Origin of the sequence: Klebsiella quasipneumoniae subsp. quasipneumoniae (assembly GCF_020525925.1) — a bacterium.
Lineage (GTDB): Bacteria > Pseudomonadota > Gammaproteobacteria > Enterobacterales > Enterobacteriaceae > Klebsiella > Klebsiella quasipneumoniae.
Genome location: NZ_CP084876.1, coordinates 1,981,423 through 2,038,869 on the forward strand (window position 1 = coordinate 1,981,423; position 57,447 = coordinate 2,038,869).

General features: G+C 58.4%; 52 protein-coding genes and 1 pseudogene (2 of these 53 cut by a window edge). 39 read left to right on the plus strand and 14 right to left on the minus strand.

What is annotated here, in order from left to right; all coding sequences use genetic code 11:
* Positions 1 to 974 carry the final stretch of a formate C-acetyltransferase gene (gene pflB, locus LGM20_RS09600; protein WP_044523919.1) on the plus strand. It extends 1,321 nt beyond the left edge of the window, so only the last 974 of its 2,295 coding nucleotides appear in the window; its start codon lies off the left edge, out of view; it ends in the stop codon at positions 972 to 974.
* A gap of 51 nt (positions 975 to 1,025) precedes the next feature.
* On the opposite strand, the gene LGM20_RS09605 is transcribed toward pflB, so the two are convergent.
* Entirely contained in the window at positions 1,026 to 1,172 is a 147-nt protein-coding gene (locus LGM20_RS09605; RefSeq protein WP_004225356.1) for a hypothetical protein, read from the minus strand.
* 289 nt (positions 1,173 to 1,461) lie between these two features.
* Here LGM20_RS09605 and LGM20_RS09610 point away from each other — a divergent pair, with 289 nt between their 5' ends.
* The 5 genes from LGM20_RS09610 (at position 1,462) to LGM20_RS09630 (ending at position 6,428) form a co-directional block, all read left to right on the plus strand.
* Positions 1,462 to 2,520: a branched-chain amino acid ABC transporter substrate-binding protein gene (locus LGM20_RS09610; RefSeq protein ID WP_162543149.1), complete on the plus strand. Its 1,059-nt coding sequence runs from the start codon at positions 1,462 to 1,464 to the stop codon at positions 2,518 to 2,520.
* 109 nt (positions 2,521 to 2,629) lie between these two features.
* Positions 2,630 to 3,544, plus strand: coding sequence for an ABC transporter permease subunit (locus LGM20_RS09615; RefSeq protein ID WP_023290184.1), 915 nt, complete (start codon positions 2,630 to 2,632; stop codon positions 3,542 to 3,544).
* A gap of 9 nt (positions 3,545 to 3,553) precedes the next feature.
* Positions 3,554 to 4,840, plus strand: a complete 1,287-nt coding sequence (gene livM, locus LGM20_RS09620) for a high-affinity branched-chain amino acid ABC transporter permease LivM (protein WP_023290183.1) — start codon at positions 3,554 to 3,556, stop codon at positions 4,838 to 4,840.
* Positions 4,837 to 5,712, plus strand: coding sequence for an ABC transporter ATP-binding protein (locus tag LGM20_RS09625; RefSeq protein ID WP_044523916.1), 876 nt, complete (start codon positions 4,837 to 4,839; stop codon positions 5,710 to 5,712). Before livM ends, LGM20_RS09625 begins: the two co-directional genes overlap by 4 nt.
* Positions 5,709 to 6,428: an ABC transporter ATP-binding protein gene (locus LGM20_RS09630; protein WP_023290181.1), complete on the plus strand. Its 720-nt coding sequence runs from the start codon at positions 5,709 to 5,711 to the stop codon at positions 6,426 to 6,428. Before LGM20_RS09625 ends, LGM20_RS09630 begins: the two co-directional genes overlap by 4 nt.
* Before the next feature lie 5 nt (positions 6,429 to 6,433).
* Here the strand turns inward: LGM20_RS09630 and LGM20_RS09635 are convergent, their stop codons facing one another.
* Positions 6,434 to 7,327, minus strand: a complete 894-nt coding sequence (locus tag LGM20_RS09635) for a LysR substrate-binding domain-containing protein (protein ID WP_023290180.1) — start codon at positions 7,325 to 7,327, stop codon at positions 6,434 to 6,436.
* A 283-nt stretch (positions 7,328 to 7,610) separates the two neighbouring features.
* Between LGM20_RS09635 and pckA the strand changes: the two genes are divergently transcribed.
* On the plus strand, positions 7,611 to 9,254 hold the full coding sequence (gene pckA, locus LGM20_RS09640; RefSeq protein WP_023290179.1) for a phosphoenolpyruvate carboxykinase (ATP): 1,644 nt from the start codon (positions 7,611 to 7,613) through the stop codon (positions 9,252 to 9,254).
* A gap of 49 nt (positions 9,255 to 9,303) precedes the next feature.
* Here pckA and LGM20_RS09645 read toward each other — a convergent pair whose 3' ends face one another.
* Positions 9,304 to 9,780, minus strand: a complete 477-nt coding sequence (locus LGM20_RS09645; protein ID WP_004203250.1) for a GNAT family N-acetyltransferase — start codon at positions 9,778 to 9,780, stop codon at positions 9,304 to 9,306.
* Between the two features lie 99 nt (positions 9,781 to 9,879).
* Between LGM20_RS09645 and LGM20_RS09650 the strand changes: the two genes are divergently transcribed.
* The 3 genes from LGM20_RS09650 to LGM20_RS09660 all read left to right on the plus strand — a co-directional run bounded on the left by LGM20_RS09650 (position 9,880) and on the right by LGM20_RS09660 (position 13,262).
* Complete coding sequence (locus LGM20_RS09650) at positions 9,880 to 10,812, plus strand: LysR family transcriptional regulator (RefSeq protein WP_044523914.1); 933 nt, start codon at positions 9,880 to 9,882, stop codon at positions 10,810 to 10,812.
* Between the two features lie 333 nt (positions 10,813 to 11,145).
* The gene (tcuC, locus tag LGM20_RS09655; RefSeq protein WP_044523912.1) at positions 11,146 to 12,441 is read left to right on the plus strand and encodes an MFS transporter; all 1,296 of its coding nucleotides are present in this window, start codon (positions 11,146 to 11,148) and stop codon (positions 12,439 to 12,441) included.
* A gap of 11 nt (positions 12,442 to 12,452) precedes the next feature.
* Complete coding sequence (locus tag LGM20_RS09660) at positions 12,453 to 13,262, plus strand: substrate-binding domain-containing protein (RefSeq protein WP_162823521.1); 810 nt, start codon at positions 12,453 to 12,455, stop codon at positions 13,260 to 13,262.
* Here LGM20_RS09660 and LGM20_RS09665 read toward each other — a convergent pair.
* Entirely contained in the window at positions 13,237 to 14,136 is a 900-nt protein-coding gene (locus LGM20_RS09665) for an L-proline-binding transcription factor PsrA (RefSeq protein ID WP_044523908.1), read from the minus strand. The genes LGM20_RS09660 and LGM20_RS09665 overlap by 26 nt on opposite strands.
* Before the next feature lie 114 nt (positions 14,137 to 14,250).
* Complete coding sequence (locus LGM20_RS09670) at positions 14,251 to 14,733, minus strand: cold-shock protein (RefSeq protein WP_044523906.1); 483 nt, start codon at positions 14,731 to 14,733, stop codon at positions 14,251 to 14,253.
* Positions 14,734 to 14,924: 191 nt separating this feature from the next.
* Here LGM20_RS09670 and LGM20_RS09675 point away from each other — a divergent pair, with 191 nt between their 5' ends.
* Positions 14,925 to 15,623 carry an RluA family pseudouridine synthase gene (locus LGM20_RS09675; RefSeq protein ID WP_044523904.1) on the plus strand — a complete coding sequence of 233 codons (699 nt, stop codon included), beginning with the start codon at positions 14,925 to 14,927 and terminating at the stop codon, positions 15,621 to 15,623.
* A 24-nt stretch (positions 15,624 to 15,647) separates the two neighbouring features.
* On the opposite strand, the gene LGM20_RS09680 is transcribed toward LGM20_RS09675, so the two are convergent.
* Positions 15,648 to 16,187, minus strand: a complete 540-nt coding sequence (locus LGM20_RS09680) for a DUF2058 domain-containing protein (RefSeq protein WP_023290173.1) — start codon at positions 16,185 to 16,187, stop codon at positions 15,648 to 15,650.
* A 115-nt stretch (positions 16,188 to 16,302) separates the two neighbouring features.
* Positions 16,303 to 16,632, minus strand: a complete 330-nt coding sequence (locus LGM20_RS09685) for a gamma-glutamylcyclotransferase family protein (protein WP_023290172.1) — start codon at positions 16,630 to 16,632, stop codon at positions 16,303 to 16,305.
* A gap of 597 nt (positions 16,633 to 17,229) precedes the next feature.
* On the opposite strand from LGM20_RS09685, the gene tssK reads away from it, so the two are divergent.
* The 20 genes and pseudogenes from tssK (at position 17,230) to LGM20_RS09790 (ending at position 43,318) form a co-directional block, all read left to right on the plus strand.
* Positions 17,230 to 18,570, plus strand: coding sequence for a type VI secretion system baseplate subunit TssK (gene tssK, locus LGM20_RS09690; protein ID WP_044523902.1), 1,341 nt, complete (start codon positions 17,230 to 17,232; stop codon positions 18,568 to 18,570).
* Positions 18,567 to 19,220, plus strand: a complete 654-nt coding sequence (gene tssL, locus LGM20_RS09695) for a type VI secretion system protein TssL, short form (protein WP_023290170.1) — start codon at positions 18,567 to 18,569, stop codon at positions 19,218 to 19,220. The genes tssK and tssL overlap by 4 nt, the downstream gene beginning before the upstream one ends.
* A 3-nt stretch (positions 19,221 to 19,223) precedes the next feature.
* A complete protein-coding gene (locus tag LGM20_RS09700) occupies positions 19,224 to 20,921 on the plus strand; it encodes an OmpA family protein (protein WP_044523901.1) in 1,698 nt (565 codons plus the stop codon).
* 460 nt (positions 20,922 to 21,381) lie between these two features.
* Entirely contained in the window at positions 21,382 to 24,081 is a 2,700-nt protein-coding gene (locus tag LGM20_RS09710) for a type VI secretion system Vgr family protein (protein WP_044523899.1), read from the plus strand.
* Positions 24,078 to 25,949: a phospholipase D-like domain-containing protein gene (locus tag LGM20_RS09715; protein ID WP_044523897.1), complete on the plus strand. Its 1,872-nt coding sequence runs from the start codon at positions 24,078 to 24,080 to the stop codon at positions 25,947 to 25,949. Before LGM20_RS09710 ends, LGM20_RS09715 begins: the two co-directional genes overlap by 4 nt.
* Positions 25,949 to 27,220 carry an SEL1-like repeat protein gene (locus LGM20_RS09720; RefSeq protein WP_044523896.1) on the plus strand — a complete coding sequence of 424 codons (1,272 nt, stop codon included), beginning with the start codon at positions 25,949 to 25,951 and terminating at the stop codon, positions 27,218 to 27,220. Before LGM20_RS09715 ends, LGM20_RS09720 begins: the two co-directional genes overlap by 1 nt.
* Positions 27,221 to 27,257: 37 nt before the next feature.
* Positions 27,258 to 28,322, plus strand: coding sequence for an SEL1-like repeat protein (locus tag LGM20_RS09725; protein WP_044523895.1), 1,065 nt, complete (start codon positions 27,258 to 27,260; stop codon positions 28,320 to 28,322).
* 213 nt (positions 28,323 to 28,535) lie between these two features.
* The gene (locus LGM20_RS09730; protein WP_044523894.1) at positions 28,536 to 29,513 is read left to right on the plus strand and encodes a hypothetical protein; all 978 of its coding nucleotides are present in this window, start codon (positions 28,536 to 28,538) and stop codon (positions 29,511 to 29,513) included.
* Positions 29,514 to 29,600: 87 nt separating this feature from the next.
* Positions 29,601 to 29,864 carry a PAAR domain-containing protein gene (locus LGM20_RS09735; RefSeq protein WP_044523893.1) on the plus strand — a complete coding sequence of 88 codons (264 nt, stop codon included), beginning with the start codon at positions 29,601 to 29,603 and terminating at the stop codon, positions 29,862 to 29,864.
* Between the two features lie 2 nt (positions 29,865 to 29,866).
* Positions 29,867 to 31,129, plus strand: coding sequence for a hypothetical protein (locus tag LGM20_RS09740; RefSeq protein ID WP_224222697.1), 1,263 nt, complete (start codon positions 29,867 to 29,869; stop codon positions 31,127 to 31,129).
* A gap of 105 nt (positions 31,130 to 31,234) precedes the next feature.
* On the plus strand, positions 31,235 to 34,591 hold the full coding sequence (locus tag LGM20_RS09745; RefSeq protein ID WP_044523891.1) for an ImcF-related family protein: 3,357 nt from the start codon (positions 31,235 to 31,237) through the stop codon (positions 34,589 to 34,591).
* Between the two features lie 534 nt (positions 34,592 to 35,125).
* A complete protein-coding gene (locus LGM20_RS09750; protein ID WP_052542038.1) occupies positions 35,126 to 36,241 on the plus strand; it encodes a T6SS immunity protein Tli4 family protein in 1,116 nt (371 codons plus the stop codon).
* A gap of 83 nt (positions 36,242 to 36,324) precedes the next feature.
* Positions 36,325 to 36,519 (plus strand): annotated as a pseudogene (locus LGM20_RS09755) (type VI secretion IcmF C-terminal domain-containing protein); the annotation flags it as partial.
* 133 nt (positions 36,520 to 36,652) lie between these two features.
* On the plus strand, positions 36,653 to 38,416 hold the full coding sequence (tssF, locus tag LGM20_RS09760) for a type VI secretion system baseplate subunit TssF (RefSeq protein WP_044523890.1): 1,764 nt from the start codon (positions 36,653 to 36,655) through the stop codon (positions 38,414 to 38,416).
* 29 nt (positions 38,417 to 38,445) lie between these two features.
* Entirely contained in the window at positions 38,446 to 39,462 is a 1,017-nt protein-coding gene (gene tssG, locus LGM20_RS09765) for a type VI secretion system baseplate subunit TssG (RefSeq protein WP_162823519.1), read from the plus strand.
* Positions 39,443 to 39,979, plus strand: a complete 537-nt coding sequence (gene tssJ, locus LGM20_RS09770) for a type VI secretion system lipoprotein TssJ (protein ID WP_086075653.1) — start codon at positions 39,443 to 39,445, stop codon at positions 39,977 to 39,979. Before tssG ends, tssJ begins: the two co-directional genes overlap by 20 nt.
* Position 39,980: 1 nt before the next feature.
* Positions 39,981 to 40,424: a type VI secretion system baseplate subunit TssE gene (tssE, locus tag LGM20_RS09775; protein WP_044523886.1), complete on the plus strand. Its 444-nt coding sequence runs from the start codon at positions 39,981 to 39,983 to the stop codon at positions 40,422 to 40,424.
* A 19-nt stretch (positions 40,425 to 40,443) separates the two neighbouring features.
* Positions 40,444 to 41,859: a VasL domain-containing protein gene (locus tag LGM20_RS09780; protein ID WP_044523885.1), complete on the plus strand. Its 1,416-nt coding sequence runs from the start codon at positions 40,444 to 40,446 to the stop codon at positions 41,857 to 41,859.
* A gap of 131 nt (positions 41,860 to 41,990) precedes the next feature.
* The gene (locus LGM20_RS09785) at positions 41,991 to 42,905 is read left to right on the plus strand and encodes a sugar ABC transporter substrate-binding protein (protein WP_023290154.1); all 915 of its coding nucleotides are present in this window, start codon (positions 41,991 to 41,993) and stop codon (positions 42,903 to 42,905) included.
* A gap of 83 nt (positions 42,906 to 42,988) precedes the next feature.
* Positions 42,989 to 43,318, plus strand: coding sequence for a DUF1869 domain-containing protein (locus LGM20_RS09790; protein ID WP_044523884.1), 330 nt, complete (start codon positions 42,989 to 42,991; stop codon positions 43,316 to 43,318).
* Between the two features lie 87 nt (positions 43,319 to 43,405).
* On the opposite strand, the gene ychF is transcribed toward LGM20_RS09790, so the two are convergent.
* Together ychF and pth are read right to left on the minus strand one after the other, a co-directional pair.
* A complete protein-coding gene (ychF, locus tag LGM20_RS09795) occupies positions 43,406 to 44,497 on the minus strand; it encodes a redox-regulated ATPase YchF (RefSeq protein WP_002910443.1) in 1,092 nt (363 codons plus the stop codon).
* 117 nt (positions 44,498 to 44,614) lie between these two features.
* A complete protein-coding gene (gene pth / locus LGM20_RS09800) occupies positions 44,615 to 45,199 on the minus strand; it encodes an aminoacyl-tRNA hydrolase (protein ID WP_044523883.1) in 585 nt (194 codons plus the stop codon).
* 272 nt (positions 45,200 to 45,471) lie between these two features.
* Between pth and ychH the strand changes: the two genes are divergently transcribed.
* Positions 45,472 to 45,747 (plus strand): stress-induced protein YchH, encoded by a 276-nt coding sequence (gene ychH, locus LGM20_RS09805; RefSeq protein WP_002910437.1) that lies wholly within the window; start codon positions 45,472 to 45,474, stop codon positions 45,745 to 45,747.
* Positions 45,748 to 45,968: 221 nt separating this feature from the next.
* Positions 45,969 to 47,015 carry a MerR family transcriptional regulator gene (locus LGM20_RS09810; RefSeq protein ID WP_044523882.1) on the plus strand — a complete coding sequence of 349 codons (1,047 nt, stop codon included), beginning with the start codon at positions 45,969 to 45,971 and terminating at the stop codon, positions 47,013 to 47,015.
* Here LGM20_RS09810 and dauA read toward each other — a convergent pair whose 3' ends face one another.
* The 4 genes from dauA to lolB all read right to left on the minus strand — a co-directional run bounded on the left by dauA (position 47,016) and on the right by lolB (position 51,536).
* Positions 47,016 to 48,695, minus strand: a complete 1,680-nt coding sequence (gene dauA, locus LGM20_RS09815) for a C4-dicarboxylic acid transporter DauA (protein ID WP_064157472.1) — start codon at positions 48,693 to 48,695, stop codon at positions 47,016 to 47,018.
* A gap of 250 nt (positions 48,696 to 48,945) precedes the next feature.
* Positions 48,946 to 49,893 carry a ribose-phosphate diphosphokinase gene (gene prs, locus LGM20_RS09820; RefSeq protein WP_002910407.1) on the minus strand — a complete coding sequence of 316 codons (948 nt, stop codon included), beginning with the start codon at positions 49,891 to 49,893 and terminating at the stop codon, positions 48,946 to 48,948.
* 183 nt (positions 49,894 to 50,076) lie between these two features.
* Positions 50,077 to 50,925 (minus strand): 4-(cytidine 5'-diphospho)-2-C-methyl-D-erythritol kinase, encoded by an 849-nt coding sequence (ispE, locus tag LGM20_RS09825; protein ID WP_072413462.1) that lies wholly within the window; start codon positions 50,923 to 50,925, stop codon positions 50,077 to 50,079.
* Entirely contained in the window at positions 50,925 to 51,536 is a 612-nt protein-coding gene (lolB, locus tag LGM20_RS09830) for a lipoprotein insertase outer membrane protein LolB (RefSeq protein ID WP_023290149.1), read from the minus strand. Before lolB ends, ispE begins: the two co-directional genes overlap by 1 nt.
* 271 nt (positions 51,537 to 51,807) lie before the next feature.
* On the opposite strand from lolB, the gene hemA reads away from it, so the two are divergent.
* Genes hemA through kdsA form a run of 6 tightly spaced genes read left to right on the plus strand, consistent with a single transcriptional unit; the run spans position 51,808 to position 57,139 of the window.
* Entirely contained in the window at positions 51,808 to 53,064 is a 1,257-nt protein-coding gene (gene hemA / locus LGM20_RS09835; protein ID WP_023290148.1) for a glutamyl-tRNA reductase, read from the plus strand.
* Between the two features lie 42 nt (positions 53,065 to 53,106).
* On the plus strand, positions 53,107 to 54,189 hold the full coding sequence (prfA, locus tag LGM20_RS09840; RefSeq protein WP_044523877.1) for a peptide chain release factor 1: 1,083 nt from the start codon (positions 53,107 to 53,109) through the stop codon (positions 54,187 to 54,189).
* Positions 54,189 to 55,037, plus strand: a complete 849-nt coding sequence (prmC, locus tag LGM20_RS09845) for a peptide chain release factor N(5)-glutamine methyltransferase (protein WP_044523875.1) — start codon at positions 54,189 to 54,191, stop codon at positions 55,035 to 55,037. Before prfA ends, prmC begins: the two co-directional genes overlap by 1 nt.
* On the plus strand, positions 55,037 to 55,429 hold the full coding sequence (gene sirB2 / locus LGM20_RS09850; RefSeq protein ID WP_008804389.1) for an invasion regulator SirB2: 393 nt from the start codon (positions 55,037 to 55,039) through the stop codon (positions 55,427 to 55,429). The genes prmC and sirB2 overlap by 1 nt, the downstream gene beginning before the upstream one ends.
* A gap of 3 nt (positions 55,430 to 55,432) precedes the next feature.
* Positions 55,433 to 56,245 (plus strand): invasion regulator SirB1, encoded by an 813-nt coding sequence (gene sirB1 / locus LGM20_RS09855; protein WP_017899847.1) that lies wholly within the window; start codon positions 55,433 to 55,435, stop codon positions 56,243 to 56,245.
* 39 nt (positions 56,246 to 56,284) lie between these two features.
* Positions 56,285 to 57,139: a 3-deoxy-8-phosphooctulonate synthase gene (gene kdsA / locus LGM20_RS09860; RefSeq protein WP_002910393.1), complete on the plus strand. Its 855-nt coding sequence runs from the start codon at positions 56,285 to 56,287 to the stop codon at positions 57,137 to 57,139.
* An 87-nt stretch (positions 57,140 to 57,226) separates the two neighbouring features.
* Here the strand turns inward: kdsA and chaA are convergent, their stop codons facing one another.
* Positions 57,227 to 57,447 carry the final stretch of a sodium-potassium/proton antiporter ChaA gene (chaA, locus tag LGM20_RS09865; RefSeq protein WP_004203207.1) on the minus strand. It continues 880 nt past the right edge of the window, so 221 of the gene's 1,101 nt are visible here — the last part of the coding sequence; its start codon lies beyond the right edge, outside the window; its stop codon occupies positions 57,227 to 57,229.

The following is a 57,447-nucleotide window of genomic DNA, read 5'->3' on the forward strand; positions in this document are numbered from 1 at the left end:
CCAATCTCGCCAAAACGCTGCTCTACGCGATTAACGGCGGGGTGGATGAGAAACTGAAGATCCAGGTGGGGCCGAAAACCGCGCCGCTGCGCGATGAGGTGCTGGACTACGACAGCGTGATGGCCAGCCTCGACCACTTTATGGACTGGCTGGCGGTGCAGTACATCAGCGCGCTGAACATCATCCACTGCATGCATGATAAGTACAGTTACGAAGCGGCGCTGATGGCCCTGCACGACCGCGACGTCTACCGTACGATGGCCTGCGGCATCGCCGGCCTGTCGGTGGCAGCGGATTCGCTGTCGGCGATAAAGTACGCCCGGGTGAAGCCGGTGCGCGACCATCACGGGCTGGCGGTGGACTTTGTCATTGAGGGGGATTATCCGCAATATGGCAACAACGACGATCGCGTCGATGCCATCGCCTGCGACCTGGTGGAGCGCTTTATGCGCAAAATCCAGGCGCTGCCCACCTGGCGCCAGGCGGTGCCGACCCAGTCGATCCTGACCATTACCTCCAACGTGGTGTACGGGCAGAAAACCGGCAACACGCCGGACGGACGTCGGGCGGGGACGCCGTTCGCCCCGGGGGCCAATCCGATGCATGGCCGCGACCGCAAAGGGGCGGTGGCGTCGCTGACCTCGGTGGCGAAACTGCCGTTTACCTACGCCAAAGATGGCATCTCGTACACCTTCTCCATCGTGCCGGCGGCCCTCGGCAAAGCGCCGTCGGCGCAGGAAAACAACCTGGTAGGGCTGCTGGACGGCTACTTCCATCACGAGGAGACGGTGGAGGGGGGACAGCACCTCAACGTCAATGTACTGAACCGGGAAAAGCTGCTCGATGCGATAGAACATCCGGAGCAGTATCCGAATCTGACGATCCGCGTCTCCGGCTATGCGGTCCGCTTTAACGCGCTAACCCGCGAGCAGCAGCAGGATGTGATCTCGCGAACGTTCACCAGCCAGCTCTGAGCGGCCGCCGGGCCACAGGGGAGCCCTTAACGGGCTCTCCTGTTATCACCTTCACATTACCGCAACAAAATAATCACCACTGTTGATCATATTCGCATTTTTGCACCACGCTGGCGCGCAGCGACCGCTAACTGCATCTATGTTTAGCTCACGGGCCGGTACGGATACCGCGTTGTCCGGCTCGCCACGTGATGGCAACCGATCTCCTGACCTGAAAGGGAATGCGCCCTTGCCGGATGCGGCACGGGTTGTCGTCGCGTGCGCACCGACCGGGGCGTCCGCTCTCCGGCGCGATCTCTCTACCTGGCGGGATTTTTGCTTCTTCCACCCTGGCCGTCCTGGCGCTGCGCCTGCGTCGGTACCACACGGTAAGTGATATTTTCTGCGTCATTCCATGACGCCAGGCTCTAAATCGCTGAGGAATATCCGAATGTCTTTGAAACTGAAAACAATGACGCTTCATGTTGTGATAGCAGGTTGTATGAGCATGGCCTTTTACGCCCAGGCTGACGTGAAGATCGGCGTCGCCGGGCCCTTCACCGGCCCCAACGCTACCTACGGCGCCCAGTACTGGAAGGGGGCCTCGCAGGCGGTGGCTGATATCAATGCCGCCGGCGGCATCAAAGGCGAAAAGATTGTGCTGGTGCAGGGGGATGACGCGTGCGAACCGAAACAGGCGGTAGCGGTGGCCAACCGGCTGGTGGACGAAGCGAAAGTCTCCGCCGTGGTGGGGCACTTTTGCTCTTCCTCAACGATGCCGGCCTCCGAGGTGTATGACGAAGCCGGGATTCTGACCATTACCCCCGGCTCCACCAATCCGCAGATCACCGAGCGCGGCATGAAGGATCTCTTCCGCATGTGCGGCCGCGACGATCAGCAGGGGGCGATTGCCGCCAACTATATGCTGGACGTGCTGAAGGCGAAGAAAATTGCCGTCATCCACGATAAAGACACCTATGGCCAGGGGCTGGCCGATGCCACCCGCGCGGCGCTGGCGAAGCGGGGCACCAAAGAAGTGTTGTACGAAGGCCTCTCCCGCGGTGAAAAAGACTTTAACGCCCTGGTGACCAAGATCGGCGCCCTCAAGCCGGACGTGGTCTATTTTGGCGGCTGCCACCCTGAGGCGGGCCCGCTGGTGCGCCAGATGCGCGAGCAGGGAGTGCAGGCGAAATTCTTCTCCGGCGACTGTATTGTCACCGAGGAGCTGGTGACGGCCGCCGGCGGGCCGCAGTTCACCAACGGCGTGCTGATGACCTTTGGTCAGGACCCGCGCACCCTCCCGGAAGGCAAAGCGGTGATCGAGAAGTTCCGCGCCGGCGGCTTTGAGCCGGAAGGCTATACCCTCTACGCCTATGCCTCTATTCAGGCTATCGCCGCCGCCTGGAACGCCGTCGGCACCGATAACGCCAAAGCCAGCGACTGGCTGAAGAGCCACGACGTCGAGACGGTGATGGGCAAAAAAGGCTGGGATGGCAAAGGCGACCTCAAGGTGTCGGACTATGTGGTCTATCAGTGGGACGACAAGGGCAAATATCACCAGCTCTGATCGGCTACCACCCAGGAACTATCCGTTGTTTTGATTGGCTAATCGTCTCACGACGGCGGTCGACCGGGTACCGATCCCGGCGGCCGTCGGCCTGGCGGCTGGAGGGGCTATGACGGCGTTTTTTCTGCAACAACTGATCAATGGGCTGACGCTGGGCGCGGTGTACGGCTTAATCGCCATCGGCTACACCATGGTGTATGGGATCATCGGCATGATCAACTTCGCCCACGGCGAGGTGTATATGGTCTCCGCCTACCTGTGCGCCATCGGCCTGGCGCTGCTCTCCTTCTTCGGGATCCATTCGTTTCCGCTGCTGATTTTCGCCACCCTGGTATTCACCATTGTGGTCACCGGCGTGTACGGTTGGGCGATCGAGCGCATCGCCTACCGGCCGCTGCGCAACTCGACGCGCCTGGCGCCGCTGATCTCGGCTATTGGAATGTCGCTGATCCTGCAGAACTATGTTCAGCTGAGCCAGGGGCCAAACCAGCAGGGGATCCCGACGCTGCTCAGCGGCGCGCTGCGTATGACGGTGGGCGATGGGGTAGTGCAGATCACCTGGACCAAGGTGTTTATTCTCGTCGCCGCGCTGGTGGGGATGCTGATCCTGACCTGGATTATCCAGTACACCCGGCTGGGGCGCATCTGCCGCGCCACCCAGCAGGACCGGCGCATGGCGGCGATCCTCGGCATCAATACCGACCGGGTGATCTCCCTGGTGTTTGTTATCGGCGCGGCGATGGCCGGCCTGGCCGGGGTGCTGGTGACCATGAACTACGGCACCTTCGACTTCTACATCGGATTTATTATCGGCATCAAAGCCTTCACCGCCGCGGTATTGGGCGGGATTGGCTCGCTGCCTGGCGCGATGCTGGGCGGACTGCTGCTCGGGGTGGCCGAGGCGCAGTTCGCCGGAATGGTGAATTCGGATTACAAAGACGTTTTTTCCTTTGCGCTGCTGGTGGCGATCCTGATTTTTCGCCCGCAGGGGCTGCTGGGTCGACCGCTGGTGGCCAAGGTCTGAGGGGGCTCTATGGGTGAACTGACGCGCCAGCCTGCGCGGGATATCAAAAGCGCGCTGATCGACAGCGTGCTGGCCGGTCTTTGCGCGTTAATTGTCTTTGGCCCGATCGTCGGCGTGGTGCTCAAAGGCTATGGCTTTACCCTCGCGCCCGCGCGGGTGGCGATCCTGGTGGCGGTGGTGATGGCCGGCAGACTGGCGCTCAGCCTGCTGCTGCAGAGCCGGCGGGGCAAGGCCTTGGTTGCCCGCTTTGAGGGGGCGGATGACGGGGTGTACGTCCGGCCCCCGGGCTACCGCTCGCGGCTGCGCTGGATAATGCCGCTGCTGGTGGGCCTGGCTATCGCCTTTCCGTTTCTCGCCAGCAAATACCTGCTGACCGTGGCGATCCTCGGGCTGATCTACGTCCTGCTCGGTTTGGGGCTGAATATCGTGGTGGGTCTCGCGGGGCTGCTCGATCTGGGCTATGTGGCGTTCTATGCTATCGGCGCCTACGGCCTGGCGCTGGGCTACCAGTACCTGGGTCTCGGCTTCTGGGCGATGCTGCCGCTGGGGGCGGTGATGGCGGCCCTCGCCGGGGCGTTGCTGGGCTTTCCGGTGCTGCGCATGCACGGCGACTATCTGGCCATCGTCACCCTCGGCTTTGGCGAAATCATTCGCCTGGTGCTTAACAACTGGGTGAGCTTCACCGGCGGCCCCAACGGCGTCCCGGTGCCGTCCCCCACGCTGTTTGGCCTCGAATTTACCCGCCGGGCAAAGGATGGCGGTATCCCTATCCATGAATTCTTCCACGTCAGTTACAACCCCAACCTGAAATTCATCTTCCTCTACGCCGTGCTGTGCATGGTGGTGATACTGGTGCTGCTGGTGAAGCATCGCCTGACGCGGATGCCCATCGGCCGCGCCTGGGAGGCGCTGCGCGAGGATGAGATCGCCTGTCGGGCGATGGGGCTCAACCATGTGCTGGTTAAGCTCTCGGCGTTCATGCTCGGCGCGTCGACCGCCGGCATCGCCGGAGTGTTCTTCGCCAGCTATCAGGGATTTGTTAATCCGACGTCGTTCACCTTTTTTGAGTCGGCGCTGATCCTGGCGATTGTGGTGCTGGGGGGAATGGGCTCCACCCTTGGGGTGGTGCTGGCGGCGTTTGTCCTGACGGTCACCCCGGAGCTGCTGCGCGGGTTTGACGAATATCGCGTGCTGCTGTTTGGCGTGCTGATGGTGCTGATGATGATCTGGCGGCCGCGCGGCCTGGTGCGCACCAGCCGCAGCGGGGTCGCGTTGCGAAAAGGAGTCGCGCCATGAGCGACAGCATCTTACGCGTTGAGCATCTGATGATGCATTTCGGCGGCATCAAAGCGCTGAATGACGTCAATCTGGAGGTGGAGCGGGGGTCGATCACCGCCCTGATCGGCCCCAACGGCGCGGGCAAAACCACGGTATTTAACTGCCTGACCGGCTTTTACCGGGCGACGGGGGGGAGTATCGTGCTACGGGCGCGGGAAAAGGTCACCGATGTCATTCAGGTGCTGGGGCAAAAGCTTCACCCGGACGATTTCCTCCACCCGGCGCAGCTGGGGCGGCGGATCTATTACAAGATGTTCGGCGGCACCCATCTGGTGAACCGCGCCGGTCTGGCCCGCACCTTCCAGAATATTCGCCTGTTCCGCGAGATGTCGGTGATTGAGAACCTGCTGGTGGCCCAGCATACCCAGGTCAACCGCCATCTGCTGGCCGGGATCCTCAACACCCGCGGCTATCGGCAGGCGGAAAGTCAGGCGCTGGATCGCGCGTTTTACTGGCTGGAGGTGGTGGAGATGGTGGACTGCGCCAACCGTCTGGCGGGAACGCTTTCCTACGGACAGCAGCGGCGGCTGGAGATCGCCCGCGCCATGTGCACCCGTCCGGAGATGATCTGTCTGGACGAGCCGGCGGCCGGACTCAACCCGGTCGAAACCCAGGCGCTGAGCCGGATCATCCGCTTTCTGCGCCAGCAGCACGGCATCACGGTGCTATTGATCGAACATGATATGGGGATGGTGATGGAGATTTCGGATCATATCATCGTCCTCGATCACGGGGACGTCATCGCCCGCGGCGCGCCGCAGGCGATTCAGGCCAACGCCAGCGTGATTGCCGCCTATCTTGGCGCTGAGGAAGAGGAGACGCGCCGATGAGCCAGCCACTGCTTGCCTTTGATGAGGTGGATGTCTTCTACGGGCCGATCCAGGCCCTGAAGCAGGTCTCCCTGACCGTCAACGAGGGGGAGACGGTGGCGCTGATCGGCGCCAACGGCGCGGGTAAATCGACGCTGTTGATGTCGGTCTTCGGGCAGCCGCGTATTGCCGGCGGGGAGATTTTCTATCGCGGGGAGGCGATCAGCCGGAAATCGACCCACTTTATCGCCAGCAACGGCATCGCCCAGGCCCCGGAAGGGCGGCGCATCTTTCCCGATATGACCGTCGAGGAGAATCTGCTGATGGGGACCATTGCCATTGGCAACCGCTATCAGGCCGAGGACAAGGCCCGGATGTACCAGCTGTTCCCCCGGCTGGAAGAGCGGCGGGGACAGCGGGCGATGACCCTCTCCGGCGGCGAACAGCAGATGCTGGCCATCGCCAGGGCGCTGATGAGCCGGCCGCGCCTGCTGCTGCTGGATGAGCCGAGCCTGGGACTGGCGCCGCTGGTGGTGAAGCAGATATTTCAGATCCTGCGCGAGCTGACGGCCCAGGGGATGACGCTGTTTCTGGTGGAGCAGAACGCCCGCCATGCCCTCAACCTGTCGGACCGCGCCTACGTGATGGTGAACGGCCAGATCCGCCTGAGCGGTAGCGGCCAGGCGCTGCTCAACGACCCGGAGGTGCGTAAGGCGTATCTGGGGATCAGCGGCTGAGAGGGTTAATCCCGCGGTTGGTTACGGGTTTTAATGTGCTGCCAGAAACGTTCGGCGGCCTGGTTAAGCCGCGAGCCGGAGCGGTAGAGCCAGGCGCCGATCGGCAGCGACAGGCTCTCATCGAGGATCGTCAGTCGGCCTTCGTCCAGCTCGCGCTGAATGGAGTACTGCGGCAACCAGCCCACGCCGTCGCCATTGAGGATCATGCGCTTGAGCAGCTCGCTCATGGAAGAGACAAAGGTGAGGGAGAAGGTGATCTCCGGCGTGCGGTCGATGACCTGGTTCACCTGGCGCCCCATATAGCTGTCGTTGGCGTATTTCATCAGCGGCAGCACGCCGCGATGTAAATGAAACAGCGGCCGGCCATGTTCGTCGCAGGGGGAGACCAGGTGCAGGTAAGAATCAAAAATTTTATGATTAATAAACGGATAGTTCATTAATTCTTCATTATAGAAGGAGAGGATAAAATCGCTTTTACCCTCTTTCAGGTTAAATACGGCGTCGTTGACGTTAATCGATTCAACATGAAAAGTCTTATTTTTACGGTCGGTGTAACCGGCGATAATTTCCGGCAGCAATAACACCGACAGCGACGGGGCGGCGTCGATTCTTATTTTCTGCGTGGTGTTATTTAAACCTTTAATTCGGCTGATCTGAAAATCCATGTCGTCGAGCATATTTCGCGCATAGCCGACAAAAATTTTCCCGCGGTTGGTCAACTGCAGGGGGTTGGCGCTGCGGTCGAAGATGCTGAATCCGAGGGAAGCCTCCAGCGACTGGATGCGTCGGCTGAACGAGGACTGGGAGATATTGCGGGCTTTGGCCGCCAGGGTAAAGCTGCGTGACTCCTCGAGAGCAATCACATCATACAGCCATTTAACTTCCAGATTTGCCAACACCGATCCAGTCCTCAAAAACGCAATAAAGGCTATGCAATTTTAGCATAGCGCATAGAAACTATGCAATTAACATAATTATCGACAGGTGTTAACATTTTTTGGAAAGTTGAGATTTATGAATGCGTATCGGCGACCCTACATGAGTACGATATGAAATCGCGACTCATGGTTATTTATTGCTTTATTTCATTGCCCAGGATTTATCTTATTAAATAGCTGGCGACGATGACGAAAGCAATGAATAACCCAGGCCTCTTACCTTAAATAGTTTGTCAGGAGTTCCATGTCACAACAAATTGAATCAGTAAAAATGGCTCTGCAGGAGCTGGGGATTAATGCAAGCGGCGAATTGTTTTACAACCCTGATTACGATTTGCTTATTGCACATGAAACCGCTCCTGAGCTGACCGGCGCGGCCCGCGGCGTAATGACCGACTCTGGCGCTGTGGCAGTGGATACCGGCATCTTCACCGGCCGCTCGCCGCGCGATAAATATATCGTCAGAGACGAGCAGACGCGCGACACCGTATGGTGGGCTGACTCCGGCCTCGGCCGCAATGACAATAAGCCGTTATCGCCAGAAGTGTGGCGCAGCCTGAAAAGCCTGGTCGCAGGCCAGCTGAGCGGCAAAAAACTGTACATCATCGACGCCTGGTGCGGCGCCAGCCCGGACACCCGCCTTGGCGTGCGCTTCGTCACCGAGGTGGCGTGGCAGGCCCACTTTGTCAAAAACATGTTTATCGTGCCGAGCGCCGACGAGCTGGCCAGCTTTACCCCGGACTTCGTGGTGCTCAACGGCGCCGGCTGCACCAATGCCAACTGGCAGGCGCAGGGCATGAACTCCGAGAACTTCGTCGCCTTTAACCTGAGCGAGCGTATTCAGCTCATCGGCGGCACCTGGTACGGCGGCGAAATGAAAAAAGGGCTGTTCTCGGTCATGAACTACCTGCTGCCGCAGAAAGGCATCGCGTCGATGCACTGCTCGGCCAACCGCGGCGAAGCAGGGGACGTCGCGCTGTTCTTCGGCCTCTCCGGTACCGGCAAAACCACGCTGTCCACCGATCCGCATCGTCAACTGATTGGCGATGACGAGCACGGCTGGGACGATGACGGGGTGTTTAACTTCGAAGGCGGCTGCTACGCCAAGACCATCAATCTCGACCCGCAGGCGGAGCCGGAGATTTATGGCGCCATCCGCCGCAATGCGCTGCTGGAAAACGTGGTGGTGCGCGCCGACGGCAGCGTGGATTACGCCGACGGCAGCAAAACCGAGAACACCCGCGTCTCCTATCCGCTGTCGCATATCGACAATATCGTCAAGCCGGTGTCCCGGGCGGGCCATCCGTCGAAGGTGATTTTCCTTGCCGCAGACGCGTTTGGCGTCCTGCCGCCGGTCTCCCGTCTGACCACCGAGCAGATGCAGTACCATTTCCTGTCGGGCTTCACCTCGAAGCTGGCGGGAACCGAGCGCGGCATTACCCAGCCGACGCCGACCTTCTCCGCCTGCTACGGCGCGGCGTTCCTGCTGCTTCACCCGACCCAGTACGCCAGCGTACTGGCGGCGAAGATGGCGGAATCCGGTGCGGAAGCCTGGCTGGTCAACACCGGCTGGAACGGCGAGGGCAAACGCCTGTCGCTGCGCGATACCCGCAGCATCATCAGCGCGATCCTCAATGGCACCACCGGCCCGCTGCGCGATGAAGCGATCCCGGTGTTCAATCTTGCGATCCCGCAGAGCATTCCGGGCGTCGACAGCGCAGTGCTGGATCCGCGTAATGGCTGGAGCTCAGCGGATAAGTGGCAGGAGAAGGCGGAGAGTCTGGCTCAGCTGTTTATGGATAACTTTAAGCAGTACAGCGATACCGAAGCGGGCGCGCGTCTGGCGCTGGCCGGTCCGCAGCTGCAGAATAGCGCGGTCGAAGCCTGATCCGCGGCCAGCAGGTCGACGCCTGGCGCCGACCTGCTGGCGAGCCGCTTTACTCCGCAAAGGCCCGCAGCGCATCGCCAGTGAGGCGATAACGCACCCACTCATCCTGCGGCTGCGCGCCAATGCTCAGATAGAAATCAATCGCCGGCTGGTTCCAGTCGAGCACGCTCCACTCCAGACGCCCGCACTGACGCTGTACAGCATATTGCGCGATGGTTTTCAGCAGCGCTTTTCCGGCGCCGATCCCGCGATAGTCGGGGGTTACGTACAGATCCTCCATATAGATGCCGTTACGGCCAAGCCAGGTGGAGTAGCTGGTGAAGAACACGGCGTAGCCCACCGCTTTGCCTGCCACCTCGCAGATCAGCGCCTCGGTTTTGCTGCTGCTGGCAAACAGCGTCTCTCTGATCTCCTCTGCCGTCGTCACCACCTCTTCGGGGGCTTTCTCGTAGACCGCGAGTTCATAAATCATGTCATAAATAGCGGTGGCGTCGTCCGGGGTGGCCTGGCGGATCGTGATGCTCATGGGTCGTCCTGTCTGAATGGTATGAAGGAAAGCAAAATTGCTGACCCAGAGCATAAGCGGTATTGTGAAAAGAATTAAGTGCAATGAAATCAGCAAACGATGAATATTATGCATCCTGTCCTGCGCCGTATCGACCTCAACCTGCTGCCGGTCTTTGACGCGGTCTATCGCTCCCGCTCGGTGCGCCTGGCGGCAGAAGAGCTGGCGATGAGCACCTCGGCGCTGAGCCATGCGCTCTCCCGGCTGCGCAGCGCCCTCAACGACCCGCTGTTCTATCGGGAAGGTCACCGGATGTGTCCCAGCGTCTATGCCAGCCAGCTGGCGCCCTCTATCGCTTCGGCGCTGAAATTTCTCAATCAGGAGCTGACGCCGCCGGCGGCGTTTGTGCCGGCCGCCAGCACCGACTGCATGCAGATTGCGATCACCGATTTCACCGCGTTCTGCGTCTTTCCGACGCTGATGCACCACCTGCAGCGTGAGGCGCCCGGGCTGCGGTTTGAGCTCCGTTATCTGCCCCACAGCCCGGCGCTGACCGAGCTGCTGGCGGGCGAGGTCGATCTGGCTCTCGGGTTCAATACCCCTGACGAGCCAGCTCATCCCGATCTCGAGGAGATCAACTGGCTGCGGGACGAATATGTGGTTATCAGCCAGGCCGACCGAACGGCGCTCACCCTGGACGCCTACCTTGCGGCCCGTCATCTGGTGGTGACCCCATGGAATGAGCGGCAGGGGGTGCTGGACTGTGAGCTGGAGCGGCAGGGCTATTCGCGGCAGGTGGCGGTGAAAACGCCCTCGATGCTGAGCGCTCCCTTTATTATTGAGCAGAGCGATCTGCTGATGGCGCTGCCCCGGCGGGCGGCGGAGACGATGGCTCGCGCCGCCCGGCTGACCATTTTCCCGCTGCCGTTTCCGGTTCCCCCGTTTGACGTCAAGATTTACGCCCACAAACGCAGCGGGAAACGCGAGGCCACCCGCTGGCTGATCTCCCTGTTGCAGACGCTGGGGAACGCCGCCGCGGCGCCGGCGCCATGAGGTCACGTCCGGATTATTAACATCTTGCCGCTCGGCGTCGCGTTAACCCTGCCGGGCCGGGTATGTCTTTTACCGCCTGGCGCCCGGGGCGCAGCGGCGTACCCTGGCCTCGGTCACAAAACGGAAAACTCACCTTTTCATCCCTGCCGCCGACGCTGATGGCGCAGAGAGTGTTAAATGATTGTATATAAAAGTAATGTTAATTAGTTAAATGTTATTTATGCGTAAATTGCATCAATGGATGCGTTTATTACGCTTATTTCATTCCCGGTTCTGTTTCAGTCTTCAGCAACAGGCGCGCGACAACGCGTGGATAACAAACTGGAGACCTGCATGCATTCGACAACCTCACTGATGAGTACCCGTGACCGGCTCGGCGCCATTCTGCGCGTCACGTCCGGTAACTTTCTCGAACAGTTCGACTTTTTCCTGTTCGGGTTTTATGCCACCTACATCGCACATACCTTTTTTCCGGCGAGCAGTGAATTCGCCTCGCTGATGATGACCTTCGCGGTCTTTGGCGCCGGCTTTCTGATGCGGCCCATCGGCGCCATCGTGCTTGGCGCCTATATCGACAAGGTAGGGCGGCGCAAAGGGCTGATTGTGACCCTGTCGATCATGGCCACCGGCACCTTCCTGATCGTGCTGATCCCCTCTTACCAGGCCATTGGCCTGTGGGCGCCGCTGCTGGTGCTGATCGGCCGCCTGCTGCAGGGCTTCTCCGCCGGCGCTGAGCTGGGCGGGGTATCCGTCTATCTGGCCGAGATCGCCACCCCGGGCCGCAAAGGGTTTTACACCAGCTGGCAGTCGGGCAGTCAGCAGGTCGCCATTATGGTGGCGGCCGCGATGGGCTTTGCCCTCAACGCCGTGCTGGAGCAGAGCGCCATCAGCGACTGGGGCTGGCGTATTCCGTTCCTTTTCGGCTGCCTGATCGTCCCGTTCATTTTTGTGCTGCGCCGTAAGCTGGAGGAGACCCAGGAGTTTACTGCCCGTCGCCATCATCTGGCGATGCGCCAGGTATTCGCCACCCTGCTGGCGAACTGGCAGGTGGTCATCGCCGGGATGATGATGGTGGCGATGACCACCACCGCGTTCTATCTGATCACCGTCTATGCGCCGACCTTTGGCAAAAAAGTGCTGATGCTCAGCGCCTCGGACAGCCTGCTGGTCACGCTGCTGGTGGCGATTTCCAACTTCTTCTGGCTGCCGGTGGGCGGGGCGCTGTCCGACCGCTTTGGCCGCCGACCGGTGCTGATTGCCATGACCCTGCTGGCGCTGGCTACCGCGTGGCCTGCGCTGACCATGCTGGCGAACGCGCCGAGCTTTTTGATGATGCTGAGCGTGCTGCTGTGGTTGTCCTTTATCTACGGCATGTACAACGGGGCGATGATCCCGGCGCTGACCGAAATTATGCCCGCCGAAGTGCGCGTGGCAGGCTTCTCGCTGGCCTATAGCCTGGCGACCGCGGTGTTTGGCGGCTTCACGCCGGTGATTTCCACGGCGCTGATTGAATATACCGGTGATAAAGCTTCCCCAGGCTACTGGATGAGCTTTGCCGCCGTCTGCGGCCTGCTGGCCACTTGCTACCTCTATCGCCGCAGCGCCGTTACACTGCAGACGGCACGTTAATCAGGGAGATGATGATGCGTAAAACGACAGGAACCCTGCTGGCCACGCTGCTGCTGGCCGCCACCGGCGGCAGCGCGCTGTCCGCTGAGGTCACCGTGATGATCTCCGGCGGCTTCAAAGCGGCGCTGGAAAAGCTGGCCCCGGCATGGGAAAAACAAAGCGGCAACCACCTCGTGGTGATCCCCGGGCCGTCGATGGGGAAAACGCCGCAGGCGATCCCTAACCGCCTGGCGCGGGGCGAACACGCGGACGCGGTGATTATGGTCGGCGACGCGCTGACCAGCCTCGAGAAAGCGGGCCGTACGCAACCGGATTCGCGCCGGGAGCTGGCCGACTCGCCCATCGGCGTGGTGGTGAAAGCGGGAGCGCCGCTGCCGGCTATCCGCAGCGCAGACCAGCTGCGGGCGGCGCTGCTGGCTGCGCCGTCGGTCGCGTACTCCGACAGCGCCAGCGGACGCTATGTCAGCTCGACGCTGTTCCACCGCCTGGGCATTGATGAGGCGATGCAGAGCAAAGCGCAGATGGTGGAGCGTATTCCGGTGGCCTCGGAAGTGGCGAAGGGACGGTATGCGATCGGTTTTCAGCAGGTGAGCGAACTGCTGCCGGTACCCGGCGTGACCTTTGTCGGCGAACTGCCGGATAACCTGCAGTACATCACCCGCTTTGCCGGGGCGGTGACCGTCAGCGCCGACCACCCGCAGGAAGGAAAGGCGCTGCTGACGTATCTGGCCTCACCGGCGGCGCAGGAGACCATCCACGCCACCGGTATGCGAAGCGTAGCTGCCGCCGCGCCGGTCAGCCAGAAGGATACTGTTCAATAATCAGCTTCTCCAGCTCTGCCGCCACGTAGGACTGAATACGGCCGCTGAGGCGGATCAGACCTACCGTACGGGTGACCACCGGGTCGGTAAGCGGTACGGCGCGGAGAACGGAATGCTCCCCGGCGGGCATCGACATCGCGGGCACGGCGGCAATGCCGATGCCCGCTTCCACCATCCCCAGCATCGTGGTGACGTGGCGGGTTTCGCAAATGCTTGGCCGCGCCGGCGTCAGATGCGCCAGCTCCCTGTCGAGCAGCGTCCGGTTGCCGGAGACCCGATCGAGGCCAATATAATCCTGTTCAAAGTATGCCTGCCAGCTGAGGTGCGTCCTGCTCGCCAGCGGATGGTCGTGCCGACAGGCGGCGACATAGCGGTCGTCGGCCAGCGGGGTGAATTCGATGCTGGCCGGCAGGTTTTTGGCAAAGCAGAGGCCAAAGTCAGCCTGTCCGCTGCTCACCGCCTCAATGACATTCCCGGCGCTGCTGTCGATCAGCCGGATACGCACCTGGGGAAAGCGCGCCTGAAAGCTGCGGATGATTTCCGGCATAAAGTAGTAGGCGGCGGAAGGTACCGTCGCCACTGTCACCAGCCCGGTACGCGCCTTGCTGACCTGGCTGATATCCGCCAGCACCGTCTCGACGTGGGCCAGCAGCTGCTCCGAACGTTCGGCAAAATTCTGTCCATACAGCGTAAGGGTCACGCGGCGGGTGGTGCGCTCGAACAGCCGGTTGCCTAACGCGGTTTCCAGCTTTTCGATGCGGCGGCTGAGGGCTGACTGCGACAGGCAAATGGATTCTGCGGCCAGCCGAAAGCTGCCATACTCCATCAGGGCGCGAAAGGCATAGAGATCGTTGAAATCAAAATTTACGGGCATGGCGGCGGCATCCTTATCGGCTGTCTGGCGCCTCGCCCCGTCCGGTGAGGGGCGATGGCGACGAAAATCGGCTCGGCAGGTGACTGGGCGCGCGGCTGACCGCACGCCGGGTCGTCATACCTTGAGCAGTTTTACCGTGGCATCGATATCGATTTCGTCTTCCGAGAAGATCAGGGTTGTCCCCTGAAAGGTGGTGATCGCCAGCTTTTTCACCGAGCGCATCTCTCCCGGCTGCACCGTGGATTTTGGCCGGATGCTGTTCATCAGCAGCCCGACCGATAGCACCGCGTTTTCTTTATCCACGCGGGTCTCGACCGGCTCTTCTTCCCGGTAAACCACATAGGATTTGATGGAGGTCAGCTTCAGCCGCTCGCCGGCGATATAGATATATTTGCTTTCCGGAATGACCTTCACCGCGTAGGCCGACAGCCCTTTATTGTTGGTGGTAGGTTCAAAAGTCACCGCCGCGTCTTTCTTGATGAGATCGGGATTGGCGACCTTAATCACATGAAAATACCGGTTTTCGCCGTTTTCATCTTTGATAAATCCAAAACTTTTATCTTTAAACCACGTTGTGATTGTTCCGTTCATCGCCATTACCGTTCTTACTCGTTGGTTAACTCAAATTTTGCAGCGCGCAGTGTAAAGCACATTGCCTGCGCAGACCATGCCTTTGCGATAAGTGTGGGTGATAAATGACGCCGCCGCGAGGGCGGATCGTGCGCCAGCGTCGTACCGGCGGGCAAAATGGGGTACTATCGTCGGCCACTCCTTCTTCGGGCCGTCTGATGTCCACCATTATCGATACCTTTGTCGCTCCGCCGTGCCGCGAGCAGATAACCCTCCTGTATCAGGACGAACACCTGCTGCTGATCAATAAACCTGCCGGGCTGCTGAGCCTGTCAGGCAAAGATCCGCGCAACCTCGACTCCGTGCATCATCGACTGGTCCAGCGCTTTCCGGGCTGCACCCTGGTACACCGCCTTGATTTCGGCACTTCCGGTCTGATGGTGGTCGCCCGCAACAAGGTGATTAACGCCGCGCTGTGCCAGCAGTTCAGTCAGCGCACGGTGGGTAAGGTCTATACGGCGCTGCTGTGCGGCCATCTGCCGGAAGATGAAGGGATAGTGGAGGCGGCGATCGCCAAAGACCCGGCCCGTTTCCCGCGCATGTCGATCTGCGCCCGGCACGGCAAACCGGCGCGTTCGCGCTACCGGGTAATTGACCGTATGTACCAGACGCGGGAAGGGGAAAGGGCGCTGGCGCTGACGAGGGTGGCGCTCACCCCGGAGACCGGGCGCACCCATCAGCTGCGGATCCACTGTCAGCTGCTGGGCTATCCGATCCTTGGCTGCGATCTGTATGGCGGCCGGGAATTGCCGGGCACGGAACAGGCTCCGCGGCTGATGCTGCACGCCAGCGAACTGCGTTTTCGCCACCCCGTCAGCTGCGAGCCGATGCATATCCAGCAGGCAAGCTCGTTCTGATCGCCTGCCGCTGGAAGCCCGCGATCACCACATCAGGTCGTCGGGCACCTTAAAGTCGGCGTACGGATCGTCTTCATCCTGCTCATCCTGGCTCAGGGCGCTGTGCAACACGATGCTGCTGGCATCGCGCTGGGCAATTTTCTCAGCCACAATCGCCGGAATAATTGCATATTCCCCTTCAGGTTTGTTATCCACCGCCAGGCGGGCAATCGCCAGGCGACCGTTAATCAGCTGGGTTTGGGTGGTCTTGTCGACCATGATTTTTTTGATCAGATTATTATCGGTAAAGTTAAAGCCGATATCGCCCCGGGCGACCGTAATGCGGTTCATCTCAATCAGCTGCTTGACCTGAGCTTTATACTCTTTCGCCAGCACCGCCTGCTTTTGCTGCTCGCTGAGCTGTTTATCGCGCTCCAGCTGGGCTTTTTTATTCTCTTCCACCGCTTCCCGGGCCTCACGGGCCTGCACGCGGGATTTTTTCGCCGTTCTCTGGACTTTGGCCATTTTTTTGCTGCTGACCAGGCCGGCTTTGAGCATCTGCTCTTGTAAGGTAAGTTTTGTCATTTGCGTATCTGAAGCTTAGGAAACATCTGGCAAGTATACCTGCATTGGCGGAAACGACGCCAGACCCGAGGACGTACTGGGGCGCTGTGCCCGGTAGCGCGAGACTGGCCGGGGATTACTCCCGGGGCTGGAGCTGATAAATCCAGGCGCTGACCTGCTGTCCATCGTCGGTGGTCACCTCCACCGACACCCGATCGTACCCCTCCTCAAAGTCGTCCAGCATGGGCCAGTGCGCCGCCAGCCGGTCGGACAGGAACAGATAACCGTTGACCCGCGGGCCGTTGGCATCGAGGACGATCCCCGGAAAATCAGCGGCTGCGCCCCAGCCGCGCGCGTAAAAGGTACCGGTAACGTAACCCGGACGCCACTCGCCCCCGATCGCCTCCAGAATATGCGCATTGCTGCGACCGGGACAGAGCGTCCCATAGACAAATAGCGGTTTCATTTTCTCTCTCTCGTTCGCCCTGATACCCGCCCCCAGCGGAGCGGAAAACCAAAATACGGGGTAATTCAGCGCCTGGCAATGGCCGGGTGGGGTAAGGCGTCTCTCTGATGCCGGGGGAGATTCAGGCGCCGGCGCTGTCGGTGGCATATTTACTGCAGTGACAATTTTAGTGTTGAGTTTTTTTATTATTTGCAGGTGAATATAAATAATGTTTAATAGCGAAATAATAAATGGACGGCTTATGGAATAAGCTGCGTGAATGGAATGAAGAGGAATTATAAAACTTCCTTGGGTTGAATTCAGATATTATTTAGGGCCAGGCGTTACCTCCCCTGGCTATTTCACTTTAAGATAAACCTCCCTTGAACAAAAAATACCATCTGATTTCGAAATTCTCGCGGGCAGGGGAGATATTTCCTTTCCTTGAAGCGGCAGGCAATCAATCGAGACGAACGACGTTCGGGAGAAAAACCGCTAGTGAGGAACAGGCCAGAGCAAATGCAGGGGCTGAGGCGAACGCAAGGTATATGAAGGATATCCCACCGGGCATTTGGTCCTGTCTGCAGACAGATGAAAGTGAAAGGCACAGGAGGTGCGATGAAGATTTTCCGCCCATTATGGCGCGATGGGGCTTTTCTGGTTCCGCAGCAGTTTCAGCAACAGGCCCGCTGGGACGCGCACGTCGCCGATACGGTCTCCCGCATGGCGCTCGCCCACCCCTGGGGGGTATTGCGCGCGGAGTTTGACGCCAGCGCGCTCACCCTTTCCCGGCTCAACGCCACCCGGCTGATCGTGCGTTTCGCCGACGGCGCGCTGATTGACACCGAGCTGGCGGATATTTTGCCACCGGTCCGCGATGTATCGGACGTGATGCAGGACAACGTGGAGGTTCTGCTCGCTCTGCCGCTGCTCAGCGCCAGCGGCGGCAATCTTGATGACGGCCAGGAAAGCGCCCGCCCGCGCCGCTGGCGCGCCGAGCAGGTGACCGTGCAGGAGCTGGCAGGCCATGAACGCAGCGAGCTGGCCGTCCTGCGGCACACGCTGACGCTGCGTCTCTCCATCGAAGAAAACGCAGCCTTCCTAACCTGCCCGGTAGCGCGTCTGGTACGCGACGCCCAGGGGCAGTGGATCTTTGACCCGAAATTCATCCCGCCGCTGCTGTCGCTGGCCGCAAGCCCGACGCTGGTCAGCGAGCTGGGCGAGCTGCTACATCGCCTGCAGGCCCGACGCAGACGCCTCATGGCCATGCGCCGTGAAAGCAATGCGCGGATGGCTGATTTTGCCGTGGCGGATGTTTCCCTGTTCTGGCTGCTCAACGCACTGAACAGCGCCGAGCCGGTGCTCAGCGAGCTGCATCAGGACCCTTCGCGCCATCCGGAGCTGCTCTATCGTGAACTGGCCAGGCTGGCCGGCAGTCTGCTGACCTTCTCTCTTGAACATCATCTGGACGCGATCCCCCGCTACCGGCATGCCTCGCCGGAGCAGGTATTCCCACCGCTGTTTGCCCTGTTGGATACGCTGCTCGAAGTCAGCTTGCCCTCAAGGGTGATCGCCATCGCGCTGGAGCAGGGTGCTGACCGGGAGATCTGGCGGGGGAGGCTGCACGATGCACGGCTGCGCGAGGGGGCGGATTTTTATCTGTCGGTGCGTTCTTCACTTCCCCCTCACCAGCTTCAGAGCCGCTTTCCGCAGCTCTGTAAGGCGGGTAGCCATGATGATGTCGCCGAGGTCGTCAACATTGCCCTCAGCGGCATCGTGATCAAACCGCTGAGCCACGTGCCGGCGGCCATTCCGCTACGTCTGGAAAACCAATATTTCGCTCTGGATCTTTCCACCGATGCCGCCCGCGCGATGCTGGAGGCTGGCAACTGCACCTTCTATACCCCGGAATCGCTTGGCGACGTGAAACTTGAACTCTTTGCGGTACTGCGCTCATGAATATCTCTGAAAGCGATCTGATCAACAAAACCTTTTACCCGGGCTGGCTGATGGTCAGTCAGTTACGCTGCGGCCAGCCGGTGACCGATGGCGAGGCGCTCTATCGTCAGGCCTGTCGATGGGTGACCGAGGCGCGCGAGGCGCTGGCGGCGGCAGGCGTCAGTGAAGCCAGCGCTGAGCAGATGCTCTATGCCTACTGCGCGCTGCTTGATGAGAGCGTCCTTAACCGCGCCAGTCAGGATGATGGCTGGCGCAGGTGGCGCAAGGATCCGCTGCAGGCGCGCTTTTTCAGCACCCTCAACGCCGGGGAAGAGCTCTGGGAACGGATCCGCCAGCTGCTGCGAGAGCCCGCGGCGGATGCGGCAGTGCTGACCTGCTTCTTTCGTACTTTGCAGCTGGGGTTTGTCGGAGAGTACCGCGCCCAGGATGACGAACGGCGTGAGGATGTAGCGCATGCGCTTGGCGCGCGGGTTCCGCCGTTCAGCATAACCCAGGAGGCGCCGGTGGTGGTTCGTGCCTCCCGGCTGCGCAGCGGACGGCGGATGTACTGGTGCGGCTGGGCGGCTGGCATTGTGGCGCTGGCGGCGCTGTGGTTGACCTTCTCCTCCATGCTGTCACAGATGGTGGCGCAGATAGCAGGGCAGGGATAAGAGATGCGTGATAACGCCCGGCGTCTGCTTACGATATTGACCGTCATCCTGGCCCTGTGGCTGGCGCTGGGCTTCTGGCCGCTGTCCATCGGCAACCAGGTGATATTCAGTCTGTGCATCCTGCTGGCGGGCAGCGCGGCGCTCTGGCGTCAGCGTCGCCGGGCAGTCAGCCGTCAGCGACCGGAAATCGTCCTGCCGCCCGAGGATTTTCAGGGGGCGGTGGTTCTGGTCTGCGGGGATACCGACGGTCTGTTTCCCGGGCGTTCGGCGCACTGCGAAACCCGCCTCGGCTGGTATCTACGGGGGGAAAGCGCGGAGCAATTGCCGCTGCTGGCGCAGTACCTGGCGGCGGCGCGTCCAGCACTGGTATCGCAGGTTTCCGTGCTGCTGGCGGTGGTACCGGAGCACCACACCACCGGGGAGCACCTGGTGCAGTCGCTGTGCGACTGGCGGCGGAGTATTGTTCAGTGCCGAACCTGGTTAAACGGTCTGCCGCCGGTGTGGAGCGTGTTCTGGGTGACGCCGCCTGGTGGCCAGGCAGCGGAAAGCCGCTGGTTTACCGTCACGCCGGATCGGCCTGGTCTCCAGGTGCGGCAGAAGGGACAAGCGCCCCAGTCGATTGCCGACTGGCAGCGAGAGGGCAGCTCTGCCTCACGCCTGCATCATACGCTGTGGCTGGAGAGCATTCTGGCGTTGGCAGAAAACGTTCTTTTCCGGCCACTAAGCACTCGCCAGGCGGAACTTTCGCCGTTGGACCTGTGCGCCATGGGCATCTGCCTGACGCCGGTGACGGCGGCGGCAAATAACCTCTGGCAGCGGCAAATCGCCGGGATCACCACGCTCTCCCCGGGCAACGCCGCGGCGCCAGGTCCTCACCCGCTGCCGGATCTTCTTCTGTCGTCACTGCCGCACCGCCACGGGGTCAGCCGCCGGATGCGCGCTGCCGGTCTTGCCGCTGGCATGGGCTTCCTCTTTCTGGCGCTGGCGATGCTGGCTTCCTTTATCAACAACCAGCGCCTCGTGCGCAGCGTCGGCGATCATCTGGCGGTCTACCACCGCCTTAGCGGCGCGCCGTCGACGCCGAAGCTGCAGGCGCAGCAGCGTCTGCGTGCCGACGGCCGCCTGCTGGATGACTGGCTGCGCCGGGGAGAGCCGCTGCGTTACCGGCTGGGGTTGTATCAGGGATTGCGGCTGATCCCCTTCGTGGAAACCGCGATCAATGACTGGGCGCCGCCCCCGCCGCCGCGTCCGGTCATTAAGCAGGTTGTGCAGGGGCCGCAGACGATCCGCCTCGATAGCATGGCGCTGTTCGATACCGGCAAATCGACGCTGAAACCGGGTTCGACAAAGCTGCTGGTGAACTCGCTGCTGGGCATTAAGGCGAAACCCGGCTGGCTGATCGTGGTGGCAGGCCATACCGACAGCATCGGCAACGATAGATCCAATCAACAGCTCTCTCTGAAGCGTGCCGAGGCGGTCCGCGACTGGATGCGCGATACCGGCGATGTGCCGGAGAGCTGTTTTGCGGTGCAGGGCTACGGCGAAAGTCGTCCTGTCGCCAGCAACGAGACGCCAGACGGGCGGGCGCAAAATCGCCGGGTGGAGATCAGTCTGGTCCCGCAGAAGGACGCCTGTCTGACGCCGGGCACGGCTAATACCTCAGGAGCCGGGGCTGCCGCATTAAAAAACGAAACCGAGTAATCCGCGACCCCGAACGAGGACGTTGAACAACAACAATCTGCCTGCCTGACCCTGTGCGCTACGGGTCCCTGATAAACAGGAAATAGCGATGGGCGGTAGCGTGCCTGCAGCCAGTCAATCTTGTCGGCAAGTGGGGCCTCTGCGGGGGTGAAGTGCGGGACAGTGGGATGGATAAAGGAGATCTGCATCGACAGCGCTAAGGACATTGCCAGAGAAATGCTGGCAGCGTTAAACGTTGAAGGCTCCGGTTTCTGTGTGCTTTTTTATTTCTCAGTAAGTGAAAATAAATATCCCTGGGGTTTCCTTTTAGTAATGAAACTCCTGGTGGGGTATCTGATATATCGATATGCACTTAAATATATTTATGAAGAATGAGATGATTATCATTAAACAAAATTAAACCGTATGGCCTGTTAATCGATGTTTGATGGTCATTACTGCGGAGTAAAACAGGAATATAATGGATACCTCTTCAATAATTACCGGCACCACCCTCAACCGTTACCAGCTGGATATTCCGTCATGTACTGCATCGCTGGATGTGGAAGAATTCAGCGGTGAAGAAAAACTCAGTGAAACGTATCTTTGGACAATTTATTTCACCAGCACGGATAAAAATATCGACGCCAGCCAGTTACTGAGCAAACCGGCGACGCTGACGATGGGCGGCGGCATATTACAGAGCCTGACCGAATGCAAACGGGTGCATGGCGTGGTCACGCATTTTGAGCGTATCAGTGGCTCTGCCGACCAGGCAGAGTACATGATAACCCTCGCACCCTTCCTCTCGCTGCTGGACAAACAGTTCCGCACCCATCGTTTCTTCGTCAATAAATCGGTGCCGGAAGTGGTGGAGCAGGTATTGCAGGAACATCACCTGCATGACTGGGAGTATGAGTTTAATCTCAAGCAACACTATCCGCGGCGCGAGCAAATTAATCAGTATCAGGAGAGTGACCTGGCGTTTATCCAGCGCCTGCTGGCAGAGGTGGGGATATTTTATTTCTTCACCCTGCAGGAAGAGGCCCAGAGCGAAGTGGTCAACTTCGCCGACGCGCAGCGGGCGCTGATGTTCGATAAAACACTTCCTGTAAACAGCCCGTCCGGGATGAGCGACAGCGGTACGGAATCGATATGGGGTCTGAGCATCACGCATAACGTCGTAGAGGCGAACGTCACTACCCGGGATTATAACCCCCGCGATGCGCAGAGCGTTCTCCAGTCGGCAACAGCGGATATGACCCGGGGAAATGGTGAAGGCATCACTTACGGAGAGGTATACCACTATAAGCTTCGCCACCGGGAGCGGGGCGATAAAATCGTCCCGCAGGCGGAGACCGCCAACTTCTATGCCCGTCTCGACCATGAGCGTTTTCTCGCTCGCCAGACGCTGATTACCGCGAGCAGTACGGCAGCCTGGCTGACGCCGGCCCAGGTGCTGACCGTTACCGACAGCCTCCCACCGACCCTGCCTGCGCCCGTGCAGGATCCGCTTTTAATCACCGGCACCGGTTTTACCGCCAGCCGCCGGGAGGCGCTGCGGGTGTCCCTGCTGGCGGTGCCCTACAGCGAAACATTGTGCTGGCGTCCGCCGCTGCTGCCGCGCCCGAAGGTGACTGGCACCATGACGGCGCGGGTGACCAGCGCGAAGGCGAATGATATCTACGCCTGGCAGGATGCGTCCGGCCTGTACCGGGTGAAATTTGACGCTGACAGAGAGGAGAAAGGGCAGGGTCAGGAAAGCATGCCGGTGCGTCTCGCCAAACCCTACGGCGGCGACGTGTACGGCTTTCACTTCCCGCTGGTCCAGGGCACGGAGGTGGCGATTGCTTTCCACGAAGGCGATCCTGACCGGCCGTACATTGCGCATGCGCTGCACTACTCGCGGCATGTCGACCCTGTGACGGAGAAAAACAGCACCCGCAATGTGATTCGTACTCCGGCCAATAATAAGCTGCGAATGGAGGACAAGCGCGGCGAGGAGCATATCAAGCTCAGCACCGATTACGGCGGCAAGACGCAGCTCAACCTGGGGCATAATGTGGATGCGCAGAGGGAGTTGCGGGGCGAGGGGTTTGAGCTCCGGACCGATAAATGGGGGGCGATACGGGCTGGGAAAGGGATCTTTATCACTGCAGATAAACAGTCAACCGCCAGCGGCAAGATACTTGCAATGCAGGGTACCCTGGACAGGCTTAAGCAGGCAGGTGATGAGATGGACTCGCTATCTCGTGATGCCCAGTCGGCTAATGCCGACCCTGCCCAGGTTGAACAACAATTAGCTTTTATGCGTGAGCAAATTGATCAGCTACGGGAGGCGGTTGCCGTGCTCAGCGCACCAAATGGTGTGGCTCTCGCCAGTGGCAAGCATCTGCAACTAACCGCACGTCGCAATCTGATGATCAATGCCGGGACGAATGCCGATATGGGCGTAATGAAACGGCTGTTTATTGGTGTGGGGGAAGGACTTAGCCTGTTTGTCCGAAAGCTGGGGATGAAATTAATCGCCAATCAGGGGCCCGTGGCGATTCAGGCGCAAAACCATCAGTTGCAGCTCCTGGCGCGCAAGGATCTTGAGATTGTCAGTACTGATAGCGAAATTCACATTGTGGCAAAGAAAAAAATCATCATTAACGCTGGAGGAAGCTATATCACGCTCGATCCCTATCGGATTGAGCTCGGTACTGGCGGTGATGTCGACGTCAAAGCCGCGGATTTTTCCTATAGCGGACCCGCCAGCATGAAGGCCGATCATCCAGATTATCCGCCGCTTCAGTCCACGGTAAGGCAATCGTTGAATCTGAACGTGGCGCAGTCGCCAAATGCGTCGGAAAGCAGCTGGGCCGGGATGCCATATACCCTGTATGCCGATGGCGCACTGTTGAAACAAGGGGTACTGGATGAAAGAGGTCAGATATCAGTCGATCACCAGGTCGTGACCAGAAGTTACAAGCTGGAGATGGCTAATGGCGTCAGCTATCAGATACCTGTTGCCGAAGCGTACAGTCGCCCTGAGCAGGGTGAACTCGCTAATCGCGGTTTTCACCACCATACCTCACAGGCCGATGCTGATATTAATCCCCCCGCCTCACACACAGAGCATCGTAGTCTGTATGCCGAACTGCTTGATGGCCCCGGTGATAAGGAAAAAAGCGAATGAGCCAGCCCGATATTGTTGTACCCGTTGCGACGGTTGACACCAGCCAGTGCATGATTACCGCGCCCTGGTTTGTTCAGGATACGGAATATCCGCCGGCGCTGGCGACCTACAAACCGCTGGTGAATGGTGAGGAGGCTTTTGCCGCTGTTTATCATGCCATCGCGAACGCACAAAAAACGGTGGATATCATCTGCTGGGGATTTCAGCCTTCGATGTATTTTATTCGTGATGGTAAGTCGCTGTGCATCGGTGAGTTGCTTTGTAAGATTGCGGAAGAAAAGAAAGTGCAGGTGCGTATTCTGGGCTGGGAAATGCCCTGTAATGCCGCCGGTGGGGGAGGAGAGGCCAACTTACCAGGTAAGGGAGCTATTCGCTATAAAGACCGGAAAGGCCAAAGTACTACGGATGAACGTTATGCCTATGACCGACAATGGTTCAGTCAGTATTCTCTGTCAGGGGAATGGTCCGATCATCAGTTAAAAAAGGGACAGGCCGGGATAGCGGAAATTGCTTCCGCACCCATAGCGCAACGACAAGAAAAATTAAGCTCCCTTTCTCCTTTGTTTGTCGGGCGCGGGTTTAATTTCCTGGAGAGAGCTGAAATTGCCTATCGCGCTGCGAATATGGCGCTTGATCCAGATATCAGCCCTGACACGTTGCTTACTCTTGCTGGTACCGTGACCCATCATCAAAAAACGGTGCTGGTTGATTATGAACTGCCGGAGTCTGCGGTTGGTTTTGTTATGGGTCACAATATGCTTGATGAGTACTGGGATACGGATCAACATTCTGCACTGTTTCGCCCGGGCAATAATATGGATCCCCGCTTCGGCGCTAACGGTAAGTTGCCGCGACAGGATATCTCCAGCCGGGTAACCGGCCCGATTCTGGAGCATCTGCATCATAATTTTGCCACGGCGTGGCGTAAAGAAACCGGCCAGGACCTGCTGACTCTCCGCAATGCTGCCGTTGTGGCTAAAAACCTGAAACCAAGATCTGTCCACGGTACCCCGCTGCTGGCACAGTTATTACGTACTCAGGCGCAGGCAGGGAAACATGATATTGAAACGCTCTATCTGAAAGCGGTGAATAATGCGACGCAGTTTATCTATATCGAAAATCAGTATTTTCGCTGGCCGCCGCTGGCAGAGTTAATTAATCAGGTTGCGGAAAGACAGAGTAAAGTGGGGCGCGAACTGCATCTGTTTGTTGTGACTAACGTCACCGATGAAGGCATTGGTGAGGGAACGGTGAATACCCAGCGTATGCTTGAGACGCTGGGCCAGGCAAACACCATCCCTGAAGTGACTAAACTGCGTAAGGTCGGACAACTCAGCAACGAAACGTTTGGTGGTTCTGTTGGCTATATCGACCCCGGAGAAATCAATAAACGTAACCGCGAGATGAGTGAGAAAATTGCGGACTTTAAAAAGAAGGCAGATGAAATTCAGAGCAGTGAAATACTGCCGGAGGAGCGCCCCGGACTGAAGGTTCATATCTGCTCGCTGGTGGCACCGGACTCACCGCCGGATGAGTGGATGCCGGTGTATATTCACTCCAAACTGATGATTGTGAATGATGTGTTTACCACGCACGGCTCAGCCAATATCAACACGCGGAGTATGCAGGTGGACAGTGAAATGAATATTGCCCATGAATGGGCCAGCGTGACGCGGGATTTACGGCGGCGGTTGTGGAATATGCATACAAACGGGAAAGGCGGGCAGGATAATGCGAAAGATGCGTTTTTCGCTTGGCAAGGGATCTTGGATAGGAATAAAACGCACCAAGGTACAGGAAAAGATAGTCCTGAAGCGTCGTTGATTAAATTCCTTTACAACAAAGCAACACTGAGCGATCTGGACTGATGAAACGACTCTTATTTTTATTCTGTTTAATGCTGGTCGCCTGTGACCAGAACAATACCCACAAGGATGCGCCCATGAACCCGCTGACCGATATTAACGCCCGTCTGGCGTTTACCTGTAAACACCAGATTATTCCTGAGGCATCTGCTGATACAGATGTGTTGTTTAAGTACGCCCGCTGGTTACAGAAAAACAACCTGATTAACCGGGATAAAACGGTGGATGTGGAAATTGCGCGTCTGTACCGCATCGCGGCGGAGAACGGGCACTATAAAGCCAGTATTAACCTGCAGAACGGGGCGCTGCGCGGGCGTTTTTCACTGAGCAGTCATGAACGCCTGCGCCTGAGCCAGCGGCTGATTGATGCGAAGGTTGCGGCCGGCTACTACTTTATCGCCATCTATCTGGAGTATGGTGCGGCAGGACTGGCGAAGGATCCAGAGATGGCGCTGCGCTACTACCGCAAGGCGGCGGATGAGGGGAATCCTCAGGCCCAGGCATATGTTGGTGATAAATTGTCTCCGGCCAAAATGGCACCACAGGTAGCTCTACAGATGCTGCGCTGTGCAGGTGAACAGGGGGAGGGGCGAGCGGCGAATGCACTAGCAAATTCGCTCGTAGTTGCCGGAAAATATCAACATGCTGCTGAGGCGTTCCAGTTGGGGGCTGCTGCGGGGGATGAAACATCAGCGGGTATGCTGGGTGAAGCATTTCTTGGGCCGGAACCGACCAATACATTGTATTACTTGGGTCAGCAGAAAGATCCTGAACGTGCTCGTAGATACAAGGTAATCTGGCGGATCTTGGCAAAATACTCTTGGGCCCATCCTGTCGTCCCGGAAATCAACGATATCGTGCCGCTGCCCCCGGCGCCGCTGCCGGAATGGGACGGTAAGCTGAAGTGGCTGGAGGAATGGGAGGCCAATATCCCGCCGCCAGTGCCTGATGCAGCGCTGATAGAGAAACTGGCGCAGGCGAAACAGCTGAACCCGGCGACGGGCAGGCCGCTGCCGACATCACCGGACTTTGAGAAGGACAGCGTGGCGCGGCTGCAGTGCCGCAGCGGCGAGCCCTGCCCGCAAAGCGGCTACTGGCAGCCGGCGTGGCGGCCCCGTGAAGGGATGAGTGAATATACCATCCGTTACTTCCGCGAGGGGGACATCATGCCGGTGGAAAAGGTGACCTTCGTTCGGCCACGTCCCTGGCCGCTGCGTGACAGGCTGGTCGTGGAAGCGCAGGAGACGGTGTGGCGCCGTGTCGGCGAGGCATAAGCTCTGCAGATGAAAAGGAAAAGGAGAGCGTCAGGGAATGAAAGGGATAACGACATGGATAGTGCTGGGCAGCCTGCTGCTGTCAGGCTGTGACCAGAAGAGCGCCCATAAGGAGGCATCATCAGAGCCGCTGAGCGATATAAGCGCCGCCCTGGCGTTTACCTGTAAACACCAGATTATTCCTGAGGCGTCTGCTGATACCGATGTCCTGTTTAAATACGCCCGCTGGCGGCAAAAAAATAATCTGATTAACCGGGATAAAACGGTGGATGCGGAGATTGCCCGTCTGTACCGGATAGCGGCGGAAAACGGTCATTATAAAGCCAGTATTAATCTGCAGAATGGCGCGCTGCGCGGGCGCTTTGCGCTGAGCAGCCATGAACGTCTGCGCCTGAGTCAGCAACTGATTGATGCGAAGGTTGCTGCCGGTTATTACTTTATTGCCATTTTCCTGGAGCACGGTGCGGCAGGGCTGGCGAAGGACCCGGAGATGGCGCTGCGTTACTATCGTAAGGCGGCAGATGAGGGGAATCCCCAGGCGCAGGCGTATGTGGGGGATAAACTCGCTCCGATTGATATTGCGCCGGATATATCCCGTCAGATGCGTCGCTGTGCTGCTGAACAGGGAGATAGAGAAGTATCCAGTGATCTGGGTGTTAACCTGAAAAATAATAAGCGATTTCAGCAGGCAACTGAGGCATTCCAGTTGGGTGTGGCAGCGGGAGATTCAACCTCAGCCGGTTTCCTGATGCACGGATTTTCCGGACCTGAATCAATGGACAGGTTGTTCTATCTGGCACTGGAGAAAGACCCGGAGCGTGCCCGTCGTTATGAGCAGATAGGCGCTGTGCTGGCGAAATACTCATGGGCTCAGCCTGTCGTCCCGGAAATCAACGATATCGTGCCGCTGCCGCCGGCGCCGCTGCCGGAGTGGGACGGCAAGCTGAAGTGGCTGGAGGAATGGGTGGCCAATATCCCGCCGCCAGTGCCTGATGCAGCGCTGATAGAGAAACTTGCGAAAGCGAAACAGCTGAACCCGGCAACGGGCAGACCGCTGCCGACGTCACCGGACTTTGAGAAGGACAGCGTGGCGGCTCCGTAAAGGGCTGAACGAACGTGCCATCCGTTTCTTCCGCGAGGGAGACATCATACCGTTGGATAAAAAAAATCTTGTCCGCCTGCGCTCCTGCTCGCTTCGCGATAAATAGCTGCGGGGAGAGAGCTAGTGTTCTGGCGACTGACGGGCGAGGCATAAATCTCCTCTTACGGCGAGTTATCGCTGGCATTAATACCTATAAATTTAAGGACAAATCATATGCGTAAATTTTTAATCGGCTTTTTTATTTTCTTCTCAGGAATAGCAGCGGGGCAGTCTAATTTAGAAGATTTTAATCATTCTCCGAAGTGGGTGGATTCGGCTGGGCAAATAAATCCTGATCCGGGTTTGATGAAGTATTTTCAGAATATGAAATTTGTCTGCCATGACGCGTCTGGATTTACACCTGAAGAAAATAAGAGTGCTGCAAAGGCGTTCAGTGAACTGGTTCAGTATACTTCTGAGGGAGATCAAATAAAGGGTTTCTGGAACAGTCCTGAACATAAGCAAAAACGTGAAGGACTGCTTGCAACAGCAATAAAAGCCGGAAGCTGGAAGGCCGCATATGTAAATAGTGTCTGGGCAATAAAATATCCGAGTGCGGAGACTCCGATAGAGGTTGCTTCCACCAAACTCCACGAACTCGTTTCTCGGGGCATCCCTATTGCTGCCTATAAATATGCGTCGTATTTGTTTGGTCGCGATTATGAAACAATGTACTACTTGTATGCTGAAGCCATCAAGCGTGGTAGTCCACAGGCTATGTCAGCAGTAGGGGGAACTATTGTTGTCAGGGTTCAGGAACTGCACCCATTAGGTAAGCAGTTACTGGAATGTGCGGTAGGGCAAGGTTATGCAGAGGCTTATGATCATCTTGGCTTGCTTGCCGATATGGAAGGCAGGAGAGTAGATGCCTATCGTTTGTGGGAAAAAGGCATTAACGAAGGATGTGAAGGCTGCATCAAAAAAATGAGTAATCTCGCTAAAGTTCGGCATGGTTATTCTGCGGATGTGCCGATGATGGAGTTGATGCCCGAACTCACAAGGATTAAAGAATTCAATGAAAATAATTTCTTCTATCAATTGACTGAATTGCCAGATTTCTATCGTCGTCTGCCGGATGAACTGATTTTCCATCTAAACGATTCCGAACTTTTAAGTCTGCTTAAGCTGGAAAAATTTTCTCGCGCGTTATAACTCTGATATTGAGAAAATGGCTGCGCAAAAAATTGCTAATTATCGCAGCTATTTATTTTCCTTAAATGCTACAAGGTAAATAAAGTCATGAAAGGAATTATTCGTACAGGCGATACGCATACCGGGGGCGGGAAAGTGCTCCGTGGTTCCAGTAATATGAAATTTTGTGGTATCGGCGTGGCGCGGCTGGGCGATCCCGTCAGTTGTCCGATCAAAGGCCATGGTCCGACGGTGATTGCCGAAGGGCACCCCACTTTTAGCGATCATGGTATACCGGTTGCGTTCCATGGCCACCGTTGTGCTTGTGGTTGCATATTGCTGTCGAGCCTGCCACAAGCCAAGGTGCGCTAACGATGCCTGTCGATTTAAAACGTATTCCCCCGCCTGCTCAACGGCCTCGAGCACCGGTGTGGTGGGTTTGGTTGCTGTTTTTGCTGTGTTGGCTGGCAGCAGGCACCTGCTGGGCCATTATGAGCAATACAGATAAACTCCAAATAAACACCGCGGATTTTTGGCAAACGGCGTTGATATTACCGGCATTACTCTGGCTTATTCTGCTGGCGTTGCGTATCGCCTGGTATAAAGGGTTACAGTCAATGGCTGATGGCTGGGATAACGATCGTGAACAGATTTTGAGTCGTGAAATCCAGAGAGGGCGGCGCCACCTGGCAATCCTGGGCGTGAGCTTACACACCGCATTACGTCTCCCGGATGATCGGGATGGTAAGGGGCAGCGAGAGGCATTACGAAACAATACTCCTGCTTTAAAAACGCAGCCTTCCTGGTGGAATGGCGAAGGTATACGACATAGTCGGCTGATACGTATCGGCGACGAAACGCCCGAACAGTTGGTTAGGCGCATCATGAGCAATACGTTGAATGAGCTGACTTCTGTACTGGCATCTGTTCCTGCAGAGATACCGCTGTCATTAATCATAGAGAGCGACAGCAGTCTGTCCGTCAGCGAGATACAGTCGATCTGGCGCCAGTGTTTGGCGAGCAGTCACATCCGGCAACCGGTGACGTATCTGGAAGGCAAAGGGCTGCAGATGATAGACCACTGGCTGGATCAGCCGATGACTGAGCCATCCCTGATGCTGATTGTGGCGCTACAGGTTGCTCCCAAACAGGTTGAGGGAACGGCAGAAACGGTGGTTAGCCTGTTGCTTGCCAGTCCTCAGGTCGCGGCGGATCTTATGCCACTGGCGCTTCTCCACCGACCAGAGCAGGTGAAGGGGATAAGCCACGAGGCGTTTCATTATGCCTTTGCGCGCGCGTTTGACTGGGCCGCGTTACCCGCGGAGGCCGTGCCTGCCGGTTGGTTGGTGGGTATCAAGATGAACTATCATCAGCCCATCGCAACGGGATTGATCGCGTTGTCGAGCCCGATCAATATCGGTCGTGATCTCTACAACCTGGACAGTAGCCTGGGTTATCCAGGCGTCGCAGCACCCTGGGTCGCGATCGCTGGAGCAATCGTACGGTGCGGTGACGATAAATCTCAACTCATTGTGAGTGGCGACGGTTTTGCCAACCAACCATTATGGGCCACGGTGATCACCCCCTTACCACTATCATCAGAGCTTCACCAGGCCAGGCCCGTTCGCGCTGCCTGAGAGGCGGCAAGCCTCGTGACTACACACTATCTCATCAGACGGTCATATCAGCCCCTGGTGGTGGGTCTGAATCTTTCTCGAATCTTCTTACTGCAGGAAATAAGGATGAATGCAACGGATAGCATATTGCGCTTAGGTAGCCGTTTTGGGGTACTGATGCTGATAGCTGGCGCAATGTTGTGGGGGATATATCACTATGGCGACAAGATTGGATTGAATACGCTGCAAGCGAAACTCTATTTCTGCCTGGGCTTAGGGATCCTTATTCTGCTTTTTCGTTATGGCGGCCGTATTGTGCAGTTCATACTCGGCCGCCATCTGAAGGGGCAGGGGGCGCCATTGACAAGTGGTCAGCATTTGAAGCCGGCTTCCCAGAGTCACCGCGCCGTTATTGAGATGAGGCAGACATTGCGTCGCCAGTATGGTCGCTTTGGGGCTGGCAAAATGACCATTCTGATGCTCACGGGAAGCGTGGCGGATGTTGAACGCCTTGCACCGGGCCTGAGTAGCCAGTACTGGCAGGAGAATGGAGACACATTATTGCTTTGGGGTGGGGAACCCCAGAGCGCGTCGGATAATGACTGGCTTTTTGCTTTGCGTAAACGCTTTCGCCCCCCTGTGAATGGGCTGGTGTGGGTCACTTCTGCGTTTGATCATCTGCCCGCAGCCAATCAGCACGCATCCCCCGCTTTGTTGTCCATGGAGGATATAGATAACATTGCCCATGATCTGGCTGAACGTTTCTCACTGCTAGGGTGGGCTGTACCACTGTATGTCTGGTCGCTGCATCCCCAGGCGGATGATCAGGCCGGGCGCATCGTGCAATCTGTCGGCAGTCTCTTCCCGCCAGACTGTCAGTCGTCGCAGATGCGCCAGTTACTGTCGGCGTTGCCTTCAAGACTGTTAGAGACTGGAGTACAACAGGTCACGGGTAACCCGCAGCATCATTTTCTTCTGGGCCTGGCGGACCAACTCACGCGGCAGCCGGAGCGGATTAGTGTTCCCCTGTCGACGTTTCTGGAACCTCATCGTGCGTTACCGTTAGCCGGCGTTGTGTTCAGCCCGTCATCGCCGCAGGCGTCGCACAGCCTGAAGCATCATTGGCGCCACGATAAACGCTGGGACGTGCTACTGGAATCTCTCAGGGCATCCGGCTTAAAAGCACGAAAGACCGGCTTTCCCTGGCGAAGAGCTGTCTCTGCCTCCGCCGTCGCCCTGATCTTACTCTGGGCCGCCACTCTGCTGGTCTCTTTTATCGCCAACCGCGAGCTGGTGGCGATCGCACAGGAGCAGGTGCGGCAGGCCTCAGCGGAGAAACAGCCGCTGACGGTCCGTCTGCATGCCCTGTCTGAACTGCAGAAAACCCTTGCCCGGCTGGAATACCGGTCACAGCACGGAGCACCCTGGTACCTCCGCGCTGGCCTCAGCCAGAATGATGACCTGCTGGCGGCGCTTCTGCCGCGCTATGGCGAAAGCGCCTTACCGCTGCTGCGTGATGCGACGGCGCGCCATCTGGAAGGGCAACTGAACGCCTTTGTGCAGCTTCCGCCGGACAGTCCGCTTCGCGAGAAGAGGGCAAAAACGGCTTACGACCAGTTAAAACTGTACCTGATGCTCTCGCGCCCTGAGAGGATGGACGCGTCCTGGTTTGCCACCACGCTGATGCAGGACTGGTCGCAGCGCTCAGGCATCGCCGACGCCGTCTGGCAGGGCAGCGGCCCTTCGCTACTGGCATTTTACGCTGCCAGCCTGGCGTCGCATCCGCAGTGGCGTCTGCCTGTCGATGACGGTCTGGTCAGCCAGGCGCGCACACGGTTAATTCGCCAACTTGGCCAGCGCAACAGTGAGTCCACGCTTTATCAGAAGATGCTCGCGCAGGTGGCGAACCAGTATGCGGACTTGCACCTGGCGGACATGACCGGCGACACCGACGCGTCGCGCCTGTTCACCACCGATGAGGTGGTGCCGGGGATGTTCAGCCGGAAAGCTTGGGAAGAGACGGTGCAGCCGGCCATTGAGAAAGTGGTCGCGGAACGCCGCGATGACATGGACTGGGTGCTGAGCGACGCGAAGCAGCCTGCCGCGCAGTCGACGTCGCCGGAAACTCTGCGAGCCCGGCTGGCGGAGCGTTATTTCGCTGATTTTAGCGGCGCCTGGCTGGATTTTCTCAACAGTTTGCGCTGGCAGCGCGCGGCGACCCTCTCCGATGCCATCGACCAGCTGACCCTGATGGCCGATGTGCGCCAGTCGCCGCTGGTGGCGCTGATGAACACCCTGAGCGTGCAGGGGCGAACCGGCCAGACCGGGGAAGCCATCGCCGATTCGCTGGTCAAATCGACCAGGCAGCTATTCAACCGTGACAACCCACCCGCCATCGATCAGCAGTCCGGCGCGCGCGGTCCTCTGGATGCAACCTTCGGGCCCGTACTGGCGCTGCTGGACAATCGCGACGGCGGGACGCCCACCAGCCGTCTTAGCCTGCAGACCTTCCTGACCCGCGTCACCCAGGTGCGTCTGCGCCTGCAGCAGGTCACCAACGCCACCGACCCGCAGGCGATGACGCGCCTGCTTGCGCAGACGGTGTTCCAGGGCAAGGCTGTGGATCTAACCGAAACGCGCGACTACGGCAGCCTGGTGGCGGCGGGACTGGGCCAGCAGTGGAGTGGTTTTGGGCAGACGCTGTTTGTTCGCCCGATGGAGCAGGCCTGGCAGCAGGTGCTGACCCCGGCGGCGGAAAGTCTCAACGCCCAGTGGCGCAGCGCGGTGGTGGAGGACTGGAATAGCGCTTTTGGCGGTCGCTACCCCTTTAAAAATACCAGCAGTGAAGTCTCTCTCCCGCTGCTGGCAAAATATCTCAATAGCGAGACCGGACGCATCGCCCGCTTTCTGCAGACCCGGCTGAACGGCGTACTGCATAAAGAGGGGAGCCGCTGGATGGCGGACAGTATCAATGCCCAGGGGCTGACGTTTAACCCGGCCTTTCTGCAGGCGATGAATACCCTGAGCCATCTCTCCGACGTCGCGTTCGCCAATGGCGAAGCGGGATTGCATTTTTCGCTACGTCCGGGCACGGCGGATGGCGTGATGCAGACGGAGCTGGTCATCGACAGCCAGAAACTTGTCTACATGAACCAGATGCCGGCCTGGCGGCGGTTCAGCTGGCCCGCCGATACCGAAGCGCCGGGCGCCAGTCTGAGCTGGATCAGCACCCGGGCGGGCACCCGCCAGTATGCAGATCTTCAGGGGGCCTGGGGCTGGATCCGCCTGCTGGATAAGGCGGTGGTCAGCGCTTACCCCGGAACGAGCAGCAGCTGGAGCCTGAGCTGGAAAGCGCCGGATGGTTTGTCGCTGAACTACACCCTGCGTACCGAGTCGGGGGAAGGACCGCTGGCGCTGCTGGCCCTGCGAAACTTTACGCTACCTGAGACGATATTCAGCGTCAGCAGGGGGCTGAGTTTGTAAAGGTCTGCACTGCCATTATAGCTAAAGATAAGGAGTTTCATGATAAAATAGCTGATAAGTATCATCATAATACTTATTCTTTTTATGGGAAAGTAGATGATGTTGTTATTCCTCCGATATATCTGATACAAGAAACCGCTCGCTGGAAAGGAAGTATTGCCATTGGTGATGCCGCTGTTTTAAAGAAAAAATATATTCTCAATGACGGACGCCTGGATTACCGGGAGATAAAGGAGAAAAGGACAGTAGCAGATACCCTTTCCGAAAAAGAGCAGAACTGGAAGGTTTCTTCTCATGGCTCTGGGTATATGAAAAGTTATAATTCAGAATATATCTATATAGGTCAATGTTTTACCCTGCAGGATTCCAGTGAAAATGGCGATGGTACTGTGCCGTTACGGGCCGGAAAAATCCCCGATCGCTTTGTAAAGGAAAGGTTGAGTGTCAATGTATCTCATTAAGCAGCCTACCGTAATGAAACCAGTCTGGCTTTTACATTGCGCTCAATTATTAAAATAGCTCAGCAGATCAACGATGATGAAGAAATGGCATATACGGAATAATCTGACCCGCCAGCCGGGCGTGGTGATATCATTACTGATTACTTTACTGGTCGTGACCGGTTTTTTTATATATCACAATAATATTTACTCTTATTCACTTACCGATAAGGAACAGCAGAGGGTCAGTACACTTTTACAACAGCCAGAAACCCGATATTTTGGTTACTATTCTGTTGCTTTGCCCGCAGAGTTTATCCCAGCACCAGAGATGTTTATGGTCATACAGGGTTCAGATATGACTAAAATTGAGAGTAAACAGCAATATTATCCACCTTTTGAGCAATTTCTTGATAGATATAAAGAAGAACTTAAAAATACACGACCAGATAGTTCTGATGATGCGCCTTATTTGAAAAAAACCGAAATATTACCATCAGGAATGAGTGGGGTATTATTTGAGAGGATGGAGGCACAATATTACGCTGATGTCTCAAGGGTTCTTGAGGCTTATAAATGGGATAATGGAATTACATTTAAAATAATGATGAAGGCCAGAGATGGCAGATCTTCAAAATACGATCGAGACAGGGAAATTTTTAAAAGTAGCTATCGTTATGATATTCCAGAAAAAAAATCTATTTTACTCAGTGTATTATCAGGTCTGCACCCCCGGAAAGATAACCAGCGCCCGCAGGGGAACAATCTGGCTATAAAATATGGCCAAGTGAAAGAGTCACTGCTTGGGGAATATGAAATGACGGTGAAGTATCTGAATAAATATGGGATTGAAATTAATTTCAGCATGGGTAACGGCCCTTACAGGGAAACTCCTTTACTAAAAAAAGATCATCGGGTAATGGAAGGGTCCTACGGTACCACGCTGTATAAAGGTAGCAGGAAAGTGAATGGTTTTGATGCCGTTGAATGGCTGGTCAGAGAGAATCGGATCTCGGAAGGTATCCCCATGACCAGTTATACCTTTACGCTGATAATTAACGAGGACAGGGTTGGGGGAGTGACACCGCTGGAAGTGAATATGATATACACCTCACAGGAAAAAAGCTCGGATGAGCTATTAAGTGAGTCTGAACTGGTTGCAGCCTGGCAGCATATAACAGAAACACTGGAGTACCATAAATCCTGGTGATCATTTTTTTAAATGGATCTGTAATTTACTCAGGCGATGGTAATTCCACTGGTTTATTCACACTATTCTTAATATTGTTTCGCAGCAGATGGAGCCTGAGCTGGAAAGCGCCGGATGGTTTGTCGCTGAACTACACCCTGCGCACCGAGTCGGGGGAAGGACCGCTGGCGCTGCTGGCCCTGCGAAACTTTACGCTACCGGAGACGATATTCAGCGTGCGCGCGCCTGCTGAGCGTGTTCCGCTGACCGACGATATACCCGGCGAAGAGGGATCCTGAAACCGCCTCCCTCACTGATTGGCGTTGACCTGCGACGCCGGGCCGCCTCTGCTCATGGCCCCCGGCGGTAAACGAATCTGCCCGCGCAGCCATGCTGCGTGTCTCCCTGAAGACGAATAATGGAATAGTCATAATGGACGATTTAACCCTGCGATATTTTGACGCTGAAATGCGCTACCTGCGTGAGGCGGCAAAAGCGTTCGCGCAGGCTCACCCCGACCGGGCGGCGATGCTGGATCTCGATAAAGCCGGCCCGCCGGACCCTTACGTTGAGCGCCTGTTTGAAGGCTTTGCCTTTTCCGTAGGTCGCTTGCGCGAAAAAATTGATGATGATCTGCCGGAGCTGACCGAGGGGCTGGTCAGCATGCTGTGGCCGCACTACCTGCGCACCATTCCATCGCTATCGATCGTGGCGCTGACCCCAACGCTGCCGGCGATGAAGATGGTGGAAACGGTGCCCGCCGGGTTTGAGATAAGCTCCCGCCCACTGGGGCCGAAAAATACCGTGTGCCGGTACCGAACCACCCGCGATCTGACGCTTAATCCGCTGGCGATAGAGGAGGCGGTGATGACGGCGGAGCCGGACGGACGTTCGGTCCTGCGGCTACGCTTCACCTGTAGCGAGCTGGCAGACTGGTCGCAGACCGATCTCCGCCGCCTGCCGCTGTACCTGGGGGAAGACGCCGTTACCGGCAGCGCTCTTCATCTGTGGCTGACCCGACGCCAGGCCGCGATGTACCTGCGTCTGCCAGGGCAGGCGGAGCGGGTAAGTCTGGACGGCTATTTTTCGCCGGGGGGATTTAGCGAGGAGGATCGTTTATGGCCGAAGGGGGAGAGCGCTTTCAGCGGCTATCAGCTGTTGCTCGAGTACTTCACCTTTCGCGAAAAATTTATGTTCGTGCAGCTAAATGGTCTGGAAAACATGACGCTACCGGCGGGGATAGCGCATTTCACGCTTGAGGTGGTGTTCAGCGAGGTCTGGCAAAGCGATTTGCCCGTCAGCGCAAGCAGCCTGCGCCTGCACTGTGTGCCGGTGATTAACCTGTTTACCCTTGAGGCTGACCCGTTAACCATCAGCGGGCTGGAGAGCGAATACCTCCTGCGTCCGAAGCGCCTGCAGGACGGGCATACCGAAATCTATTCTGTTGACAGCGTGACCGGCTCCGGGCGCACCGGGGAGGCACGCTATGTGCCTTTCACCCGCTTTCGTCACCAGGGCGGGATGATGCGTCGCCATGCGCCGGAACGCTACTACCACACCCGCGTCAAGCGGGGCGTCACCGGCATGCACGATACCTGGCTTATCCTCGGCGGGCAACAATGGGAGGCCGACCGGGCGCTGGAGCGGGAAACGGTCTCCTTGCGCATCACCGGCACTAACGGCCAGCTGCCGCGCCGGGCGCTACAGAGCACGCTGCTGGATCGCTGTGAGTCGATATCAGCCACGCCGCTTACCGTCCGTAATCTCTGTAAACCCACGCTGCCGGCATATCCCCCGGCGGAAGACCGCTACCACTGGCGGGTCATGAGCCATCTGGGCACCCGTTTTCTCAACATGATGAGCAGCGCCGAGGTGCTGCGCGGCACGCTGTCGCTCTACAACTGGCGGGAAGATGAGCTCAATAACCGCCGTCTGGACGCCATTCTGGCGGTCAGCCATCACCGAATTCAGCGTTTCGAACAGGGATTCCTGCTGCGCGGGCTGGATATCGAAGTGACGCTCGACGGCAGTGGATTTACCGGCATGGGGGATGTCCATTTGTTTGGCGACATGCTCAACCGCTTTTTCGCGCTGTATGCCGATATGAATCAGTTCAACCAGCTAACGCTCATTGTTCAACCTGAAGGAAAATGTATCCGGTGGAAAGAGAATCACAGTCTGCGCCTGCCCGGCTGATGGCGCAGCTCCGGCCTCAGTTGCCGTACATGAATTTTTACCGCTTCTGCCAGTTGCTGGAGGAGAACTATCCGAAGGCGCCGATCATCGGCAGCGGCTGGCTGGTGGGTGATGAACCCATACGCTTTCGCCCGCATCCGGGGATGGGCTTCCCGGCCGGCGAAATCCGTGGAATGGACGATCCTGACCCGCCCCGGCCGCCGGCGGTTCGCGTTGCTTTTATGGGTCTCTACGGCGTGGAATCCCCGCTACCGACACACTATAGCGATGACATTGCGCAACGGCGGGAAGGCGTCGAGGCGACCGAGGATTTTCTCGATATCTTTAACCATCGGCTGATCGCCCAGTATTACCGTATCTGGCGCAAATATTCCTACCCGGCAACCTTTCGGGCGGGTGGCACGGACAACACCTCGCAGTATCTGCTGGGCCTGGCGGGGCTGGGTATACCGGGATGTGCCGCCGTTGCCGCAGCGCCGCTGTCGCGATTTCTGGCGTTGCTGCCGGTAATGATGCTGCCGGGGAGATCCGGGGAAGGCATGGAGGCGCTGGTGGCGCTCCTGGCCCCGGGGACCCGGGCGACGGTGTACCACCACGATCCCTGCCGGATCCCCTTGTCGCAGCCGTTAACGATGAGCATCCGCCAGCCGGTTAGCCTGCAACACAGGCCAGTGATGGGAACTCACGCTACGGATGTGAACGGTCAGGTGTTGCTGCAGCTGGCGACGGAAAAGCCTGATGAGGTCCGCGGCTGGCTGCCCGGCGGCGAACTGTTCAGCGACCTGATGGCGCTCCTGCACGTCTGGCTCGGATCTCATCTCGACGTGCGGCTGCAGCTTTGCGTCGCCCGCCATTTACTGCCGGATGCGCAACTTTGCTGCCAGCAGGCGCATGCCGTCCAGCTCGGGAGAACGGCTGTGCTGCAACCGCTGGATGCGCAGAAGCAGGCTGACGACAGGATCACGATTTATCTGGGGCGCTATCAGCGCGTCCGGGAAAACCTCCACCGCAGGGAGAGCGATGAAGATGGCGATTACCGTAGTTAAACCCTCTGCCACGTTACTGGCATTCTTCATGGTCACCCTCTTAACCGGCTGCGGCCTGACGCAGACCGTAAAAGACGGCGCCGTTTCCGTGACCCAGTCCATTTTTTACCCCCAGGTGAAAACGCTTCATCTGGATCTTCGCGCCCGGGAAGGCGTGAATAACAACGCCAAAGGCGCCTCCCTGGCGACGGTGGTGCGTATTTACCAGCTGAAGGACCGGCAGGCATTTGACAATACTGACTACCCGTCGCTGTTTGCCGGCGATGGCCAGGCGCTGCAGGCGGACCGGGTGGCGGAAAAAGATATTCGCCTGCGTCCGGGCGAATCGGTGACCGTTGATATGCCCATGGAAACCAGCGCGCAGTTTGTCGCTGTGGCGGCCATGTTTATCGATCCAGACCTGACGCTAAATAGCTGGCGGCTGGTACTCACCCGGGACGATCTCGACCCGGCGAGACCGCGCATTATCGAAGCCAGCCAAAATCAACTGACGCTGCACCCGCTTAAGGAGAAGTGAAATGCCTCGACCCTCCCTGTACGACATCCTCTACGGCAATTTCGCCGGCGGGCTGGAGCTGAACAACGTCAGCGAAACGGATCAGGTCATCCTGTCGGTGCTCGATAACATGCAGCGCATCCTCAACTGTCGGGCCGGAACGCTGGCCCATTTGCCGGACTACGGCCTGCCGGATATGACCGCTATCCTCCAGGGCATGCCGGCGTCGGCGCATCAGCTGATGAGCACGCTGTCGGCGGTGTTGCTGAAATACGAACCGCGCCTGCAGCGGATCGCGGTGGTGATGCTCGATCAGGATGCGCCCGGCGAACTGCGCTATGCCATTGATGCTGAGCTGAAGGATATCGGTCTGGTACGTTACGGTACAGAGTTTATGCCTGAAGGCAGGGTGTTGATCCGCCACCTTAAACGTCAGCAGTACCTTGACGCCCGCTCCGCCCTCTAATCTCTCGCTGAAAGACATCATGATGACAACACATAAAGACCGCCGCTATAAAACCGGTGGCGACCCACGCACGCTGGCTGATTTTATTGCCCTGCGTGCGGAAATGAACAAGCTCAGCCACCCGGCGCGGCCGGATATTAACTGGCCGTATGCCGAGCAGCTTGCCCGTGCGCTGCTGGAGCATCACGGCGCGGATCTGCAGACTGTCGCCTGGTATACGCTGGCCCGCGCCCGGCTGGACGGCCTGGCAGGGATCAACGAGGGGCTATCGCTGCTGGAAACGCTGCTGGCCCACCAGGGTAAAAACCTGTGGCCGCAGGCGCTCCCGGCCCGCACCGAAATCTTCCGCACCCTGAGCAAGCGGCTGCGGCAGGTGATCCGCACCCTGAACTTCACCCCGGACGATCTTGCGTCGCTTAGCCAGGCTGAGTGTTCGCTGCAAACCTTCGACGCGGTGCTCCAGCGCCTTGAGATCGCGCCTGAAAACCCGCTGAGTGACCTGCAGGCGCTGCTGCGCAGCACGGCAACCCGCTTCGAGAACCTCGACCCTGCGCCAGCGCCTCCCGTCGCGCCGCCGGTGGCGATGTCTGAGGCGGCACTTCCCGATGCTCTGGTCAGCGAAGAGGATGCTGCGAAGGCTGAGCCAGCGCCAGAACGACAACGTAGACCTGAGGCTGAGCCGCTGGCTCCGTCTTCACCAGCAAAGCGGCCCGCGCCAGGGATGGCATCGACTCCGGTCGCCGCGGCGCGCTGGAAGCCATTTATCGCCGGAATGGTCACCATGCTGGTGGTGTCGGGCATCGCCGTCGGCGGATGGCTGGCGCTGCGCCAGACCGATTTGCCGCCGACTGTGATGACGCAACAGGCCGGGCCGCTAGCGGACCTCCCGGGGGCATCTCCCCACGCGCCGGTCGATCTGCGCCAGGCGCAGCGCCAGCTTGACGATCTCGCGCGCCTGGCGCCGGACTGGGCGATAAGCTACGGCGACCGGCTGGTCCAACTGGCCCTGAGCCGCTGGCCGGAACAGGCAAAGCCCCTGGCGCAGCAGTGGCAGCGGCAGCTAAGCGCTGCGGCATTGCCCGCGGAAAACCTCACCGGCTGGGCGGAGGGCATGCGTCAGCTGCAACGGCTCGCCGGTCAGCTCAATGCCCTCGACGAGCAGAAGGGGAAGTACCTGACGGTGAGCGAACTGAAAACGGCGGTGTTTGCCATTATGCAGTCGCTTAACCGCGCCGTTCCGCTGGAAGAGCAGCTGCGCGAGCTGGCCGCGCTCCCCGCAGGTCAACCCTGGCCAGCCGCCCGCGGCAGTCTCGCCGAACTGCATCTGCAACAGCTGATCGTGGAGTATGCCCTGCTGAAGCGAAAACAGCCGGCGCCACCGCCCGCTGCGCGACCCGCAACCGGTGGGCCCTCGGTGAGTGAGGCGGTGAAATAAAGTGTGCGCATGGCAACATTTTCTTTACATCATGATTGCAAGAACTCTACGCCCTTCGTAGTCTGAAAATGATTTAAATATATCGTTTGGTTTTATATTGAAAATTTTATTTCAAACCCTGAGGGCATGCTATGAAGCACTGTAAAATCATCCTGTTAGTTGGCCTTCTGGCCAGTTCCGCTTCGGCATTGGCGGAGAAGATCGGCGTCTCGATGGCTTACTTCGATCAAAACTTTCTCACCATTATTCGTCAGTCCATTGAGAAAGAAGCTCATGCCCGCCAGGTCGAGGTGCAGTTCGAAGACGCCCGCGGCGACACCGGGCGCCAGGCCGATCAGGTGCAGAGCTTCATTGCCTCCGGCGTGGACGCGATCATCGTTGATCCCGTGGACTCCGCCAGCACCCCGCAGCTGACGAAGATGGCGCAGCAGGCCAGGATGCCGCTGGTGTATGTGAACCGGACGCCGGGGGACAAAACGTTACCCCCTGGCGTGGTGTTTGTCGGTTCGGACGAGCGGGAGTCCGGCACATTGCAGATGGAAGCGCTGGCGAAGCTGGCGAACTACAAAGGCAACGTCGCCATCATGATCGGCAATCTCACCGATGCCGGCGCGCTGCAGCGCACCAGGGACGTAGAGCAGGTGGTGGCCAAATATCCGGCGATGAAAGTGGTGCAGAAACAGCCGGCCAACTATTCCCGCAGCGAGGGAATGGATCTGATGCAGAACTGGACAGGCAACGGGGAAGCGATTGATATTGTGGCGGCGAACAACGACGAGATGGCGATTGGCGCGGCGATGGCGCTGGAGAAGAGCCAGAAGAAGCTGCTGATCGGCGGCATCGACGCCACGCCGGATGGGCTGAAAGCGTTGGCCAGCGATAAGATCCAGGTAACGGTTTTCCAGGATGCCGTTGGTCAGGGCAAAACGGCCTTAGCGGTGGCGTTGAAGCTGATTAAAGGAGAAAAAGTCGAGTCCCATGTCTGGATCCCGTTTGAGTTAGTGACCAAAGAAAACATGCAGACCTATGTGGAAAAGAGTCATTAACGGCAAGGCAGAAATGTTCGAACTTTGCTGATAAAACCGGGCTGAGAATATGACGCCCGGGCAACGAAACCGGAGGAAAAGAGATGGCAACGGCAAAAAGCGGCTATACGCTGCAGGTGATAAAGGCAGGGCAGCAGGGGCATGTTGAAATGAGGTGGGGGCATCTCGCGGAAGTTGATACGCGCGTGGCGGCGGCGACCATCGCGCAGCATATCGGGCGACCCTCGTCTGCGGCGGATCCGCAGGAGATCAGCCTGTCGCTGACCAATGCCGCCAGCGGCATCTCGGTGGAGCTTCATCACCCGGCCTCAGGGGAAAGCGCCACCCCGGCTTTTATTGAGGACGAGTTAAAAAAGATTGTGCAGATCGTTGATGGCTACGAGGCGGCAGAAGAGACCCATATCGTGGAGTAGCGCGCCGCCTTGCGCACAGGAAAAAAAATCCACGCCGGAGCGTGGATTTTTTTTACTCGATGGCGGCAGAAACGCCAGCCAGCGGTATTAGACGTTGAACAGGAAGTTCATCACATCGCCATCTTTCACGATGTAGTCTTTACCTTCAGCGCGCATTTTACCGGCTTCTTTCGCGCCCTGTTCGCCTTTGTAGGCGATAAAGTCTTCATAAGCGATGGTCTGCGCGCGGATAAAGCCTTTTTCGAAGTCGGTGTGGATCTTACCGGCTGCCTGCGGCGCGGTCGCCCCGACCGGGATGGTCCAGGCGCGAACTTCTTTCACCCCAGCGGTGAAGTAGGTCTGCAGGTTCAGCAGGGCGTAGCCAGCGCGGATCACGCGGTTCAGGCCCGGTTCTTCGAGACCCAGCTCAGCCATAAACTCATCACGCTCTTCATCGTCCAGTTCGGCGATGTCCGCTTCAACCGCGGCGCACACCGGCACCACTACAGACCCTTCCTGCTCGGCGATAGCGCGAACCTGATCGAGGTATGGGTTGTTCTCGAAACCGTCTTCGTTGACGTTCGCGATGTACATGGTCGGCTTGAGGGTCAGGAAGCTCAGATAGCGGATGGCCTCTTTCTCTTCTTTGGTCAGATCCAGCGCGCGCAGCATACCGGCGTTTTCCAGCTGCGGCAGGCATTTCTCCAGCGCGGCCAGCTCAACTTTCGCGTCTTTATCGCCGCCTTTGGCTTTTTTGGAGACGCGGTGAATCGCGCGCTCGCAGGTATCAAGGTCAGACAGCGCCAGTTCGGTGTTGATAACGTCGATATCTTCCGCCGGGTTCACTTTACCTGCCACGTGAATGATATTGTCGTTTTCAAAGCAGCGAACCACATGGCCGATAGCTTCGGTTTCGCGGATGTTGGTCAGGAACTGGTTGCCGAGACCTTCGCCTTTGGACGCGCCTTTCACCAGGCCCGCGATATCAACGAACTCCATGGTGGTCGGCAGGATACGCTGCGGTTTGACGATTTCAGCCAGCTTGTCCAGACGCGGATCGGGCATCGGTACGACACCGGTGTTCGGCTCAATGGTACAGAAGGGGAAGTTGGCCGCTTCAATACCCGCTTTGGTGAGCGCATTGAACAGGGTGGATTTGCCGACGTTGGGCAAACCGACGATACCGCATTTGAATCCCATGATTTAAATCACCTTAATCTTTGGATAATCAATCTGTTATCAGGAACAGATTGCAGAAAATTGAATAGCTTTGCCTATTATACACGGTGCGCGGCAAAAATGCCGCACGACAACGGCTTATTGCGCCTTAAAGGCGTGTAAACGGTTGGTCGCTTTAGTGAGACCATCCTCTAACCAGATTTCCGTACAGCGCGCCGCTTCGTCGACGGCATCATCAATCAGTTTCTGCTCGCTGGCCGGTGGTTTGCCGAGGACAAAGCCGACAACCTTGTTTTTGTCGCCCGGATGGCCGATCCCGACGCGTAAGCGGTGAAAGTTCGGGTTATTGCCGAGCTTGCTGATGATGTCTTTCAGGCCGTTGTGGCCGCCATGGCCGCCGCCAAGCTTAAATTTCGCCACGCCCGGCGGTAAATCCAGCTCATCATGGGCAACCAGAATTTCGTCCGGGTTGATGCGATAAAAGGTCGCCATCGCGGCCACGGCTTTACCGCTAAGGTTCATAAAGGTGGTGGGCACCAGCAAGCGAACATCCTCGCCCGCCAGATTGATGCGCGAGGTATAGCCGAAGAATTTGCTCTCTTCGCGCAGCGGCGCGCGATGGCGATCCGCCAGTAAATCCACATACCAGGCGCCAGCGTTGTGCCGGGTGGCGGCATATTCCGCACCGGGGTTGGCCAGGCCGACAATCAGTTTAATGGTCACGTTTTCTTTCCTGCATGGGGCATTCTCTGCCGCGTAGTGTACTGTCTGCGGGCGCGCTTGACAAAGTTCTGGCCTCGAGACAATACCAGCATTGATGATTTACTCTCTAAATCATTAGAATTTGATATTGTTCATAGGCTTATTTGTAAATTTTTGTCTATTTGCTGTTCACTAATGTGATCGTGGGCGCACTCCACAGAAGAGACCTTGTCTATACTACACCTATAAGATTTGGGGACATTCCCTGGCAACCCAAAGTCCGGAGGTGACACATGAAACGCAAAAACGCTTCGTTACTCGGTAACGTACTCATGGGGTTAGGGTTGGTGGTGATGGTTGTGGGGGTGGGTTACTCCATTCTGAACCAGCTTCCGCAGCTTAACCTGCCACAATTCTTTGCGCATGGCGCAATCTTAAGCATCTTCGTTGGTGCGGTGCTCTGGCTGGCCGGTGCCCGTATTGGCGGCCACGAGCAGGTCAGCGACCGCTACTGGTGGGTGCGCCACTACGATAAACGCTGCCGTCGTAATCAGCATCGCCACAGCTAACCGTAGCATGATTCCCGCATCGGTCCCTGAAGGCCGATGCGTTTTACTGTGCCTCTCGTTATCTCTTCTTCTTTTTCCCGCCATTTGACGACCCCCGTTCCGACCTGAGCTTCGTGATGCTATGGTTGCCGCCAAAAGTGAATATCAAGCGCGTTTTTCGCTTGACCCTGACGTTACGTCAGGCAGCAGAGTAGCGGACCTGGCCACAGAGAGGAGCAGTCATGTTAATTCAGGTGGGAGAGCTGGCGAAGCGCGCCGGGCTGACGGTGCGTACGCTGCATCATTATGAACAGACGGGGCTGTTAACGCCTTCGGCCAGAAGCGAGGCGGGCTATCGGCTCTATAACCTGTCCGCGGTTCAGCGCCTGCATATGATCAAGGCGCTGGCGCAGACCGGGCTGACGCTCGCCACCATCAAGGACTATCTCGATCGGCGAACGCTGTCGCTACCCGAACTGCTGACGCAGCAGATAGAGACGCTTAATGACCAACTGCGCGATGTCGGCAGGCTGCGCGACCGGCTGTTGGCGCTGCGCGAGGCGCTGGCGAGCGGCAATGAACCCGATCTGGAGTCCTGGCTACAGACGCTGGAGTTAATGAAAATGTACGATCGTTGGTTTAGTCAACAGGAGTTAGCCGTGCTGCCGTTTGCGGCACAGGATGAACAGCGCGCGCAGGCGTGGCGCGAGCTAACAGAGGAGGTGCAGACGCTGATGGCGAGCGGCTGCCCGACGGACAGTCCGCAGGCGATGAGTCTGGCGACGCGCTGGATGGAGCGCCTGGAGCAGGATACGGCCGGGCGCCCGGAGTTTCTGACCCGCCTGAATGAGATGCATGCCGCCGAGCCGCAAATGGTTGAACAGACCGGCGTCACCCCGGCCATCATTGCCTTTATCACCGAGGCTTTTGCCGAAAGCAAACTGGCCATCTGGGCGCGGTACCTCGACGACGAGGAGATGGCGTTCACCCGCCGGCACTACTTCGACCGGCTACAGGAGTGGCCAGCGCTGGTGTCGAAGCTGCATCAGGCGTGCCGTGAAGGCGTAGCGCCGGACTCGGCGTCGGGTCAGGCGCTGGCCCGGGCGTGGCTTGAGCTGTTTCAGTCCTACGCCGGCACCCGGCCGCAGACGTTGCAGAAGTTTCGTCAGGCAATGGAGCAGGAGCCGCATTTGATGAAGGGCACCTGGATGACGCCGGCGGTGCTGAGCTGGCTGCAGCAGGCGACTGGAGCCTTGATGCGGCAGGCGCAGGGGCCTGCCGCCGGGTGATCACAGGTCAGCCAGCGCGGCCTGACGATCGGGGTAGAAGCTCAGGCGTCCGGGCAGCGGCTTGACGCCGGCGCGCGCTAACGTGCGTAGCGGCTGAAATTCGAGGTTAGATACGCGTAATTCACAGCCTTCCGGCAGCTTGTTCACAAAGCGCTGGAAGGCATCCAGACCGCCGGCGTCGAGAACCGGCACCGCGTCCCACTTCAGCACCACGATGCGCTTGCCGGCGATCCGGGTCTCCAGGTCGTTGAATAAACCTTCGGCGGCGGCAAAGAACAGCGGACCGATCACCCGCAGTACCAGCACGTCGTCTGGCACTTCGACGTTGACCGGCGCCAGATGGGTCATGCGCGCGATACGGCGCATAAATAACAGCGAAGCCAGCACAATCCCGACGCTGATGGCGATCACCATATCAAACAGCACCGTCAGCGACATGCACATCAGCATCACCACGATGTCGTCCTTCGGCGCGTGGCGCAGCAGATTGATGACTTTATGCGCCTCGCTCATGTTCCATGCCACCATCAGCAGCAGGGCGGCCATCGCCGACAGCGGCAGCCAGGAGAGCAGCGGGGCGAGGATCAGCAGCGCCATGATCACCAGCAGGGCGTGGATCACGGCGGCGATCGGCGATGTGGCGCCGGCGCGGACGTTCGCCGCCGAGCGGGCAATCGCCGCGGTGGCAGTGATCCCGCCGAAGAACGGTGCAACGATGTTGCCCAGCCCCTGGCCAATCAGCTCGCTGTTGGCTTTATGTTTGGTACCGGTCATGCCGTCGAGCACCACCGCGCACAGCAGAGATTCAATAGCGCCCAGCATCGCCATGGAGAAAGCCGCGGGCAGCAGCGCCTGCAGCGAAGCCCAGCTCAGGGTAAAGTTGGAACCCGGCATATCCCAGGGCAGCACCAGCTGCGGCAGCAGCTGCGGAATGCCGTTGCCCTGAGTGCCGTCCGCCAGCTGATAGTGGAACTGCGAGCCGATCGTCGCCACATCGCCGCCGAGCAAGTTGACGACCAGCATCACCCCACAGCCGGCCAGCAGCGCCGGGAGGTGGCCCGGCAGACGGATACCCAGCCGCGGCCAGAGGATCAGGGTGCCGAGGGTGACGACGCCGATGGCGGCGTCCCCAACGTTAATGGTCGGCAGGGCCATCGCCAGCGCCGCCACTTTCTGCAGATAATGTTCCGGCACATGGGGCATCTGCAGGCCGAGGAAATCTTTAATCTGCATGGTACCGATGGTGATACCGATCCCGGAGGTGAAGCCGAGGGTGACCGACAGCGGGATATATTCGATCAGGCGGCCAAAGCGCGCCAGGCCGAAAAGCATTAAAAAGATCCCCGACATCAGCGTCGCCACCAGCAGCCCCGCCAGGCCGAACTGCTGGGAAACCGGATAGAGGATCACCACAAAGGCGGCGGTCGGTCCGGAAACGCTAAAGCGCGATCCGCCGGTTAAGGCGATCACAATCCCTGCCACCGCTGAGGTATAGAGGCCGTACTGCGGCGGCACACCGCTGCCAATCGCCAGCGCCATCGCCAGCGGAATCGCAATGATCCCGACGGTGATCCCGGCGATCAGGTCGCGGGTAAAGCGGGCAGTGGTGTACTTTTCTTTCCAGCAAGCGTCGATGAGGGCGCGGAAAGGCATCACATGTGAGGAAAATAATCTGTTCACGATAATGTTTCATCCATGAGCGCATCATCTGTCAACTGAATGGCAGGTGAAGGAGGCATCGGTCATTGCCACATCATCCTTCGGGATGCCTCTGTGTTGGCTGCGTTCATTTATCCCGGTCACGTACTGCCTGTACGCTCCCGGGGATTCATTCACTTGCCGCCTTGACGCATGCCGAATGATTTTGTGGAAGAATTAAAAATTCAGAGACAAAAAAACCCGCCGCAGCGGGTTTTTGTGCTCGGCTCGATTAATGTTCGAACATAGCAGAGATTGATTCTTCATTGCTGATACGGCGAATAGCTTCAGCCAGCATACCGGAGAGCGTCAGAGTACGCACTTTATCCAGCGCTTTAATTTCTGGTGCCAGCGGAATGGTATCGCAGACGACAAATTCATCGATCACAGAGTTTTTAATGTTCTGGATAGCGTTGCCGGAGAAGATCGGGTGCGTCGCGTAAGCGAATACGCGTTTCGCGCCGCGCTCTTTCAGCGCTTCTGCCGCTTTACACAGGGTGCCGCCGGTGTCGATCATATCGTCGACCATCACGCAGTCACGACCCGCGACGTCGCCGATGATATGCATCACCTGGGAGACGTTGGCGCGCGGACGGCGCTTGTCGATGATAGCCATATCGGTATCGTTCAGCAGTTTAGCGATAGCGCGAGCACGAACCACGCCGCCGATGTCCGGAGAAACCACGATCGGGTTGTCCAGGTTCAGCTGCAGCATATCTTCCAGCAGGATTGGGCTGCCGAACACGTTATCAACTGGCACATCGAAGAAGCCCTGGATCTGTTCTGCGTGCAGGTCAACGGTCAGCACGCGGTCAACGCCGACGCTGGACAGGAAATCTGCCACCACTTTCGCGGTGATTGGCACACGAGCAGAACGAACACGACGGTCCTGACGAGCATAACCGAAGTAAGGGATAACGGCGGTGATACGACCTGCCGAAGCACGACGCAGAGCATCAACCATAACAACCAGTTCCATCAGGTTGTCATTGGTGGGAGCACAAGTGGACTGGATGATGAAAATATCACCACCGCGTACGTTTTCATTGATTTGTACGCTGACTTCGCCGTCGCTAAAACGACCTACAGCGGCGTCGCCAAGAGAAGTGTACAGGCGGTTGGCAATACGTTGTGCTAGTTCCGGGGTGGCGTTACCAGCAAAAAGCTTCATATCAGGCACGAGAAGAACCTCAGGCATGCGTCCAGTGGTGGATGAATGGGCCAATAATGTGCGGGCTGGCGCCATTCGATCCAGTCGGTGTATTTAAAGAGCACGATGCAACGTCTGGAACAGGGTGACGTTGTCACCGTAACTCAATTTCCCCGGCTGACTCATGAACGATGCGCCCTCACGGCGCAGGATTCAGAGCAGGGCCTGCTTGAGCGGCGAGAGGTTTACTCCGCGCGCCACAAAGCCATTTAGCCATGCCGGGGCAGTGTCCAGCACCTGACGGGCAGCGGATTCGGTGTTAAATTCAGCAAACACACAGGCCCCTGTGCCGGTCAGGCGTGACGGCGCATATTCTAACAGCCAGGAAAGCGCGGCATCAACCTCGCGAAAACGTTTTCTTGCGATAAGCTCGCAATCGTTGCTGAATTCACAATTTAATAACGTATTAATTGACCGGCGCGGGGTATTTCGTGGTAGCTCCGGGTCGCGAAAAATGATCGGCGTCGGAATACTGACGCCCGGGTGGGCCACCAGGTACCATTTTTCCTCAGGCTCCACCGGCGTCAGAATTTCACCCACCCCCTCGGCAAAGGCGGCATGGCCGCGCACGAACACCGGCACATCGGCCCCCAGCTGCAGGCCAAGGGTCGCCAGCTCATCTTCCGAGAGTCCGCAGCCCCAGAGATGGTTGAGCGCCACCAGCACGGTGGCGGCATTGGACGAGCCGCCCCCCAGACCGCCGCCCATCGGCAGGCGCTTATCGATACTGATATCGGCGCCGCTGCCCGCCGGCAGGCGGCCGCTTTCGCCGGCGGCGCGCATCAGCAGACGCGCGGCGCGAACGATCAGATTCTCTTCGTCCGGCACCCCGGCCACCGGCGTCAGCAGGCGCAGTTCGCCGTCAGCGCGCGGTTCGATGGTCAGCGTATCGCCGTAGTCGAGGAACTGAAACAGCGTCTGCAGGGTGTGGTAACCATCGGCCCGCTGGCCGGTGATATATAAAAACAGATTCAGTTTTGCAGGTGAGGGCCAGCGGCTCATCATTTCACGATCCAGTTATCCATCTTCAGCTTGATGCGCTGGGCGCCATTGTTCAGCTCGACATTAGACGGCAGGGCGGGCTGGGTATCGCTGGTGTAGCCGCCGTAGGTGACGTGCCAGGTTTTGCCGTTTTGCGTGTAGTTCAGTTCACGCAGACGGTACCGATCGTCCAGCGAATAGTCGGTGGCGTCGCCCGGCAGGCCGATGATCCACTGGCGCAGGCTGTTCAGCGGGATCGGCATCCCGGTCAGGCGGCCAATCATCTCTTCGGCATCGGTGGCGGTGTAGGTCTGGCCTTTGTTGTCGATCAACTGCACGCTGCCAGGCTGCGCGGTCAGCGACAGCTCGGTGCTGCCCAGCGGGTTGGTCAACAGCAGGCGATAGCGGTCCTGGCCGGTCTGCTGCCAGAAGAAGCGGGCATAGACTTTTTGCTCATCGGAGAGATAGGCAAACGCCCCGCGGGTCTGGAACTGGTTGAGGCTGCGGACAGCCTGCTGGTGCTGGCGCCACTGCGGCGAATCCGGGCTTTTGCCAGGCCCCTCGGGGGTATGAACAGAACAAGCGGTCAGGACGAGGCTGGCCAGCGGCAGCAGGCGGAACAGTCGATTCATAATGATGACAAATCCTTGATGTCTACAGTGAAATCCGGCGGCAGGGGAACAGCGGGCCGATTTGTGTAGCAGGTTACATTTATAATCCTTAATGCTAGCGTCGCCGGGCGATAGCGTCTACGTTCAAGTTGTCTGAAATCAAAAAATTAACCTTAATGGCGGTCTTGCTTTGGCTATTACTCCAAAAGGGGAGCCTCTCTTTTATTGATTACGCGCATCCTGTATGATGCACTCAGACTAACCTTAGCAACGCTGGTACTACTCCCTCACAATGACCCTTTTAGCTCTTGGCATCAATCACAAAACAGCTCCGGTCGCCCTGCGAGAACGCGTTGCGTTTTCGCCGGAAACGCTCGATAAGGCGCTGGAGAGCTTGCTGGCTCAGCCGATGGTGCAGGGTGGGGTGGTGCTGTCGACCTGCAACCGCACGGAACTCTATCTCAGCGTCGAAGAGCAGGATAACCTGCAGGAAGCGCTGATCCGCTGGCTGTGCGATTACCACGGCCTCAATGAAGAAGACCTGCGTAAAAGCCTCTACTGGCACCAGGATAACGACGCCGTCAGCCATCTGATGCGCGTCGCCAGCGGCCTTGATTCGCTGGTGCTGGGCGAACCGCAGATCCTCGGTCAGGTGAAAAAAGCCTTCGCCGATTCCAGCCGCGGTCATCTTAACGTCAGCGAACTGGAGCGGATGTTCCAGAAATCGTTCTCGGTGGCCAAGCGCGTGCGTACTGAAACCGATATCGGCGCCAGCGCCGTTTCCGTCGCGTTCGCCGCCTGTACCCTGGCGCGGCAAATCTTTGAATCCCTGTCGAGCGTGACGGTGCTGCTGGTCGGCGCCGGTGAAACCATCGAACTGGTGGCGCGCCATCTTCGCGAACATCACGTGCGCAAAATGGTGATCGCCAACCGCACTCGTGAACGCGCCCAGGCGCTGGCGGAAGAAGTGGGCGCCGAGGTGATTGCCCTCAGCGATATCGACGAACGGCTGAAAGAGGCCGACATCATTATCAGCTCCACCGCCAGCCCGCTGCCGATCATCGGCAAAGGCATGGTGGAACGTGCGCTCAAGGCGCGGCGCAACCAGCCGATGCTGCTGGTGGATATCGCCGTCCCGCGCGACGTCGAACCGGAGGTCGGCAAACTGGCTAACGCTTACCTCTACAGCGTCGACGATCTGCAAAACATCATTCAGCATAACCTGGCGCAGCGTAAGGCCGCGGCGGTGCAGGCGGAATCGATCGTCGAGCAGGAGACCAGCGAATTTATGGCCTGGCTGCGCGCGCAGAGCGCCAGCGAGACCATTCGCGAATACCGTTCTCAGTCCGAGCAGGTCCGTGAGGAGCTGACGGCGAAGGCGCTGGCCGCGCTGGAGCAGGGCGGTGATGCCCAGGAAATTATGCAGGATCTGGCGCGTAAGCTCACCAACCGCCTGATCCACGCGCCAACCAAATCACTTCAGCAGGCCGCCCGTGACGGGGACGACGAACGCCTGCATATTCTGCGCAACAGCCTCGGGCTGGAATAGCGCACCTTTCTCTTATTTTCAGGACAGGGTGAATTCACGCCTATGAAGTCTTCTATTGTTGCCAAACTGGAAGCGTTGTACGAGCGCCACGAAGAAGTGCAGGCGCTGCTCGGCGATGCCGCGACGATTGCCGATCAGGATAAATTCCGCGCGCTGTCGCGGGAGTATGCTCAACTAAGCGATGTGGCGCGCTGCTATACCGACTGGCGTCAGGTGCAGGAGGATATTGAAACCGCGCAGATGATGCTCGACGATCCGGAAATGCGCGAAATGGCGCAGGAAGAGCTGCGCGACGCCAAAGATAAAGGCGAACAGCTGGAGCAACAGCTACAGGTCCTGCTCCTGCCGAAAGATCCTGATGACGAGCGTAATGCCTTCGTGGAAGTGCGCGCCGGGACCGGCGGCGACGAAGCGGCGCTGTTTGCCGGCGATCTGTTCCGCATGTACACCCGTTACGCGGAATCGCGCCGCTGGCAGGTGGAGATCCTCAGCGCCAACGAAGGTGAACACGGCGGCTTTAAAGAGGTGATCGCCAAGATCAGCGGCGACGGCGTTTATGGCCGGCTCAAATTTGAATCCGGCGGCCATCGCGTGCAGCGCGTGCCGGCCACCGAGTCGCAGGGGCGTATCCACACCTCCGCCTGTACGGTGGCGGTGATGCCGGAGCTGCCGGAGGCGGAAATGCCGGATATCAACCCGGCGGATCTGCGCATCGATACGTTCCGTTCCTCCGGCGCGGGCGGTCAGCACGTTAACACCACCGACTCGGCGATCCGTATTACCCACCTGCCCACCGGCATCGTGGTGGAGTGTCAGGACGAACGTTCCCAGCATAAAAACAAAGCCAAGGCGCTGTCGGTGCTGGGGGCGCGGATCCGCGCCGCCGAAGTGGCCAAGCGTCAGCAGGAGGAAGCCTCCACGCGCCGCAACCTGCTGGGCAGCGGCGACCGCAGCGATCGCAACCGTACCTACAACTTCCCGCAGGGCCGCGTGACCGACCACCGCATCAACCTGACCCTTTACCGTCTCGATGAGGCGATGGAGGGCAAACTCGACATGCTGATTGAGCCGATAGTCCAGGAACACCAGGCCGATCAGCTGGCGGCGCTGTCCGAGCAGGAATGATGACCTTTCAGGCCTGGCTGCAGCAGGCAATCGCCCGCCTGGCGGAGAGCGACAGTCCGCGACGCGACGCCGAGATCCTGCTAGGACACGTCACCGGTCGGGCGCGCACCTGGATCCTGGCCTTCGGCGAAACGACGCTGTCCGCCGACGAGGCGACGACGCTGGAGGCGCTCCTGCAGCGACGCCAGCGCGGGGAGCCCATCGCCCATCTGGTCGGGCAGCGGGAGTTCTGGTCGCTGCCGCTGTTTGTCTCCCCGGCGACGCTGATCCCCCGCCCGGATACCGAATGTCTGGTGGAGCAGGCGCTGGCGCGTATGCCCGTCGCGGCGTGCCGTATTCTCGACCTCGGCACCGGGACCGGCGCCATTGCCCTGGCGCTGGCCAGCGAACGTCCTGACTGTGAAGTGATCGCGGTGGACGTGATGCCGGACGCCGTGGCGCTGGCGTTGCGTAATGCCGCCCATCTGGGCATTGCTAACGTGACGATACGGCAAAGCGACTGGTTCAGTGCGCTGGCCGGGCAGCGCTTCGCCATGATCGTCAGCAATCCCCCCTATATCGACGCCGCCGACCCGCATCTTGCCGAAGGCGATGTGCGTTTTGAGCCGTTGACGGCGCTGGTGGCAGGCGACCAGGGGCTGGCCGATCTGGCGCAGATTATCCGCGAGGGGCGGCAGTATCTGCAGCCCGGCGGCTGGATGCTGCTGGAGCATGGCTGGACCCAGGGCGAAGCGGTACGCGCCCTGTTTCGCGAGGCGGGCTATCTGGATGTCGCGACCTGCCGCGACTATGGCGACAATGAGCGTCTGACCCTCGGACGTTTACCCGACATGGAGAACGTTGGCTGATGAACTTATTCACGGCTGTCCTCTACCTGCACATCGCCAGCGTGGTGGTGTCGGTAGGATTGTTCGTTTTACGTTACTGGTGGATGTATCACCAGAGCCCGCTGCTGAACCAGCGGTGGGTGCGAATTGCGCCGCACTGCAGCGATACGCTGCTGTTTCTCAGCGGTGCGGGATTAATGGCGATAACGCACTACCTGCCGTTCACAGAAGACGGCGCATGGCTGACTGAAAAGCTGTTTGGCGTTATCATTTACATCGCATTAGGTTTTATCGCGCTGGGCCGTCGTCGTCCGCGCAGCCAGCAGAGCCGCTTTATCGCGTTCCTGCTGGCGCTGGTGGTGTTGTTTATCATCATTCAACTCGCCATCACAAGAATACCGATACTGGGGTAGGTCATGGGGTCATTAGCGGATTTCGAATTTAACAAAGCGCCATTGTGTGATGGCATGGTCCTCATTTCTGAACAGGTCCGCGACGATTTTCCGACGCGTTTTGTCGAGGAAGAGCTGCAGCGGCTGCTGCGCCTCGCGCAGGAGGAGATTGCGCCTTCGTGGGACCAGGAACGCCAGATAGAACGCCTGCTGGCGCTGTTTTACGAGGAGTGGGGCTTTGGCGCCTCGCAGGGCGTTTATCGTCTATCCGACGCGCTATGGCTCGATAAAGTGCTGGTCAACCGCCAGGGTAGCGCGGTGTCGTTAGGGGCGATCCTGCTGTGGATCGCCCAGCGCCTGGGGCTGCCGGTGGTGCCGGTGATCTTCCCGACCCAGATGCTGCTGCGCGCGGACCCGGAAACCAGCGAAGAGATGTGGCTGATTAATCCGTTCAACGGCGAAACTCTCGACGAACATACTCTGGAGGTATGGCTGAAGGGCAACATCGGGCCGGTGGCGGAACTGTTTAATGAAGATCTCGACGAAGCGGATAACGCCGAGGTGATCCGCAAGCTGCTGGACACCCTGAAATCGGCGCTGATGGAAGAGCGGCAGATGGAGCTGGCCCTGCGCGCCAGCGAAGCGCTGCTGCAGTTTAACCCGGAAGATCCGTATGAGATCCGCGACCGCGGGCTGATATACGCCCAGCTGGATTGCGATCACGTGGCGCTGCTGGACCTGAGCTATTTTGTCGAGCAGTGTCCGGAGGATCCGATCAGCGAGATGATCCGCGCACAAATCAACACGATTTCGCACAAACAAATTACATTGCATTAGTCTGGAACCATTCCGGTTACACCCTGATAAGGCGAATTTATGAAACAAAAAGTGGTTAGCATTGGTGATATCAACGTAGCGAACGACCTGCCGTTCGTGCTGTTCGGCGGGATGAACGTGCTGGAGTCACGCGATCTGGCGATGCGCATCTGCGAACATTACGTCACCGTTACGCAGAAGCTTGGCATCCCCTACGTCTTCAAAGCCTCCTTTGATAAAGCCAACCGTTCCTCCATTCACTCCTATCGTGGGCCGGGTCTGGAAGAAGGGATGAAGATTTTCCAGGAGCTGAAGCAGACCTTTGGCGTGAAAATCATCACCGACGTTCATGAAGCCAGCCAGGCGCAGCCGGTGGCTGACGTCGTGGACGTGATCCAGCTTCCCGCCTTCCTCGCGCGCCAGACTGACCTGGTGGAAGCGATGGCCAAAACCGGAGCGGTGATCAACGTCAAGAAACCGCAGTTCGTCAGCCCGGGCCAGATGGGTAACATCGTCGATAAATTCATCGAAGGTGGTAACGACAAAGTGATCCTCTGCGACCGCGGCGCGAACTTCGGTTACGACAACCTGGTGGTGGATATGCTCGGCTTCGGCGTGATGAAGAAAGCCTCCAACAACTCGCCGGTTATTTTCGACGTCACCCACGCGCTGCAGTGCCGCGACCCGTTTGGCGCTGCCTCCGGCGGTCGCCGCGCGCAGGTGAGCGAGCTGGCCCGCGCCGGTATGGCGGTGGGTATCGCCGGTCTGTTTATCGAAGCGCATCCGGATCCGGACCACGCGAAATGCGACGGCCCGTCCGCGCTGCCGCTGGATAAACTGGAGCCGTTCCTCAAGCAGATGAAAGCGATTGACGATCTGGTGAAAAGCTTCGACGAGCTGGATACCAGCAAGTAAGCCTGACCGCATCACTGAAAAAGCCTGCCGGCGTCAAAACCGGCAGGCTTTTTTTTCGCCCGGACTCCGCCGGACGGGAAAGCGGGGTCAGGCGAAAATGGTCATCAGGTAGGCGGCGAACAGCGCCAGATGGGCCGCGCCGTTCAGCACATTGGTGCGTCCGGTGGAGAAGGAGATATGACACAGCACCAGCGAGGCGACCATCACCACCATCTCCGGCGCGCCAAGGCCAAAGCGCAGCTCATTGCCGGTCAGGAAGGCGATGAGGGTGACCACCGGGACCGTCAGCGAGATGGTGGCCAGCACGG

Bases quoted from the DNA above. Each gene is read 5' to 3' on its own strand.
- LGM20_RS09610 (WP_162543149.1), top strand. From the start codon at position 1,462: ATGGCCTTTTACGCCCAGGCTGACGTGAAGATCGGCGTCGCCGGGCCC.
- LGM20_RS09615 (WP_023290184.1), top strand. From the start codon at position 2,630: ATGACGGCGTTTTTTCTGCAACAACTGATCAATGGGCTGACGCTGGGC.
- livM (WP_023290183.1), top strand. From the start codon at position 3,554: ATGGGTGAACTGACGCGCCAGCCTGCGCGGGATATCAAAAGCGCGCTG.
- LGM20_RS09625 (WP_044523916.1), top strand. From the start codon at position 4,837: ATGAGCGACAGCATCTTACGCGTTGAGCATCTGATGATGCATTTCGGC.
- LGM20_RS09630 (WP_023290181.1), top strand. From the start codon at position 5,709: ATGAGCCAGCCACTGCTTGCCTTTGATGAGGTGGATGTCTTCTACGGG.
- pckA (WP_023290179.1), top strand. From the start codon at position 7,611: ATGTCACAACAAATTGAATCAGTAAAAATGGCTCTGCAGGAGCTGGGG.
- LGM20_RS09645 (WP_004203250.1), bottom strand. From the start codon at position 9,780: ATGAGCATCACGATCCGCCAGGCCACCCCGGACGACGCCACCGCTATT.
- LGM20_RS09650 (WP_044523914.1), top strand. From the start codon at position 9,880: ATGAATATTATGCATCCTGTCCTGCGCCGTATCGACCTCAACCTGCTG.
- tcuC (WP_044523912.1), top strand. From the start codon at position 11,146: ATGCATTCGACAACCTCACTGATGAGTACCCGTGACCGGCTCGGCGCC.
- LGM20_RS09660 (WP_162823521.1), top strand. From the start codon at position 12,453: ATGATGCGTAAAACGACAGGAACCCTGCTGGCCACGCTGCTGCTGGCC.
- LGM20_RS09665 (WP_044523908.1), bottom strand. From the start codon at position 14,136: ATGCCCGTAAATTTTGATTTCAACGATCTCTATGCCTTTCGCGCCCTG.
- LGM20_RS09670 (WP_044523906.1), bottom strand. From the start codon at position 14,733: ATGGCGATGAACGGAACAATCACAACGTGGTTTAAAGATAAAAGTTTT.
- LGM20_RS09675 (WP_044523904.1), top strand. From the start codon at position 14,925: ATGTCCACCATTATCGATACCTTTGTCGCTCCGCCGTGCCGCGAGCAG.
- LGM20_RS09680 (WP_023290173.1), bottom strand. From the start codon at position 16,187: ATGACAAAACTTACCTTACAAGAGCAGATGCTCAAAGCCGGCCTGGTC.
- LGM20_RS09685 (WP_023290172.1), bottom strand. From the start codon at position 16,632: ATGAAACCGCTATTTGTCTATGGGACGCTCTGTCCCGGTCGCAGCAAT.
- tssK (WP_044523902.1), top strand. From the start codon at position 17,230: ATGAAGATTTTCCGCCCATTATGGCGCGATGGGGCTTTTCTGGTTCCG.
- tssL (WP_023290170.1), top strand. From the start codon at position 18,567: ATGAATATCTCTGAAAGCGATCTGATCAACAAAACCTTTTACCCGGGC.
- LGM20_RS09700 (WP_044523901.1), top strand. From the start codon at position 19,224: ATGCGTGATAACGCCCGGCGTCTGCTTACGATATTGACCGTCATCCTG.
- LGM20_RS09710 (WP_044523899.1), top strand. From the start codon at position 21,382: ATGGATACCTCTTCAATAATTACCGGCACCACCCTCAACCGTTACCAG.
- LGM20_RS09715 (WP_044523897.1), top strand. From the start codon at position 24,078: ATGAGCCAGCCCGATATTGTTGTACCCGTTGCGACGGTTGACACCAGC.
- LGM20_RS09720 (WP_044523896.1), top strand. From the start codon at position 25,949: ATGAAACGACTCTTATTTTTATTCTGTTTAATGCTGGTCGCCTGTGAC.
- LGM20_RS09725 (WP_044523895.1), top strand. From the start codon at position 27,258: ATGAAAGGGATAACGACATGGATAGTGCTGGGCAGCCTGCTGCTGTCA.
- LGM20_RS09730 (WP_044523894.1), top strand. From the start codon at position 28,536: ATGCGTAAATTTTTAATCGGCTTTTTTATTTTCTTCTCAGGAATAGCA.
- LGM20_RS09735 (WP_044523893.1), top strand. From the start codon at position 29,601: ATGAAAGGAATTATTCGTACAGGCGATACGCATACCGGGGGCGGGAAA.
- LGM20_RS09740 (WP_224222697.1), top strand. From the start codon at position 29,867: ATGCCTGTCGATTTAAAACGTATTCCCCCGCCTGCTCAACGGCCTCGA.
- LGM20_RS09745 (WP_044523891.1), top strand. From the start codon at position 31,235: ATGAATGCAACGGATAGCATATTGCGCTTAGGTAGCCGTTTTGGGGTA.
- LGM20_RS09750 (WP_052542038.1), top strand. From the start codon at position 35,126: ATGATGAAGAAATGGCATATACGGAATAATCTGACCCGCCAGCCGGGC.
- tssF (WP_044523890.1), top strand. From the start codon at position 36,653: ATGGACGATTTAACCCTGCGATATTTTGACGCTGAAATGCGCTACCTG.
- tssG (WP_162823519.1), top strand. From the start codon at position 38,446: ATGAATTTTTACCGCTTCTGCCAGTTGCTGGAGGAGAACTATCCGAAG.
- tssJ (WP_086075653.1), top strand. From the start codon at position 39,443: ATGGCGATTACCGTAGTTAAACCCTCTGCCACGTTACTGGCATTCTTC.
- tssE (WP_044523886.1), top strand. From the start codon at position 39,981: ATGCCTCGACCCTCCCTGTACGACATCCTCTACGGCAATTTCGCCGGC.
- LGM20_RS09780 (WP_044523885.1), top strand. From the start codon at position 40,444: ATGATGACAACACATAAAGACCGCCGCTATAAAACCGGTGGCGACCCA.
- LGM20_RS09785 (WP_023290154.1), top strand. From the start codon at position 41,991: ATGAAGCACTGTAAAATCATCCTGTTAGTTGGCCTTCTGGCCAGTTCC.
- LGM20_RS09790 (WP_044523884.1), top strand. From the start codon at position 42,989: ATGGCAACGGCAAAAAGCGGCTATACGCTGCAGGTGATAAAGGCAGGG.
- ychF (WP_002910443.1), bottom strand. From the start codon at position 44,497: ATGGGATTCAAATGCGGTATCGTCGGTTTGCCCAACGTCGGCAAATCC.
- ychH (WP_002910437.1), top strand. From the start codon at position 45,472: ATGAAACGCAAAAACGCTTCGTTACTCGGTAACGTACTCATGGGGTTA.
- LGM20_RS09810 (WP_044523882.1), top strand. From the start codon at position 45,969: ATGTTAATTCAGGTGGGAGAGCTGGCGAAGCGCGCCGGGCTGACGGTG.
- ispE (WP_072413462.1), bottom strand. From the start codon at position 50,925: ATGAGCCGCTGGCCCTCACCTGCAAAACTGAATCTGTTTTTATATATC.
- lolB (WP_023290149.1), bottom strand. From the start codon at position 51,536: ATGAATCGACTGTTCCGCCTGCTGCCGCTGGCCAGCCTCGTCCTGACC.
- hemA (WP_023290148.1), top strand. From the start codon at position 51,808: ATGACCCTTTTAGCTCTTGGCATCAATCACAAAACAGCTCCGGTCGCC.
- prfA (WP_044523877.1), top strand. From the start codon at position 53,107: ATGAAGTCTTCTATTGTTGCCAAACTGGAAGCGTTGTACGAGCGCCAC.
- prmC (WP_044523875.1), top strand. From the start codon at position 54,189: ATGACCTTTCAGGCCTGGCTGCAGCAGGCAATCGCCCGCCTGGCGGAG.
- sirB2 (WP_008804389.1), top strand. From the start codon at position 55,037: ATGAACTTATTCACGGCTGTCCTCTACCTGCACATCGCCAGCGTGGTG.
- sirB1 (WP_017899847.1), top strand. From the start codon at position 55,433: ATGGGGTCATTAGCGGATTTCGAATTTAACAAAGCGCCATTGTGTGAT.
- kdsA (WP_002910393.1), top strand. From the start codon at position 56,285: ATGAAACAAAAAGTGGTTAGCATTGGTGATATCAACGTAGCGAACGAC.